At 59.3% G+C, this 53,669-nt stretch carries 51 protein-coding genes and 1 other annotated feature (1 of these 52 only partly in view); of the genes, 14 read left to right on the forward strand and 37 right to left on the reverse strand.

Features of this window, described 5'->3' with window-relative positions; translation table 11 throughout:
- The 8 genes from KJQ12_RS00230 to KJQ12_RS00265 all read right to left on the reverse strand — a co-directional run.
- Positions 1-790, reverse strand: the 5' portion of a protein-coding gene (locus tag KJQ12_RS00230; protein WP_015253072.1) for a LysM peptidoglycan-binding domain-containing protein. 14 nt of this gene lie to the left of the window's left edge; only the first 790 of its 804 coding nucleotides appear in the window; it begins with the start codon at positions 788-790; its stop codon lies beyond the left edge, outside the window.
- A gap of 63 nt (positions 791-853) precedes the next feature.
- The gene (locus tag KJQ12_RS00235; protein ID WP_213482997.1) at positions 854-1,741 is read right to left on the reverse strand and encodes a glycosyltransferase family 8 protein; all 888 of its coding nucleotides are present in this window, start codon (positions 1,739-1,741) and stop codon (positions 854-856) included.
- 19 nt (positions 1,742-1,760) lie between these two features.
- Positions 1,761-2,429, reverse strand: a complete 669-nt coding sequence (locus tag KJQ12_RS00240) for a hypothetical protein (protein WP_213482998.1) — start codon at positions 2,427-2,429, stop codon at positions 1,761-1,763.
- A gap of 94 nt (positions 2,430-2,523) precedes the next feature.
- Positions 2,524-3,663, reverse strand: coding sequence for an SGNH/GDSL hydrolase family protein (locus KJQ12_RS00245; RefSeq protein WP_213482999.1), 1,140 nt, complete (start codon positions 3,661-3,663; stop codon positions 2,524-2,526).
- 161 nt (positions 3,664-3,824) lie between these two features.
- Entirely contained in the window at positions 3,825-5,351 is a 1,527-nt protein-coding gene (mqo, locus tag KJQ12_RS00250; RefSeq protein WP_213483000.1) for a malate dehydrogenase (quinone), read from the reverse strand.
- Between the two features lie 209 nt (positions 5,352-5,560).
- Positions 5,561-6,331, reverse strand: a complete 771-nt coding sequence (locus KJQ12_RS00255) for a TerC family protein (RefSeq protein WP_015253077.1) — start codon at positions 6,329-6,331, stop codon at positions 5,561-5,563.
- A 132-nt stretch (positions 6,332-6,463) separates the two neighbouring features.
- Positions 6,464-7,657, reverse strand: coding sequence for an MFS transporter (locus tag KJQ12_RS00260; protein ID WP_015253078.1), 1,194 nt, complete (start codon positions 7,655-7,657; stop codon positions 6,464-6,466).
- 194 nt (positions 7,658-7,851) lie between these two features.
- Positions 7,852-8,424 (reverse strand): cysteine hydrolase family protein, encoded by a 573-nt coding sequence (locus tag KJQ12_RS00265; RefSeq protein ID WP_213483001.1) that lies wholly within the window; start codon positions 8,422-8,424, stop codon positions 7,852-7,854.
- 72 nt (positions 8,425-8,496) lie between these two features.
- On the opposite strand from KJQ12_RS00265, the gene KJQ12_RS00270 reads away from it, so the two are divergent.
- Positions 8,497-9,303: a helix-turn-helix domain-containing protein gene (locus KJQ12_RS00270; RefSeq protein WP_244860321.1), complete on the forward strand. Its 807-nt coding sequence runs from the start codon at positions 8,497-8,499 to the stop codon at positions 9,301-9,303.
- Positions 9,304-9,349: 46 nt separating this feature from the next.
- Here KJQ12_RS00270 and KJQ12_RS00275 read toward each other — a convergent pair whose 3' ends face one another.
- Positions 9,350-10,978, reverse strand: coding sequence for an MFS transporter (locus KJQ12_RS00275; RefSeq protein WP_213483003.1), 1,629 nt, complete (start codon positions 10,976-10,978; stop codon positions 9,350-9,352).
- Between the two features lie 220 nt (positions 10,979-11,198).
- Between KJQ12_RS00275 and KJQ12_RS00280 the strand changes: the two genes are divergently transcribed.
- Complete coding sequence (locus KJQ12_RS00280) at positions 11,199-11,588, forward strand: VOC family protein (protein WP_213483004.1); 390 nt, start codon at positions 11,199-11,201, stop codon at positions 11,586-11,588.
- 93 nt (positions 11,589-11,681) lie between these two features.
- Here KJQ12_RS00280 and KJQ12_RS00285 read toward each other — a convergent pair whose 3' ends face one another.
- The 3 genes from KJQ12_RS00285 to KJQ12_RS00295 are packed head-to-tail and all read right to left on the reverse strand — an operon-like array spanning position 11,682 to position 15,635.
- Positions 11,682-12,695: a sugar ABC transporter substrate-binding protein gene (locus KJQ12_RS00285; protein ID WP_213483005.1), complete on the reverse strand. Its 1,014-nt coding sequence runs from the start codon at positions 12,693-12,695 to the stop codon at positions 11,682-11,684.
- On the reverse strand, positions 12,692-13,810 hold the full coding sequence (locus tag KJQ12_RS00290) for a response regulator transcription factor (RefSeq protein ID WP_244860328.1): 1,119 nt from the start codon (positions 13,808-13,810) through the stop codon (positions 12,692-12,694). Before KJQ12_RS00290 ends, KJQ12_RS00285 begins: the two co-directional genes overlap by 4 nt.
- Positions 13,794-15,635 (reverse strand): sensor histidine kinase, encoded by a 1,842-nt coding sequence (locus tag KJQ12_RS00295; protein WP_213483007.1) that lies wholly within the window; start codon positions 15,633-15,635, stop codon positions 13,794-13,796. The genes KJQ12_RS00290 and KJQ12_RS00295 overlap by 17 nt, the downstream gene beginning before the upstream one ends.
- Positions 15,636-15,872: 237 nt before the next feature.
- On the opposite strand from KJQ12_RS00295, the gene KJQ12_RS00300 reads away from it, so the two are divergent.
- From KJQ12_RS00300 to KJQ12_RS00330, 7 genes are all read left to right on the forward strand, one after another.
- Entirely contained in the window at positions 15,873-16,925 is a 1,053-nt protein-coding gene (locus KJQ12_RS00300) for an ABC transporter substrate-binding protein (protein ID WP_015253084.1), read from the forward strand.
- Positions 16,926-17,126: 201 nt separating this feature from the next.
- Positions 17,127-18,635 (forward strand): sugar ABC transporter ATP-binding protein, encoded by a 1,509-nt coding sequence (locus KJQ12_RS00305; protein WP_213483008.1) that lies wholly within the window; start codon positions 17,127-17,129, stop codon positions 18,633-18,635.
- 4 nt (positions 18,636-18,639) lie between these two features.
- Positions 18,640-19,680 (forward strand): ABC transporter permease, encoded by a 1,041-nt coding sequence (locus KJQ12_RS00310; RefSeq protein ID WP_213483009.1) that lies wholly within the window; start codon positions 18,640-18,642, stop codon positions 19,678-19,680.
- Positions 19,673-20,641, forward strand: a complete 969-nt coding sequence (gene yjfF, locus KJQ12_RS00315; protein ID WP_213483010.1) for a galactofuranose ABC transporter, permease protein YjfF — start codon at positions 19,673-19,675, stop codon at positions 20,639-20,641. Before KJQ12_RS00310 ends, yjfF begins: the two co-directional genes overlap by 8 nt.
- Positions 20,642-20,671: 30 nt before the next feature.
- Positions 20,672-21,721, forward strand: a complete 1,050-nt coding sequence (locus KJQ12_RS00320; RefSeq protein WP_015253088.1) for an ABC transporter substrate-binding protein — start codon at positions 20,672-20,674, stop codon at positions 21,719-21,721.
- Between the two features lie 165 nt (positions 21,722-21,886).
- Positions 21,887-22,060: a TM2 domain-containing protein gene (locus tag KJQ12_RS19800; RefSeq protein WP_342344769.1), complete on the forward strand. Its 174-nt coding sequence runs from the start codon at positions 21,887-21,889 to the stop codon at positions 22,058-22,060.
- A gap of 172 nt (positions 22,061-22,232) precedes the next feature.
- A complete protein-coding gene (locus KJQ12_RS00330; protein WP_213483011.1) occupies positions 22,233-22,628 on the forward strand; it encodes an NINE protein in 396 nt (131 codons plus the stop codon).
- Positions 22,629-22,679: 51 nt separating this feature from the next.
- Here the strand turns inward: KJQ12_RS00330 and KJQ12_RS00335 are convergent, their stop codons facing one another.
- The gene (locus KJQ12_RS00335; protein ID WP_213483012.1) at positions 22,680-23,537 is read right to left on the reverse strand and encodes a DinB family protein; all 858 of its coding nucleotides are present in this window, start codon (positions 23,535-23,537) and stop codon (positions 22,680-22,682) included.
- 81 nt (positions 23,538-23,618) lie between these two features.
- Between KJQ12_RS00335 and KJQ12_RS00340 the strand changes: the two genes are divergently transcribed.
- Entirely contained in the window at positions 23,619-24,083 is a 465-nt protein-coding gene (locus KJQ12_RS00340; RefSeq protein WP_015253095.1) for a winged helix-turn-helix transcriptional regulator, read from the forward strand.
- 18 nt (positions 24,084-24,101) lie between these two features.
- On the opposite strand, the gene KJQ12_RS00345 is transcribed toward KJQ12_RS00340, so the two are convergent.
- The 4 genes from KJQ12_RS00345 to KJQ12_RS00360 all read right to left on the reverse strand — a co-directional run bounded on the left by KJQ12_RS00345 (position 24,102) and on the right by KJQ12_RS00360 (position 29,613).
- Positions 24,102-24,293 (reverse strand): DUF423 domain-containing protein, encoded by a 192-nt coding sequence (locus tag KJQ12_RS00345; protein WP_213483013.1) that lies wholly within the window; start codon positions 24,291-24,293, stop codon positions 24,102-24,104.
- Between the two features lie 58 nt (positions 24,294-24,351).
- Positions 24,352-24,834 (reverse strand): nucleoside deaminase, encoded by a 483-nt coding sequence (locus tag KJQ12_RS00350; protein ID WP_015253108.1) that lies wholly within the window; start codon positions 24,832-24,834, stop codon positions 24,352-24,354.
- Positions 24,835-25,008: 174 nt separating this feature from the next.
- Positions 25,009-27,708, reverse strand: coding sequence for a restriction endonuclease (locus tag KJQ12_RS00355; RefSeq protein ID WP_213483014.1), 2,700 nt, complete (start codon positions 27,706-27,708; stop codon positions 25,009-25,011).
- 15 nt (positions 27,709-27,723) lie between these two features.
- Positions 27,724-29,613, reverse strand: coding sequence for a site-specific DNA-methyltransferase (locus KJQ12_RS00360; RefSeq protein WP_213483015.1), 1,890 nt, complete (start codon positions 29,611-29,613; stop codon positions 27,724-27,726).
- Between the two features lie 144 nt (positions 29,614-29,757).
- Here KJQ12_RS00360 and KJQ12_RS00365 point away from each other — a divergent pair, with 144 nt between their 5' ends.
- Positions 29,758-30,183 (forward strand): NUDIX domain-containing protein, encoded by a 426-nt coding sequence (locus KJQ12_RS00365; RefSeq protein ID WP_213483016.1) that lies wholly within the window; start codon positions 29,758-29,760, stop codon positions 30,181-30,183.
- A 109-nt stretch (positions 30,184-30,292) separates the two neighbouring features.
- The gene (locus tag KJQ12_RS00370) at positions 30,293-31,096 is read left to right on the forward strand and encodes a class I SAM-dependent methyltransferase (RefSeq protein WP_213483017.1); all 804 of its coding nucleotides are present in this window, start codon (positions 30,293-30,295) and stop codon (positions 31,094-31,096) included.
- Between the two features lie 64 nt (positions 31,097-31,160).
- Here the strand turns inward: KJQ12_RS00370 and KJQ12_RS00375 are convergent, their stop codons facing one another.
- From KJQ12_RS00375 to KJQ12_RS00385, 3 genes are all read right to left on the reverse strand, one after another.
- On the reverse strand, positions 31,161-32,036 hold the full coding sequence (locus tag KJQ12_RS00375; protein ID WP_213483018.1) for an NAD(P)-dependent oxidoreductase: 876 nt from the start codon (positions 32,034-32,036) through the stop codon (positions 31,161-31,163).
- Positions 32,037-32,145: 109 nt separating this feature from the next.
- The gene (locus tag KJQ12_RS00380; RefSeq protein ID WP_213483019.1) at positions 32,146-32,727 is read right to left on the reverse strand and encodes a TetR/AcrR family transcriptional regulator; all 582 of its coding nucleotides are present in this window, start codon (positions 32,725-32,727) and stop codon (positions 32,146-32,148) included.
- 175 nt (positions 32,728-32,902) lie between these two features.
- Positions 32,903-33,157 (reverse strand): GNAT family N-acetyltransferase, encoded by a 255-nt coding sequence (locus KJQ12_RS00385; RefSeq protein WP_332306840.1) that lies wholly within the window; start codon positions 33,155-33,157, stop codon positions 32,903-32,905.
- A gap of 50 nt (positions 33,158-33,207) precedes the next feature.
- Here KJQ12_RS00385 and KJQ12_RS00390 point away from each other — a divergent pair, with 50 nt between their 5' ends.
- Positions 33,208-33,432 carry a hypothetical protein gene (locus KJQ12_RS00390; RefSeq protein WP_015253114.1) on the forward strand — a complete coding sequence of 75 codons (225 nt, stop codon included), beginning with the start codon at positions 33,208-33,210 and terminating at the stop codon, positions 33,430-33,432.
- 62 nt (positions 33,433-33,494) lie between these two features.
- Here the strand turns inward: KJQ12_RS00390 and KJQ12_RS00395 are convergent, their stop codons facing one another.
- From KJQ12_RS00395 to KJQ12_RS00435, 9 genes are all read right to left on the reverse strand, one after another.
- Positions 33,495-33,917, reverse strand: coding sequence for a VOC family protein (locus KJQ12_RS00395; RefSeq protein WP_213483020.1), 423 nt, complete (start codon positions 33,915-33,917; stop codon positions 33,495-33,497).
- 240 nt (positions 33,918-34,157) lie between these two features.
- Complete coding sequence (locus KJQ12_RS00400) at positions 34,158-34,547, reverse strand: hypothetical protein (protein WP_041853722.1); 390 nt, start codon at positions 34,545-34,547, stop codon at positions 34,158-34,160.
- Positions 34,548-34,650: 103 nt separating this feature from the next.
- Positions 34,651-35,397 carry an MgtC/SapB family protein gene (locus KJQ12_RS00405; protein ID WP_213483021.1) on the reverse strand — a complete coding sequence of 249 codons (747 nt, stop codon included), beginning with the start codon at positions 35,395-35,397 and terminating at the stop codon, positions 34,651-34,653.
- Positions 35,398-35,428: 31 nt separating this feature from the next.
- Positions 35,429-36,205: an endonuclease/exonuclease/phosphatase family protein gene (locus tag KJQ12_RS00410; RefSeq protein WP_213483022.1), complete on the reverse strand. Its 777-nt coding sequence runs from the start codon at positions 36,203-36,205 to the stop codon at positions 35,429-35,431.
- A 59-nt stretch (positions 36,206-36,264) separates the two neighbouring features.
- Positions 36,265-37,980 carry an ABC transporter permease gene (locus KJQ12_RS00415; RefSeq protein ID WP_015253119.1) on the reverse strand — a complete coding sequence of 572 codons (1,716 nt, stop codon included), beginning with the start codon at positions 37,978-37,980 and terminating at the stop codon, positions 36,265-36,267.
- Complete coding sequence (locus KJQ12_RS00420; RefSeq protein ID WP_041853723.1) at positions 37,977-39,005, reverse strand: ABC transporter ATP-binding protein; 1,029 nt, start codon at positions 39,003-39,005, stop codon at positions 37,977-37,979. Before KJQ12_RS00420 ends, KJQ12_RS00415 begins: the two co-directional genes overlap by 4 nt.
- Positions 39,006-39,091: 86 nt before the next feature.
- A complete protein-coding gene (locus KJQ12_RS00425) occupies positions 39,092-40,225 on the reverse strand; it encodes an extracellular solute-binding protein (protein ID WP_213483023.1) in 1,134 nt (377 codons plus the stop codon).
- Between the two features lie 25 nt (positions 40,226-40,250).
- Positions 40,251-41,399, reverse strand: coding sequence for a GntR family transcriptional regulator (locus KJQ12_RS00430; protein WP_213483024.1), 1,149 nt, complete (start codon positions 41,397-41,399; stop codon positions 40,251-40,253).
- Between the two features lie 199 nt (positions 41,400-41,598).
- Entirely contained in the window at positions 41,599-42,828 is a 1,230-nt protein-coding gene (locus KJQ12_RS00435; RefSeq protein ID WP_213483025.1) for a Fic family protein, read from the reverse strand.
- Positions 42,829-43,205: 377 nt separating this feature from the next.
- Positions 43,206-43,473: a binding site (T-box leader), on the forward strand.
- A 94-nt stretch (positions 43,474-43,567) separates the two neighbouring features.
- Between KJQ12_RS00435 and asd the strand changes: the two genes are divergently transcribed.
- Entirely contained in the window at positions 43,568-44,653 is a 1,086-nt protein-coding gene (gene asd, locus KJQ12_RS00440; RefSeq protein ID WP_213483026.1) for an aspartate-semialdehyde dehydrogenase, read from the forward strand.
- 41 nt (positions 44,654-44,694) lie between these two features.
- On the opposite strand, the gene KJQ12_RS00445 is transcribed toward asd, so the two are convergent.
- The 8 genes from KJQ12_RS00445 to KJQ12_RS00475 form a co-directional block, all read right to left on the reverse strand.
- Positions 44,695-45,147 (reverse strand): helix-turn-helix domain-containing protein, encoded by a 453-nt coding sequence (locus KJQ12_RS00445; RefSeq protein WP_213483027.1) that lies wholly within the window; start codon positions 45,145-45,147, stop codon positions 44,695-44,697.
- A 153-nt stretch (positions 45,148-45,300) separates the two neighbouring features.
- The gene (locus KJQ12_RS00450; protein WP_213483028.1) at positions 45,301-45,552 is read right to left on the reverse strand and encodes a hypothetical protein; all 252 of its coding nucleotides are present in this window, start codon (positions 45,550-45,552) and stop codon (positions 45,301-45,303) included.
- Between the two features lie 187 nt (positions 45,553-45,739).
- On the reverse strand, positions 45,740-46,258 hold the full coding sequence (def, locus tag KJQ12_RS00455; RefSeq protein ID WP_213483029.1) for a peptide deformylase: 519 nt from the start codon (positions 46,256-46,258) through the stop codon (positions 45,740-45,742).
- Complete coding sequence (locus KJQ12_RS00460) at positions 46,258-46,503, reverse strand: helix-turn-helix domain-containing protein (RefSeq protein WP_015253126.1); 246 nt, start codon at positions 46,501-46,503, stop codon at positions 46,258-46,260. The genes def and KJQ12_RS00460 overlap by 1 nt, the downstream gene beginning before the upstream one ends.
- A gap of 144 nt (positions 46,504-46,647) precedes the next feature.
- A complete protein-coding gene (locus KJQ12_RS00465; protein WP_213483030.1) occupies positions 46,648-47,550 on the reverse strand; it encodes an AraC family transcriptional regulator in 903 nt (300 codons plus the stop codon).
- 77 nt (positions 47,551-47,627) lie between these two features.
- Positions 47,628-49,016, reverse strand: a complete 1,389-nt coding sequence (locus KJQ12_RS00470) for a sedoheptulokinase (RefSeq protein ID WP_213483031.1) — start codon at positions 49,014-49,016, stop codon at positions 47,628-47,630.
- Positions 49,013-51,079, reverse strand: coding sequence for a Sip1-related alpha-galactosidase (locus tag KJQ12_RS19470; RefSeq protein WP_244860330.1), 2,067 nt, complete (start codon positions 51,077-51,079; stop codon positions 49,013-49,015). Before KJQ12_RS19470 ends, KJQ12_RS00470 begins: the two co-directional genes overlap by 4 nt.
- Positions 50,976-53,603, reverse strand: a complete 2,628-nt coding sequence (locus KJQ12_RS00475; protein WP_213483032.1) for an alpha-mannosidase — start codon at positions 53,601-53,603, stop codon at positions 50,976-50,978. The genes KJQ12_RS19470 and KJQ12_RS00475 overlap by 104 nt, the downstream gene beginning before the upstream one ends.
- Positions 53,604-53,669: the final 66 nt, after the last annotated feature.

Genomic DNA, 53,669 nt, shown 5'->3' on the forward strand with positions numbered 1-53,669 from the left:
GAACCTCGACCAGATCCTGTATGCTGCCGTCCCGCGCGCTGCGGGTGTACACCTGGATCGCGCCCGCCGGCGTCCCCGGCGCCGCGTCGAAAGCGATCGGCGCGCTGAAGGCGCCGAACGCCGGCGCGCCCTCCGCCGCCGTGACCGCCCGCTCCCGCGCGACGATCCGGCCCGCGTCGTCCCGGACCCGGTACAGCACGTTCGCTTCGAACGCCCGGGCGCTGCCGGCGAGCGGCGTGCCCGCGGCAATGCGCGAACCGGGCAGCGGCCGGAAGACGACGATATTGGTCGACGACGGCAGCGGAATGACGAGCCGGTAGCCGGGGTAGAGCACATCCGGCGAGAAGCCGGGCCGGCTTGCGTTCGCGCGCGCCAGCTCGCTGATGCTCGACCCGAACCGGCGGGCGATCCGGTAGAGGGAATCGCCCGCTTCCACCTCGTATACGAAGGCGGGGATATAGAGAAGCTGCGCGACCCGGAGAATATCCGGCTGCTCCAGCCGGTTCAGCGCCGCCAGCATGTCGACGCCTGCGGAATAGCGCTCCGCCAGCCGGAAGAGCGTATCCCCTTCCGTCACCTGGTGCAGGACGGTGCTTTCCTGCGAGGTGCCCGGCACGCGGACGACCAGTTTCTGCCCCGGGAAGATGAGGCCGGGGTCCGTGACCGGCGGGTACAGCGCGTTCGCCCGCTCAAGGTCGGCCAGGGACGAGCCGAACTGGTTCGCGATCGAATAGGGCGAGTCTCCCGGCCGGACGGTGTACACCGCATAGGTTCCCGGTGATATCGGCATGTACCAGACACTCCTGTCTCATGGGTTCTTCCCCATCCTATGCGGGTGCCCATGCGGGAGTGTCTAGTCCGATGCCGCGGAGATCCGCGGGGCCGGCGGCGCCTCCTCCGGCGCGGTCGCCTGCGGCAGCTCCGCAGCCTGCAGCCCGCGCCGCGTCAAACGCTCGTAATGTTTGTACAGCGCATGGAATTTGCCGCTGTACGAACGGCTCCAGGGCTTCTTCTTGCCGCAGAAATGGAGGATGACGGTGCGGTTGATCACGTAGTCCATATCGCACTGTCCGTTCGTCTTCAGCTTGTAGTACAGGTAGAACCGGGCATCATAGTTGTACAGCGTCTCGTCCAGCGGTTTGATTTTCTTCGAGTAGAGCGCGTTCAGGATGTCCTGGTCGGGCATGACGAGCCGCGAGCGGTTTTTCTCGACGAACTGATAGATGATGTCCTCCTTGACCTGCTCCCGCTGCAGCTCAAGATTCATCAGCAGCACGCCCGAGTTGTAGTAATAATCGATATCGTAAGGCATCAGCCGGATGCGGTTGATCTCCTTGACGGAAAATTTGTCATGGTAGCACGCGGCGTAGAGGCAGCCGTCCAGATCCGTTTCGTAGAGCGGCCGCACGGCATTGAGCACGAGGATGTCCGGATCGAGATACAGGATGCGGTCGACTTCGGGGGGCAGGAAGCGGTGCGCAAGCAGCCGGTAGTACATTTCCTTCGTGTAGTGCATCAGCACCGGCGCGTCTTCGAACTCCCCTTCGCCGACGCGGATGATCTGCAGCTCGCTGCCGTGCCGCCTGATATAGGTGCCGAGCCGCTCGAGCGCGCCGTCGTCGATGCTCGAATGCATGAGGTAGATCGTGAAGCGTTCGCCCGGATTGTTCAGGAAGAGCGACGTGAGCATGGTCGTCAGCGGCCCCAGATAGTTGGCGTTGAGCGTAACGAGAATGTTCATGTCATTCAGCCCCCAGTGTTCACAAACCGTGGCGCGCGCGGAAGGCGAGCCGGTCGGCGGCAGCCCACAGGCTTGCCGCGAGGATGAACTCGAACAGGTTATGCAGGGACGGGATGCCCGTAAGCGGTACGAGCGCCGAGCCGATCAGCATGATCAGCGAACCGGCAAGTAGCGAGGACGGTCCGCCGCGCCGGAGCAGGATCCACCCGGCGGCCAGCAGCGCGGCCATGACGACGGCGATCATCACGCCTCCTGCCCAGGATCGCCCGACCGGCTCATAGGTCAGGATGCCGTGTTCGAAGACGGGCCTGAGCCTCAGGCGGGACACCGACGCCGCCAGCTCCAGGACGATCAGCCCGATCGTCACGAGCAGAACGGTAAGCGCCGCTGCCGGCCGGTTCGCCCATTCCGCGCCGGTCTGCCGGACGAATTCGTATGAGACGGGCACAAGCAAGGGCGTAATGCAGGCGTGGAGCAAGAACCGGGTGGAATGCACCCGCTCGAACCCTTCGCTTGCCTGGACCCATGCGCCGGCGCTGAGCACGAGATTGTCCCAGAGCAGCGCCGCGGTGACCGCCAGCAGCATGACGCCGAGGCTCCATGGGGCGCCGCGGCGCAGGATGGCGATTCCCCAGCCCAGCAGCCCCGCGTAGGCAACGGTCAGGATCGGATACAGAATGGCATTCATCATCCGCACCTTCTATAACGGAAGTATCGTTCTCCTCATCATGGCCCCGCCGGCCTGCGGATATACCGTTTTGCCAAGTTAAAGATGCATTATGTCAGGACCGCGTCCGCTGCTCCAGCACATTCCGCAGGTACGGGACCAGCGCCTTCGCCGCCGCTTCGTGCGCCGCCGGACCGGGATGGCTTCGCGCCCCGACCGTCTCGTCTGTCATGTCCGGCAGCTCGAAGACCGAGACGTTCCGGTCGCCGGTGCGCCGCGCATGGGCGTCGACGGCCCGGCGGATCGCGGGCATCATCGGCGTGCCGAGCATGCCGTACGCCCAGACGATGTGCGCCTTCGGGTTGCAAGCCCTGAGCTTGCCGAGAAATTGCTCCGCCGCCCGCTCGAACGCCGCGAGGTCTTCCGCGTTGAACGTGCCGTCTTCGTTCAGCCGCTGCTTGTGCCGCTCGCCGGTCGCTTCGTCGCGCCATTCCGGCGAATGGAAGGCGCCGCCGTCGTTCGTGCCCAGATTCACGACGACGATGTCCGGCTGCCAGGCGGCGAAGTCGTTCCGCTCGAAGGCGCCGGGCGCTTCGTTCTTCCCGCCGGTGAGCAGGCCGCACACCTGCTCGTAATATTCGGGCATGTTCGTGCGCGGGTTGTTGTCCCAGCCGGTCAGCACGCCCCAGCCGCTCTGCGACAGCACCCGGTATTCAGCGTCAAGGGCGTCCGCCGTCAGGGCGGTGTAATTCAGCACCGCGCTGAACCACATCGGAATCCAGTCGGTCTCTGCCCTCGCGCCGATCGCGCCTTCGCCCGACGTGATGCTGTCGCCGATGAACTCGATCTTGTACGGCCTGGCCCGGACGGGCAGAAAATCGCCGTCGGACTCCACGCCGTGAATGTGCAGCACGCACCCGGGGTCCGCGCTCATCGCCTGCGTGTCCTTGACGATGCGGACATTTTTCACCGCATCCGGGTTCATGCCCCGGAAGACGCAAATCCGGCGACGGCCCGCCGTCACCATCTGCCGGGCGACGGGCGCTCCGTTGATCAGCACGCTGATCCAGGGTTCGTACGTGCGGTAGTCGGCTTCGACGTCCATCCACAGTTCGGAGCCTGTCGCGTTCAGTTCGATGCCGCTTGCCGTCCAGAACAGCGTGAGCGGCGCAAGACGGCCCGTCGTGCGGCCGTGCACCTTCAGATGCGCGATCTCCTTCAATGTGTACGCTTGCAATTCCCTGTGCCGATTCATGGGCGTCTCCTCCGGCTCCGTCGGCATGTGCCGGCTTGTCAGCATATGCGTGTTTGCTCCCAATTATACCATGCACGATGCGGCTTGCGGCGCCCGAACGGCAAAAACGGCAGGCCGCGGCGCCTTTCGGCGCGGCAGTCTGCCGTTATGGACATGCGCATTCAGCTGGTCGCGGTGGACGCGTATTGCCGCGCGGGATGCGCGCTGCGGTCCAGACCGAGCGTCTTCGCCGTTTCTTCGTGCAGCTCGCGGACCAGGTCCGGGTTCTCGGACAGCTTGATGCCCCAGGACGGCACCATCTCGCCGATCTTCTCCCGCCATGCCTTGAGCTGCTCCGGGAAGCACCGCTTGATCACTTCGAGCATGATGGCCACCGCGGTGGAAGCGCCCGGGGAGGCGCCCAGCAGAGCCGCGACGGAGCCGTCGGCCGCGCTGATCACTTCGGTGCCGAACTGCAGCGTCCCCCGTCCGCCGGTTTCCGTATCCTTGATGATCTGCACGCGCTGGCCGGCGACGATCAGATCCCAGTCCTCGCTCCGCGCGTGCGGGACGAACTGCCGGAGCTCCTCGACGCGCTGTTCCTTCGTCAACATGAGCTGCTTGATCAGATAGGTCGTCAGCGACATGTTCTTGACCCCCGCCGCGATCATCGTGACGAGGTTGTGCGGCTTGACGGATTTCAGCAGGTCGAGATTCGATCCGAATTTCAGGAACTTCGGCGTGAAGCCCGCGAACGGACCGAAGAGCAGCGACGGCTTGCCGTCGATGAACCGCGTGTCGAGGTGCGGCACCGACATCGGCGGAGCGCCGATCGCCGCCTTGCCGTACACCTTCGCGTAATGCCGCTTGGCCATCTCAGGGTCGCGGCACACCATGAACAGGCCGCTGACCGGGAAACCTCCGATGCCGCGCCCTTCGGCGATGCCGGACTTCTGCAGCAAATGGAGACTGCCGCCGCCGGCGCCGATGAACACGAACGGAGCCGAGTACCGTTCGACGGCGCCGCTCTCCACGTTCCGCACTTTCAGCTCCCACTTGCCGTCCGTCGTCCGCTGCATGTCCTGGACGTGGCGATGGTACAGCATTTGTGCGCCGCTGTTTTTCAGATGAGCGAACAGCATGCGCGTCAGCGCGCCGAAGTTGACGTCCGTACCCGATTCGATCCGGGTGGCCGCGATCGGCCGGTCCAAGGTGCGGTTTTCCATCATCAGCGGAATCCATTCCGCCAGTTTGTCCGGGGCGTCGGAGAATTCCATCCCTTCGAACAGCGGATTCGCCGACATCGCTTCGAACCGCTTCTTCAGGAAGGCGACGTCCCGCTCGCCCTGCACGAAGCTCATGTGCGGCACCGGCATGATGAACTTCTGCGGGTCCCGGATGAGGCCGCGCCGCACCAGGTACGACCAGAACTGCCGCGAGAGCTGGAACTCTTCGTTGACCTTGACCGCTTTGCTGATGTCGATCGAGCCGTCCGCTTTCTCGGTGGTGTAATTGAGCTCGCACAGCGAAGCGTGGCCCGTGCCTGCGTTGTTCCATTCGTTCGAGCTCTCTTCGCCCGGCTGCGAGCGTCTCTCGAGCACAATGATGTCCAGGTCCGGCGCCAATTCCTTGAGCATTGTGCCAAGCGTCGCGCTCATGATGCCGGCGCCGATCAAGATGACATCTGCGCGATTCTGTCTGTCACCCATAGATAATCGTCCCCATGCTTTCAATTTTGCGGTATGCGGACACATCAATTTAGGCGCCGCAGCAAGCCGGGGCGCCGAACATGTCTCGCATCGTCTCCGAATCTCGTCGTTCCATAATAGTTTAACACTAATGATGTAAGAATGAAAGACAATGCAAATGCCGTCCATCCGAAGATGAACGGCATTCATGGAAGCCTCTTGCAGAATTGTCAGGGCTGTTCCGCGTTCCGGGCGGCCGGCTTGTTCGCAGGCGAGAACCAGCCCAGCAGTGCGATCGCGACCAGCACGCCGTAGAAAATGATGGTCCAGGTCGTGCTGTGGGGAAAATCGTGGTCCAGCACGCCGATGTCGTGATGGGCCAGGGTGATGACCGCCAGTTTGACGCCGACCCATGCCACGATGGCATACGCCGTCGTCTCCAGCGCCGGGCGTTTGGCGAGCAGCTTGATGAACCAGCCCGCGGCGTATTTGATCAGCACCAGACCGGCAATGCCGCCCAGCACCACGACGGCGAATTTGCCGCCGTCCATCCCGCCGAAGTCGCCGAAAGGCGAATCCGGCAAGCCGAGCGCGAGCGCCACCGCGGCGAGGATGGAGTCGATGGCGAATGCCAGGTCGGCCAGTGCGATCTTGCCGACCGTGCTCCAGAAGCCCTTCGCCGACCCGGACGGCTTCTCTTCCTTGTGCGCATCCTTCTTCCCGAAACGGGCCTGGATAACGTGCTTGAGCCCCAGATACAGCAGATATGCGGCGCCGATTGCCTGTACCTGCCACACATTGGCGATGAACGAGATCGCGAACAGGGCGGCGAACCGGAAAGCGAAGGCCAAGATGATGCCGTAATTAATCGCTCTGGTTCTCTGATTGTCCGGCAGATGCTTCGCAATGACGGCGAGCACAAGCGCGTTGTCCGCCGACAGCAGCCCTTCCAGTCCAATCAGAATCAAGAGCGCCCACGCGTACTCCAACCAAATGTCCAACGAACGTTCCTCCTTCGAGCGTCGGCTCCGTAAGGTTTCCCCGCGCTGCGACCGTCATGCGGAATTTCTGCCGTCGGTCTGCGGGACGGACATTCTTTCATACGATTTCCTGCCGCATGCGTTTCTTGCATTTTATACGGCATCATGCCGCCGCCGCAACAGCAGGTTCAGCCGTTCCGTGGCGAGCAGCATCGCGGCGGCCATCAGGACGATGTACAGCGGGAAAATGCCGATCGTCCAGTATCCGGCCAGCATCCCGAGCAGCGGAGGCAGCAATGCCGCCCCCGTATAGGCTGTCGCAAACTGATACCCCATAATCCTCCCGGCGTGGGCTTCGCCGAACCGGACGGGCGTCTCGTGCAGCATGCTCGGAAAGATCGGCGCCAGTCCCAATCCGGTAATCAGAAATCCGGCCAGCGAGAAGCCGGCGGGAAGCGGCAGCAGCAGGAGCAGCGCGCCGGCCAGGGTCGTGATCTGTCCCGCCCGGATCAGCGTCAGGCTGCTGAATTTGAGTGTGACGAATCCGTTCACGAACCTGCCGATCGTAATGCCCATGAAGTAGATCGAGATCCACAGCGCCGCATCGTCGGCCGAGATGCCTTTGACATTGACCAGATAACTGCTGCCCCACAAGCCGGCCGTCGCCTCCACGCCGCAGTAGAACAGGAACGTTCCCAGCGCGTACTTGACGCCGGCCGCATTTTTCGGCTTGCGTCCTTCGTCCGGCCCGCGCGCGGGCGCATCCGCCTGCGGGGCCCGTCCGCCGCCGGCCCGCTTCTTCTCCATATGTTTCCACAGGGGCAGCGACGCAATCAGCACCGCCGCGATCGCCGACTGGATGAAGCCGATCATCGCGTATCCGTCTCTCCAGGCGCCTTCGGACAGGTAAACGGACAGAATCATCGGGCTGACCGTAACGCCGACGCCCCAGAAACAGTGCAGCCAGCTCATGTGGCGGGCTTCGTAATGCCCCGCAATGTAGTGGTTGAGCGCGGAATCGACGGCGCCGCCGCCGAGTCCGAGCGGTATGGCGAAGACCATGAGCCATGCGATGGACGGCGCGATCGAGAAGCCGAGCAGCGCGCCGGCCGTCATGGCCACGCTGATCAGCGTGGTGCGCGCCGTGCCGATGCGCCGGACGACGCGGCTCGTGGCAAGGGCGGACACGATCGTGCCGATCGTGACCGTAAACGACAGCACCCCCGCCATGCCGATGGGCGCTCCCAGATCATGCCGCATGACGGGCCATGCCGCGCCAAGCAGGGAATCCGGAAGGCCGAGACTGATGAAAGTGAGATAAATAATCAGCAGCAATAAGGTCGCCATTCGGGTTGCTCCAGTTGTCCGTGATGCAAGTGCGTCCCTCCGAATGCTTTCCGGCGGAAGGACATGCGCTTGTTCAAATGGCATTATTATAGCATGCAGCGGCTGGAGGTGAATACCGCTTTTGTCTGATCTCCGCGCCCGGAACAAGCAAACGGCCGTCCTTCGCGGACAGCCGTTTCACGTTTTGGCATGGATCACAGCGATCGGACGGCCTCCATGACATCCCAGACGGTGCAGACATGGACGCCGATGTTTCGCATCTCCCGTATTCCCTGCTCGTAGACTTGCGACATCGCATCGGACACCATCACGATGCGGAAATCGCGCTCGCTCGCCTCATAGATGGACGTGCGCGGACAATTCGGATAATTGCACCCGATGAAGACGATCGTGTCGACGCCGCGGTCCCGGAGAAACCGCTCCAGATCCGTCCCGTAGAAAGCGCCCCAGCGCGGTTTGTACATCGCCCATTCGCTGCGGCCGACCGGCTGAAATTCGCCGTTCAGCAGCCGCTCCGCATGGAGCGAAGCGTACTGCGCCGGTCGGATGTCCCGGACCAGTTCGGCGCCCTCCGTGTTCGGCGCCACGACGCGCAGACCTTGCTCGATCGCTTCTCTCCTGCACAGGTCGACGTTCGAACCGTCTTCCTTGTACAGACGGACGGCGTGGATGATCGGCAGCTCCCTTGCGCGGTACGCCTCCAGCACGGAGGCCATCCGGGGCAGCACCTCGTACGTGCCGTCAATCCGGGCGGGAGCGTCCGGCAAGGTGAAGTCGTTACAATATAATACATGATAACCAGAATCACTCCAAGGAAAAATATGCTGAATGGTGATCCCGTGTCAGACAAGTATCCGGAACTGATCGAGGTCATGAAATACATCCGGCAAAACCTCCACGAACCGTTGACCATTGAGCAATTGTCGCGTTACGCCGCACACAGCCCGTTTCATTTCATCCGCATATTCAAGGAGCAGACCGGCCTGACCCCGCAATATTACATCGCTTCCCTGCGCCTGCAAAAAGCCAAAGAACTGCTGATGACGACCGACCTGCCCGTGCGCGATATTGCGATGGAGCTGGGCTATCAGAGTCTCGGCAGCTTCACGACGCGGTTCGGCCGAAGCGTCGGCCTGACGCCGGCGGAGTTTCGAAATTCCGCCGCCCATGCCGCGGAGCACTTGCGGCAGCTGACGGACGCGGCCATCTGGCATTCCGGGCACGAGCGGGCGCCGGGCGATTGCGTCGAGGGCTCGTTCCGCACGGAAATCCCGTTCGAAGGCTTCGTCATGGTCGGTCTGTTCAGCAAGCCGATTCCCGACGGTCTCCCGGACTACGGCACCCTGGTGCGAGCGGACAATGCCTTCCGCTTCTCCGGCGTGAAACCCGGCATCTATTACCTGATGGCCACGACCGTATCCTGGGGGATGCAGGCCCGGGATATTCTGCTGCCCGATATGACGCTCCGGGCCCGTTCCGCATCTCCGCTCGTGGTCAGACATGGCGAGCGGACGCCGCATCAGGAATTGACGCTGCGTCCGCCCCGGTTTGACGATCCGCCGATTTTGGTGTCGCTGCCGCTGCTTATGGAAATGTTCTATCTGCAGCAGACAGGCAAGGGCAGCGGCCTTCCCGGCCCGCGATGAGTCGGCTGCGGAATGTTCCCCGTTCGGGGATGCCCTTTTCTTATGCTCATTCCGCGGACGAAGCCGCCACCTTCCTCCGCATCGGCGCCAGCACGAATGCCGCGAGCATGACGAGCACGCCCAGCACGGCCGCCGACCAGTACAGGCCGCCGTAGCCGTTCTCCGCCGCCAATCTCGTCACCTCGGCGACGCTGTCGGCGATGACGTCCCGCAAAGCCGGGTCCTGCACCGAGCCGATGATGTCCTGGATCTGGCCTGGGCTTGCCGCCTCCCCTCCGCCGGAAGCCATCTGCCGCCCGATGGCCGCCAGTTCGTCCAGCGCCTCTTGGGACAGATTCGCCTGTTCCACATTCTCATTCAGAATGTTCCGGAAGTCCGTCCTGAACAGTTCGCCGATATTGTTGTAGCCGCGCGCGATGAAGCCGGCATAGATCGTCGGCATGATCGTCATGCCGATCTGGCGCAGCAGCGACAGCGACGCCAGCGCGGTGCCCTTGTTCGCCCGCAAGCCTTCGGTCGCCAGAATGTTCAGCGGCGCGCCCAGGATGACCCCGATGCCGACGCCGGCCACCATGCTGGAGACGATGAACTGCCACTTCGCGTCAATCCACAGCGGGAACAATACGAATCCGATCAGCGTCAGGATGCCGGACAGCACGACGGCGAATATGGGCCCGCGCTTGGCCACCAGCACGCCGCCCATGCCGGCGCCCACGCCCGACGCCAGCGCCAGCGGCGTCATCCAGTAGCCCGACTTCTCCGCCGGGATGCCGAGCACATTCTCGGTGAACCCCGGGATGAAAATCATGGCCGCCAGCATGCCGCCGGACAGCATGCCGATGACGAGCACCATCAGGTAGCGGGGCTGCCGGATGAGATAGAGCGGCAGGATCGGATCGCCGTTCTTGCGGCGCTCAAGCACCGACTCGTACAGGAACAGCACGATGAACAGGACGAGCCCCAAGCCGATAAACCCGGTTACATCCCATTCCCTGAAGCTTGCCCAGAAGTCGACGTCGATGTTGGTGAGGCCGTACATCAGCGACAGAATGGCAAGCGACAGGATAACGGTTCCGGTCAGATCCAGCCGTCCCGTGCCGGGGTCCGCCGATTCCGGCAGCCGCAGGAAGGCCAGAATGAACAGCGCGGCGGCAATCGGCACGTTGATCAGGAACAGGATGTGCCAGTTTCCGGTCCAGTCGAGCAGGAAAGACCCGATGTTGGGACCGAGAATGGCCGCAACCCCGTTCATCGCGCCGAGCATTCCCAGGTATTTCGCCTGCTTGTCGGGCTCAACCGTGCTCAAAATATGCGAATTGCCGATGATGAAAATGCCCCCGCCGCCCAGCGCCTGGATGAAGCGCGACGCCAGGTACAGCTCGAACGTCGGACTGAGCGCCACGAACAGGGAGCCGAGACCGAACAGAACAATCTCCACGATGAACAGCCGCTTGCGGCCGTAGCGGTCGGACAGCTTGCCGACGATCGGCAGGCTGATCGCCAGGCCCAGCGTGTAAATCGTGACGCCCCAGGCTCCCCAGTTGTCCGATACGTCAAAATGCCGGTTAATCGTGGTCAGCGCCGAGCTGATGATGCCATTGTCGAGCTGCGCCATGAAGACGCCGACAGCGAACAGCAGCAGCGACCAGAAATGCGAGGTTTGCGGTTTGCCCAAGCCGGCTCACCCTTTCCACAGTATGATGAAAAAGCCCGTTCCAGATTGCGTGATCCCAATGTGACACAAGCGTTACTTTCAAATATAATGCTATTTTACATCAAGGGTTATTCATAATCAAAGCGGTTTTGTCGCTATTCCGACAATTCATACTTGACTACTAAATATTTGAATTCTTAAGATAGGGGTAACCAGTACATCCTGTTAGGAGGGCGTCTTCATGGCGGGCAAACGGATTGACCATGTCGGTGTCATGGTGAAGGATCTGGACGCAAGCATTCGTTTCTACACGGAGGTTGTCGGGCTCGAGGTGAAAAGCCGCTTCACGCATACGAAGGGCGTGCTTCAGCTTGCTTTTCTCGGTTTCGGCGGATCCGACGGGACGGAGGTTGAACTGATCCAGGGGTACAACGACAGCTTGCCGACGGAAGGCAAAGTGCATCACATCGCATTCAACGTGGACGATATCGAAGCCGAATATGCGCGCATCAAGCAGCTGGATGTGTCCTTCATTCCCGGTTTCGACACGATCACCACGCTGCCGAACGGCCACCGGTATTTCTTCATCTACGGTCCGGAGAACGAGTGGATCGAGTTCTTCCAGCGTTGATCGGGCTTCGGGATTCCGGGTGCCGCCCTGCCCCCCGCGCTCACGACGACGCGGGTATGCCAACCTGCGATGCAGCCTCGGAATCCCGCCCTGTCAATCCGAAGGCTCGGTCTCGACCATCCCCTCCCCTGATTCAATCGCATGAATGTCAACCAGCGATATCCCGGTATCCAGAAATTCCGGGATCTCCTCCCCTTCGCAGGCCTTGAGCAGATGTTCGACGATCAAGGCTCCCCAGCGGTGTTCATTCAGGGACACCGCCATCGTAATCTGACCGTTGCGAACCGCTTCCGCGATTTCGGGCATCAGGCCGAAGGTCAGCGCGTACCGGTTCAATCCCATCGCTTTCCATACCAGAATGGATGCGGCGCCGGATACGAAGTCCAGGGCGACGAAGGCGTCGAAATGCGGGTGATCGTCGATCATCCCTTCCAGATCCGCCAGCGCCTGCTCGGGAACGCCCTGATGATAACGAACCTCCAGCACGTCAATATTCGTCTCACGGTGGATGTATCCGAGAAACCCTTCCAACCGTTCGCGCAAATTCAGGCTGTCCGACTGCCCGGTGGACACGAGCACCATGCCGCGTCCCTTCAGCAGCCCGTCAATGGCTCGTCCCATCCTTTCCCCTGCCTGGATGTTGTCCGTTCCGATATAAGAAACTCTCCGGCTGTCCGGCGCATCGGATTCAAAACAGATGACGGGAATCCCCGCCTCCGCCGCCTTGTCGATCAGCGGCCCGAGCGCTTCCGAATCGATCGGACTGATGGCGATCCCGTCCACACCCTGCTTGATCATCGTCTCCATCATGCGGATCTGCTGCTCCAGATTGGCTTCGTCCGGCGCCTTGATGATCAGCCGGACGCCCGCCGATTCCGCCGCCCGGGCCGCGCTCTCCGTCACCGCCTCATAATAGACATCCGCCATCGGGTAGATGATGCCGAACGTGCGCCGCGGCATCACTTCCGCTTCGGCTGCGGCGGACACGCTCTCGCGGGAAGGCGCCGGCTCCCGGCAGCCGGCGAGCGCCGCAGCCGCCAGCAGTACTGCGGCCAGCGCGGCCGTTCCCGTTTTCCTCACCGCCCGCTTCGCCATATGCCGGTTCACGAATGCCCGCTCCTCTGGACGACCGGCTGCCCCGCCTTGCCCCGCTTGCGAAAATCGCGGATCGTCATCCCGGTCAACCGTTTGAACACGTTGGAGAAATAGTGCGGATCCTGGTACCCGACCCGGCAGGCGATTTCATACGATTTCGCTTTGGTCGACAAGAGCAGCTCCATCGCCTTCTTGATCCGGGTTTCCATCACATATTCAATGAACGTCGTTCCGGTCTCCTGGCTGAACACTTTGCTCAGGTGGCTGGGGCTGACATTGACATGTCTGGCCGCGTCATGCAGGGACAGCCGTTCGTCCCCGTAATGCTCTTGCACAAATTGCTTTACCCGGGCAATCAGGACGCTGTAGCGGTCGCTGGACTGCGAGCGCCAATGCCAGAACAGCTCGGCGAGCTGATCCAGGTACTCGCAGGCCGCCTCCCATGAGCGGATGGCGCTGATCCGGCTCTTCATCTCCGGCAGCCAGTCGTCCGGCCGCACCTGCTCGCCGTACTGCTCCCCGGCTTCCCGGAATATGGTGAGCGTCAGGTCGTGGAGCAGGAAAAATCCGTACAGCGACGACTCCCAATCGACATTCTCCAGATCCTTCGCGAAACGCCGGATGTGCAGTTCCTTCTGCTCCGGCGAACCGACCTTCAGAAATTCCACAAACCCTTCCCGGTCGAGGCTGAGCGGATAATCCAGCGATTCGTGTCCCAGCAGGTCGATCCGGCCGGCAGGCAGGGACCGATGCGTTTCGCTCGCCTCTTCCTTGGCGCTGATGACCCGGAGCACCCGGATGATGTCTTCGGCGCTGACCGGCTTCAGGCAATAGTCCTCGACTCCGATGCGGATCGCCTGCCGGGCGTATTCGAATTCATCGTGGCCGCTCAGGATGATGATTTTGATGCCCGGCTGCATTTTGCGGACGATCGCGCTCAGCTCCAGACCGTTCATGAACGGCATCCGGATGTCCGTAATCAGAATGTCCGGCTTCAGCTTCTCGATGAGCGGCAGCGCCAGCTCGCCGTCGGGCGCATCCCCGCAATACACAAACCCTTCCTTCTCCCAATCGATGCAGTTTCGCATGTTCTCGCGAACGACAATCTCGTCATCCACCAGGAACACTTTCTTCAAGGTGCGTCCCCCCTTGAACCGGAATCGTGATCTCTACGGTCGTGCCCGCGCCTTCCCTGCTGTCGAGCACAATGCCGTATTGCGGGCCGTAATACAGACGAAGGCGCCGCTGCACGTTGAGCAGTCCGAATCCGCTGTCGGGCTCGCTTTCCCCCTGCGGCACCAGGGGATCGTCCAGCAGACCGCGAAGCTCGGCCAGTTTTCCGGCGCTCATGCCGATGCCGTTGTCCGCGACCGAAAGCCGGATCGTCCGGTCCTGATCGGAAGCGCCGGAGATCCGGATCCGCCCCTTGCCCCGCTTGTTCTTGATGCCGTGATACAAGGCGTTCTCCACAATCGGCTGCAGCGTCATCTTCAGAATCGGTACGGCCCGCAATTCCTGCGGAATGTCAATCTCGTAATCCAGGATGTCGGAATAGCGCATCTGCTGAATGACCAGATAATTGCGGACATGCTCCACTTCTTCCCCGACCGAAATGAGATCCCGCCCCTTGCTCAGGCTGATGCGGAAAAAACGGGACAGCGCCTGCACGAGCCGGATCACTTCCCGATTCTTCCCCGCTTCCGCCATCCATACGATGGAATCGAGCGAATTGTAGAGGAAATGGGGGTTGATCTGCGCTTGCAGCGTGCGCAGCTCCGCCTTCCGGACCTGTTCCCGCTCGCGGATGCTGCGCTCCATCAGCATGCGGATCTGCTCGATCATGATGTTGAAGCTGTTGCCGAGATCGGCCAGCTCATCCGTGCCGGCGGGCCTCACCTTCACTTCGAAGAACCCCGAAGCCGCCTTGCGCATCTTGTGTTTCAAAATCTGGATCGGCCGGGTCAGCCGCGAGGTGAGGTAGACATAGAGGCCGATGGTGAACACGATGCTCAGTCCGACGCTCAGGAAGATGAGCCGCCGGATCTCGCGGGCATCCTTGGCGATCTCGCGGAGAGGCGCGATGCCGATCATTTTCCAGCCGGTATCCGCCGAGGTCGTGTATGTGATGAAGATTTGCCCGTCAGGTCCGTCTTCCACGAAACTGTCCGACTTCCGGTCCAATCGCGGCGCAAGATCGGCGGCGGACGGAAGGAGATGCGCATAAGACGAGTCCGCGGCGAACAGCGGCTTGCCGGCAGAATCCGCCACATAGAAATACCCCGCATGTCCGGCCATTGCATCCCGGATATAGCGCAGCACCGTATCCGCGTCCAAATCGATCACGATAAAGCCGATCACCTCGCGGGTAATCCGCTGCCTGACGGTCGTCATGATCGACACGACATGCTCCGAATCGTATTGAAAACCGTCCAGCCGGTCCTGGGGCAGCATCTCGTCGGGCGGAACGATCAGCACCTCGTCCGGCGCGTTCATCAAATATTGAAAATGCGGGTTGCGGAGCGGATTCTGGTTCAGGGCGAACACCCCCCGCCGCTCGCTGATGCCCCGGCCGTACAGATTGACCATGGAGATGTTCAGCACGCTGTCATTTCGGTACGTCTTGCGGTAGAGGTCGAACGCCTGCAGAATGTCCTTCGCATCGGCGTAGGAATCGGTCTGGGAGAACAGGAAGCGGAGCACGGCCTGGTGGTTTTCCAACTCGAGCAGACGCGCGGTATCCTGAAAGAGCACATCGATGTCCCGGGCCAGCCGGTCCGCGGTGAGCAGGAAGGAAGCCTTGCTGTGTTCGGAGATCGTTCGGAACGATTTCTGGTAGGACACGATGCCGACGGCGATCAGCGGAACGATCGTCAGCATCACGAACATGGCAAGCATTTTGACCCGCAGACTGGACAAAATCCATTGCGACACCTTCTTCATGCCCGGTCCCATTCCTTCTCCCCCGCCTGTCAACTACCTGTATTTTATACCAGGACAGGTTGTAAGCGTATGCAGCAATAAAAAATTCCACCCTTTCAACAAAATAAAAAACATTTCCGTCCCCTCGCGCTCCAACTTCCCAAAAATGCGAAACAAACTCCTTTCATCCTCCATATTTTCGAAATTTGAAAGCGGTTAAGATGGGGATGTGCCTCGTACGAGGATGTTCATTGAGGGAGGTTGACCCATTTGAAAACACGGAAAATCATGCCGATTCTGCTGCTCGCCGTCTGTCTGGTCATCAGCGCATGCGGCGGCGGCAGCAAAAATTCGGGAACGGGCGGCGGCGGAGACAACAAGCCCGCTTCCACGAATGCATCACAAGGCTCCGAGACGCCGAATGAGCCGACACCCCCGGCAGGCAAGAAGATTGTGCTCGGCTTCGCCCAGGTCGGCGCCGAGAGCGGCTGGCGCACGGCCAATACGGAATCGATCAAGGAAGCGGCGGCCGCGGCCGGCATCGAGCTGAAATTTTCCGACGCGCAGCAGAAACAGGAGAACCAGATCAAGGCCATCCGTTCGTTCATCCAGCAGAAGGTCGACGTCATCGCTTTCTCGCCGGTCGTCGAATCGGGGTGGGAGACGGTGCTGCAGGAAGCGAAGGAAGCCGGCATCCCCGTCATTCTGACCGACCGCGCGATCGATTCGGAAGACGAATCGCTGTATGTCTCGTTCATCGGCTCGGACTTCGTGGAGGAAGGGCGCCGCGCCGGGCGCTGGCTGCTGGAGCAGTTCAAGGACGCGACGGAACCGGTCAACATCGTCGAGCTGCAGGGAACGACAGGCTCCGCTCCCGCGATCGACCGCAAGGCCGGGTTCGAAGAGGTCATCAAGGAGAACCCGAACCTCAAAATCATCGCTTCGCAGACCGGCGACTTCACCCGCGCGAAAGGCAAGGAAGTCATGCAGTCGTTCCTGCAGGCGCACAAGGACATCGACGTGCTGTACGCCCATAACGACGACATGGGCCTCGGCGCGATCCAGGCCATCGAAGCGGCCGGCCTCGTTCCGGGCAAAGATATCATCATCATTACGGTGGACGCGGTAAGAGACGGCATGCAGGCGGCGGCGGACGGCAAGATCAACTTCATTGTGGAGTGCAACCCGCTGCTCGGGCCGCAGCTGATGGACGCCGTCAAAGCGGTGGTGGAAGGCAAGGAAGTGCCGAAGCGGATCGTCACCGAGGAAGGGACGTTCACTTCGGAAGAAGCGAAGGCCGCCCTGCCGGACCGGAAATACTGATCCGCTTGCCGACCGGCATCAGCACAACGATCGGCCGCCCCAACCCCCGCACGGGGGCGGGGTGGCTTTGTTCAAAGATAAGCATTTACAAGTCTCACGCCTGTCATCGGCTGATCTTTCACCGCAAAACGGATGCGTCCGCCCATGAGGACGGCGCCAGCCGTTTTTGCTTGCTTCAATTCCTGACAAGGGGGCGGCAGCATGAGCGAAAACCGACCGATCCTGCAAATGTTCGGCATCCACAAGCGGTTCCCCGGCGTCCACGCGCTGAATGACGTCCGTTTCCGGATGTTCGCCGGCGAAGTGCACGCCTTGATGGGAGAGAACGGCGCCGGCAAATCGACGCTGATCAAGGTGCTCACCGGCGTCTATCCCGTTGACGAAGGCTCGGTGGAATGGGAGGGCAGGCCGCTGCATCTGCGGAGTCCGCTCGAAGCGCAGCAGGCCGGAATTAGCACGGTCTATCAGGAAATCAATCTGTGTCCGAACCTGTCCGTGGCCGAGAACATCTTCATCGGCCGGGAGCCGCGGAAATTCGGCAAGATTTCATGGAAAGCGATGAACCGCGCAGCCGAGGCGCTGCTTGCGGAACGGCTCAACGTGAAGCTCGACGTGACCAAGCCGCTGGACACCTATTCTGTCGCCGTTCAGCAATTGGTCGCGATCGCCCGCGCGCTCAACATTTCGGCCCGGCTGCTCATCTTGGACGAACCGACCTCCTCCCTCGACCGGGACGAGACGAACAAGCTGTTCGAGGTCATGCGCCATCTCAAGAAGCAAGGGCTGGCCATCCTGTTCGTCACCCATTTTCTCGACCAGGTCTATGAAGTGTCCGATCGGATTACGATTCTGCGGAACGGACGGTTCGTCGGCGAATACCTGACCGATGAACTGCCCCGCGTGGAGCTGGTGCAGAAGATGATCGGCAAGGATCTGGAGCTTCTCGGCGGCATGCCGAAACGGACCGCCGCGCCGGGCGAGGCGAAGCCGCCCTATCTGCGCGCATCCGGGCTGGGACGCAAGGGCGGCGTGGAGCCGTTCGATCTGACGATCGGCAGCGGCGAGATCGTCGGACTGGCCGGGCTGCTCGGATCGGGGCGGACGGAGACGGCCCGGCTGCTGTTCGGCGCCGACCGCGCCGATCAGGGAAGGCTCGTCATCGAGGGCCGGGAGATACGGCTGGACTCGCCGCGCAAAGCGATCGACCGGGGCATCGCCTTCTGCTCGGAGAACCGCAAGAGCGAGGGGATCATTGAAGATTTGACCGTGCGGGAGAACATCATTCTGGCGCTGCAGGCCCATCGCGGCTGGTTCCGCGCGCTGTCCCGCAGACGGCAGGAGGAAATCGCCGACGAATATATCCGGGCGCTCGACATCAAGCCGCCCGATCCCGAACAGTTCATCCGCAATCTGTCCGGCGGCAACCAGCAGAAAGTGATGCTCGCCCGCTGGCTGCTCATGAATCCCCGGCTGCTCATTCTGGATGAGCCGACGCGGGGCATTGACGTCGGCGCCAAAGCCGAGATTCAGAAGCTGGTCCTGTCCTTGTCCAGAGAAGGGATGGCCGTGCTCTTCATCTCCTCCGAGCTGGAAGAAGTCGTCCGCGTCAGCAGCCGGATCGCCGTCCTGCGCGACCGGCGGCATGTGCGGCACTTAACCGGTGACGACATCCAACAGACGACCATTATGCAGGCCATCGCGGGAGGATGACGCCATGAGTGTCCGTTGGTGGAACAAACCTTTGTTCTGGCCGCTTGCCGTGTTCGGCTTGCTGCTCTTGCTCAACCTGATCTTCAAACCGGAGTTTTTCGCGATCCGCTACCAGAACGGCCATCTGTACGGCAGTCTGATCGACATTCTGAACTTCGGCTCCCCCCTGGCCATCGTCGCCATCGGGATGACGCTGGTCATCGCGACACGGGGGATCGATCTGTCGGTGGGGTCGCTCGTCGCGATCTCCGGCGCGATGGCCTGCCTGACCATCAGCCGGGGCGACGACCAGCATGCCTTGAGCCTGGTGCTCACCGCCGTCCTGCTCGCGCTGCTCGTCTCCATCGCCCTCGGCCTGTGGAACGGACTGCTGGTGGCCGGCGCGGGCATCCAGCCGATCATCGCGACGCTCATTCTGATGGTCGCCGGGCGGGGCATTGCGCAGCTCATCACGAGCGGGCAGATCATCACGGTGACGAGCAAGCCGTATAATTTCATCGGCGCCGGATGGCTCATGACCCTTCCGTTCTCCGTCTATCTGGCCGCCGCGGTCTTTCTCTTCGCCGCGTGGATGACCCGCAAGACATCGCTCGGCATGTTCATCGAGGCGATCGGCTGCAACCCGACGGCAAGCCGGCTCGCCGGGATCCGTTCCCGCTCGATCCTGCTTGCGGTGTACATGTTCTGCGCGCTGTGCGCCGGCATTGCCGGGCTGATCACCAGTTCGAACGTCTCGAGCGCGGACGGCAACAACGCCGGGCTGTGGATTGAACTGGACGCCATCCTCGCCGTCGTCATCGGCGGGACTTCCTTGAGCGGCGGCCGGTTCTCGCTGACCGGCACCCTGGCCGGGGCGCTGCTGATCCAGACGCTGACGACCACGATTTACATGCTGGGCGTTCCCCCGGAAATCACACTGGTCGTCAAGGCGTTCGTCGTCCTGGCCGTCTGTCTGATCCAATCGCCGTCGTTCCGCCGTTCACTGACGCGCGGCATTCCATGGAGCCCTGCAGCATCCGGACAGGAGGTGAGCAGACATGGTTGATCGCAAATATGTCCCGCTGCTGGTCACCATCGGGCTGTTCATCCTGATGTTTCTGGCCGGCTCGCTGCGGTATCCCGGATTTTTCTCGCTGCAGGTGTTCATGAACCTGCTGATCGACAACGCCTTCCTGCTCATCGTGGCCGTCGGCATGACGTTCGTCATCCTGTCGGGCGGCATCGATCTGTCCGTCGGCTCCGTGGTGGCGCTGACCACGATGCTGTCCGCCAGCCTGATCACGGAAGCCGGCTGGCCGCCGGCGGCCGTCATTCCGCTGGTGCTTGCCGTCGGCATCCTGTTCGGCTGGATGATGGGCGCGATCATTCATTACTTTCAGATTCAGCCGTTCATCGTCACCCTGGCCGGCATGTTTCTCGCCCGGGGGCTGTGCTACGTGATCAGCATCAATACGATCACGATCAGCCATCCGTTCTATACGCATATGGCGCTCGCGAAAATCCGCCTGCCGGGCGGCAGCTTCATCTCGATCAGCGTCGTCATCGCCCTCCTGGTCGTGGCGCTGGCCGTCTATCTCGCGCATTACACCCGCTTCGGGCGCAACACTTATGCGATCGGCGGTCATGAGTCGTCGGCGGTGCTGATGGGGCTTCCGGTCGGCCGGACGAAAATGCTCGTCTACGCGTTCAGCGGGTTCTGCTCGTCCCTGGGCGGCGTCGTGTTCACGTTCTACATGCTGTCGGGTTACGGGCTGCATACCGTCGGCCTGGAGCTGGACGCCATCGCGGCGGTCGTGATCGGAGGGACGCTGCTGACCGGCGGCTCCGGCTATGTCATCGGCACGTTCTTCGGCGTCCTGATCCAGGGCGTCATCCAGACGATCATCACGTTCGAAGGCACGCTCAGCTCCTGGTGGACGAAAATGGTCATCGGCTTGCTGCTGTTTCTCTTTATTCTGCTGCAGCGGGTCTTCACCGCGCGGTCTACGCGGAGCCAGTCTGTGTAAGATATAATCGGATTTGGGGAGGGGATTCGATTGCTGCGGTCAAGCCGAACGGCACTTGCCTGTTTCAACCTGCTGCTCGTGTGCCTTGCGATGCTGGCGGGCTGCAACCGTGAAGCGGCGGCGCCGCGCGAGGAGCAGCCGGAGACGATCGATTCCCGCATCCCCGATCTCCCGTCCGATACGGTCGCCGCGGACAAGCACAAGATCGTGCTCGGCTTCTCGCAGCTCGGCTCCGAGAGCGATTGGCGCAACGCCAATACGCGATCGATCCAGGAAGCCGCGAAGGAGGCCGGCATCGAGCTGCTGTTCGACAATGCGGAACAGTCGCAGGAGAAGCAGATCGAAGCGATCCGCCGCTTCATTGAGCGGAAAGTGGATGTGATCGCCTTCGCGCCGGTCATCGAGACGGGCTGGGAAGACATCTTGACCGAGGCCAGACAGGCCGGCATCCCGGTCATTCTGTCCGACCGCGCCGTCCAGATCAGCGATCCGTCCCTGTATGTGACGTTTATCGGCGCGGATTTCTACGAAGAAGGCCGCAAGGCGGGGAAATATTTGCTGGACAAGAAGCGCAACGATCCCGGGCCCGTCGTCATCGCGGAGCTTCAGGGCACGGAAGGCTCCTCGCCGTCCATCGAGCGCGGCAGAGGCTTCCGGGACGTCATCCGGGAGCGCGCCGACATGACGATCGCCTATTCCGCGCCGGCCGACTTCACGGTGGCCAAAGGAGCCGAAGTCATGCGCGGGTTTCTGCGGGAAAGCGGCGGCGGCATCGATGTGCTGTTCGCCCACAACGACGACATGGCGCTCGGGGCCATCGAAGCCATCGAGGAATTCGGCCTGAAGCCCGGAGAAGACATCGTCATCATTTCCGTCGACGGCACGCGCAAAGCGTTCGAGATGATGGCGGAGGGCAAAATCAACTGCGTGGTGGAATGCAATCCGCTCCTCGGTCCGATTCTGATGCAGGCCGTCCGCGAGATCTACGAGGGACGCACCTTGCCGAAGCGGATCGTCCCGCCGGAAAGTGTGTTCACCGAAGTGCTCGCGGAGAAGGAAGTGGCCAATCGACAATATTAGGAGGCGATACCGGCTTTATCTTCTCCGCTGCTTGCCGGCTCGGCGGCCGCACCCCCGATTCCGTCGATTGCTGACGAAAAAAGCAGACGCTTGTCAAAATTTGACAATTTTGATAAGCTGTCTAATATTAAAATTTTTAATCCGGTATCCGGGGTGATCCATGGGATGGATTTGGTCGTAATGAAGAGCCGGCTCGACGCCAGACAACTCATGATCGTGGATTCAGAAGTCAGAAACCAGGGGAAGAACATGATTCTCGCCTACGTGCTGTGGTACTTCCTCGGTATATTGGGCGGTCACCGGTTCTATATGAAGAAGACAGGCTCCGCGATCGCCTAGCTCATTCTGAGCATCACGCTTATCGGGCTGATCGTCACCACCATCTGGTGGATCGTGGATGCCTTCCTGGTACATACCTGGGTAAAGGATCACAACCGCGAGCTGGAGTATCGTCTCGTCTCGCAAATGATCGCCCACCAAGGTCCGCCGGCTCCGAACAGCTTCTGATGACATGAACAAGCGCGACCTGACGCTGGAACAGCTTCTCGTGCTGCAATCGGAAATGCGGCACGCCGAGAAATCGCTCGCGCTCGCGTATTTCATGCTGCTGGGCGGACACTTGGGAGTCCACCGATTCTATCTGAAGCGGTATGTAAGCGGCACTATACAGTTGATCCTTTTCCTGGCAGCCGCATTCAGCTATTTTACCGCTGCCGCCTTTAGCGGCGTCGATGAGGAATGGAACGCCCCGGCTATCATTTTCCTCGTCATCATGCTCCTGACCGGCTTGGCACTGTTCATCTGGATCATTGTCGATCTGTTCATCATGCCCCGCATGGTCAGAGAGTGGAACGAGGCGCGGGAAGCCGAGATTATTCGCAAGTTGACCGGACCAAGGCAGTCCTGATTTCGTGAATCCATAAAAAAGGGAGCTTCGACTGCGGCGTCGAAGCCCCTTTTACTTTTCGGCAACGTCGCCCGGTCTGGCATCGATATGTCCGGAATGGTGAGCTCCTCCTTCTTGTTCGTCTGCGGCTTGCTTTTTTACAAAATTTTTAGCCATCGCTTGAATCATACCCAGGTGCAGGCTTTCGTGCGCAATCAATACGTGGAAGAGCTCGCCGACGGTTTTTGCCTGAAGAAAATTGCTTTGATCCGCAACGGGGTGCGTCAGCCTGCCTTCGAATGCATCGCCGATCTCCGCCATTTGTCCCTCCAGCCGCCGCAGCAGCACATCGATTTCCGGGGGCGCATCACTCCAGCCTGACGGATCCGTTCCTGATGCGAACCAGGTTTTATATTCCGCGGGAATGCGGGATCCGGCTCCCGAAAATTGAAAGATCAACTCGTCGGTTACCGTGAGCACATGTCCGGCTTGCCAACGCATGTTGTTTCGGAATCCCGGGGGAATATGGTCAAGTTTGTCCGCAGGCAGCCCGTGCAGAGTATCCAGAATTTGCCGTCTGACATCGGCAAACAAGTTGAGGATATGGGCATCCGAACTTGAGCGGGGGTAGTCCGCGGCCAGCGCTTCAAATACTTCAATCTTACCGCCGTATTGCAGCTCGGGCCAATCGGTCGTGAGTGAGACCGCTTCTTCCAAAGATTCCGCTTCCATCACCGACACCCCAAAAATGTCGCCTTGATAGTCCTCTACAGCATGCGGGGAAACCGTCTTCCGTCCGAATCCGGCAAACCGCACTTTCTCATATCCTCTTGCCTTCAGGTTGTCCAGCCAGTTCCACAGGTCGCTGATGTTTTGCTCCGCCTGATCTTCGGGAACGACACCGCCATGGTAAACGAACAGATAATGCATTTCCGCCCGCCCCTTTCAGTTGCATTTTGAAACTGATTTGAGTATAATGAAGCTATGGCACATCAGTCAAGGAGCAACGCCATGAGAAAAACCATCAAACGTCGTTCCAATTGCCCGATCGCCTTTTCGCTCGAAGTGGTCGGGGATTCGTGGACGCTGCTCATCATCCGGGATATCGTTTTTGCGGGGAAAAGAACATTCGGGGAGTTCCTGGCCTCGGATGAGAAGATCGCGAGGAACATCCTGGCCAGCCGTCTGGCTCGTCTGGAAGAACTGGGGTTGATCACGAAGAAGCCCCATCCCACGGACGGAAGAAAGGATTTGTATGAACTGACGGACGCCGGACTGGATTTTATCCCTGTTCTGCTGGAGTTGTCTGCCTGGGGGGCCAAATATGAACCCGAAACAGCCGAGGCGGCCGCATGGCTGCGCGAAGTCCGCATGGACAAGGACCGCCTGATCCAACTGATCCGGGACACCGTCAAAAACGGAGGTTCCGTGTTCGCCGGCCCGGACAATGTGATGGACCGGCTGAAAGCCCGCTAACCTGTCCGCTTCACCCAACTACAACACACCGACGGCCAGCATGCCGGCCGCGATCAGGCCCAGCGCGTGAATGAGATGATATTGCACGCCCGTCCGGAATGTGGCGAGTTTGTCCCGCTGCAGCTTATCCTTCAGCGCATGCGCGCCGAACGCGCCCAGCGCGACCGCAATCGCCATCAGGATGCCGCCCAGCGCAATGAACGTTTCCATCCGTCGTTCCTTCCTCCTCCGGCTCGCGCCTTCCGGCGCCAAAGCCTTCTCCACATTTTTAGCGTTTGTCCGCGTGGAGCCGCCGGTGAAGCTCGCGCACCTGCTCCGCCAGCTCGGGAACGGGTCCCTCCACTTGCGCGTCGCGGATGACTTCCTGGATGGGCAAGTTCCTTACGCGGGACGGCGGAACTCCCCATTCGTCCAGCCACTCGGCCAATTGCCGGGACGAGCTGGCGTACACGATCCGGCCCAGGCCGACCCAGCCGTGGGCGGCGGCGCACATCGGGCAGTGCTCCCCGGAGGTGTAGACGGTGGCCCGGGCGCGCGCTTCCGGCGTCATGTGCTGAGCCGCCCAGCGGGCTATGGCGAATTCCGGGTGTTGCGTATGATCCCCTCCCGCCACATGGTTGTGGTCCTCGAACAACACCTCGCCTTCGGCCGATACCAGAACCGAACCGAACGGTTCATCGCCCTTCTCCAGCGCGATCCTTGCGAGCTCGACACAGCGCCGCAAATGCTTCATGTCCGTCTCCGTGATCATGTCGCCGCCTCCTTCGATCAAAAGTCATCCTCCATCTCACGCCGGCACGATGATTCGTTCGCAAGCCTGCACGACCCGTTCGCTCTCGTTGTCCAGCGAGCTGGTCGCCTCGTCGAACATCAGTATCGGCGGTTTTCCCTGCGCCGGACGGCCCCACGAGCGCCGTTTTCTCCGTCACGACGGCTTCAGGATCGCGAGCAGCTTCCCGTAACTGTCCGCCGCATCGACCTTCACTTGCCCGGTGTTCAGCTTCGCAAAAACCTTCCGCGCCCATTCGATCTTCGCCCGCTCCGCACCCTGCAGCTCCAGCGACTCCAGCGAGCCCTTCGTCTCCGCAATGAAGCAGATGTGCCTCACATCGCCTTCCCGGAACACGATCGCCCGGTCGGGATGGTAACGGCCCATCGGCGTCGGGATGAAGAACCCCCGCGGCAGCTTGTCGTACACGAGCACCTCGCCGCCCGCAACCGGCGCTTGCGCGGCCGGATGCGCCCCGTCCTCCGGCTGCCCGAACAGTTCGCGCTTCGTAAACACGCCCGCTTCGAACCGGTCGTTCAGCGCATCGTACGTGACGGCTTCGATGACCGCCGCCGCCTTCTGCTCGTTGATCAGCCTCGCGGCGCGGAGCACGAATTCCTCCGGATTCAGGCGAAACTGCCGGAACGTTGGCTCCCCGATTCCCGTCAGGATGGCCGCAATGGTCTTCCGCGTCAGCTTCGTCTCCTCCGTCAGTCTGCCGATCAGGTCCATTTTCACCCCGGACAGCGGCTGCACGTCCGCCGCCTCATCCTTGGCTTCCCGCGCCCGGAACGCTTCCCCCGCTTCCAATTGCTCCCGGGACGCGATGCGCCGCATCTCGCCATGCCGGACGGTATACCGGATGGCCGGCACCTGAAGACGGCTGTCCAGCGCCTCCACGCATTTTCTTATCAATTCGCCGGAGTCGAACCGGACGGTACAGCCCGTTTTCCGGTTGATCCGGTTCCAGAGCTTGAGGAACTCCCGCCTGTGGAAGTCGTCGTTCGCCTCCCCGGCTGCGCAATGGCGGAGGCGTTCGTTCTCCGCCACATGCTCCAGGAAAGCGCTGCGGTCCGCCGCACCCGGACGGCCGGACAGCGCCTCGGCGATCTCGCGCTGCAGCTGCCGCGCGAACTGTTCGTACGATTCGCTGGCGATGACGGTCAGCACATTGATGTCATGGACGTCGATGCCCGGCACGCCCGAATCGATCCGCTCCCCGTCCTGGTTGACGCAGAGTCTGAGCCCCCGTCCGACCTCCTGGCGCTTCTTGATCGTCGAATCGCTGTGCTTCAGCGTGCAGATCTGGAACACGTTCGGGTTGTCCCAACCCTCCTTCAGCGCCGAATGGGAGAAAATAAACCGCACGGGCTCCGCCAGGCTGAGCAGCCGCTCCTTGTCCCGCATGATCAGATCGTACGCGTCGGCATCATCGGAGTCGGCGTCTCCGGCCGTTCGTTTCGGATCGATGATGCGGTTGCTTTTTCGGTCGATCGAGAAGTATCCCTTGTGCGTGTCCTTCACCCGGATTCGCTTCAGGTAACCGGCATACGGATCGTCGCCGGCCAGCCTGCCCAGCTCTTCGGCCAGCATCGCCGCATACTCCTCCTCGAAAATGTCGGCGTAAACGCCGTTCCGCTCCGCGCCGTCCCGATCGTATTGCCGGTACTTCGCCACCTCATCAATGAAAAAGAGCGACAACACCTTGATTCCCTGCGGGAAAAGCGCCCGCTCCTTCGCGAAATGCGACTTGATCGTCTCCCGGATCTGAATCCGGCGAAGATGCAGCTCTCCGGTATCCCCCTGCACGTCGCCGGCATGCAGCGTGACGCCGTTTATGAAGCGGATGCTGCCGTCACGTCCGTTGATCTCGGATACCTTGTACCCCTTGTACTGCGCGAGGCCGCCGGACAACGCGTGAAGATCGTCGCCGACCCTGACCAGACGCGTCCGCCTGACCACGCCCGCCTTCGTCTTCGCCTCGAACTCCAGCCGGGCCGCCGGCGCCCGGTCCGCGCTCACCTCAATGCCTTCGAGGTACAAATAGCCGTCCGATCCGCCGATGCCCTTCAGCGAAATCCCCTTCACGCTGATCTTCTTCACCAGCTTCAGGTTGTAGGCGTCCAGCGCGTCCAGGCGGTAGACCTTGTTGTAGTCTTCGCGGTGCGTCGCCGAATAGCGCAGGGTAAGCAGCGGGTTGAACGCCTTCAGCGATTCCCGCGTCTTCACGCCTTCAACGGACTGCGGCTCGTCGATGATCAGGATCGGCCGCGTGTCCGCCAGCACGTCGATCGGCCGGCGGCTGCCGAAATCGTCGAGCTCCATGTAAATCCGCCTTGCCTCCCGCCCCCGCGCGTTGAAGGCCTGCGCGTTGATGATCATGACGCTCAGACCGGCGTCGCCGGCGAATTTCCCAATGTGATGCAATTGTTTCGAGTTGTATACGAAATACCGCGCCTTCATGCCGTACACGGACATGAAATGGTCTTCCGTCATCCGGAACGTCTTCAGCACGCCTTCGCGGATCGCAACGGATGGCACGACGACGATGAATTTGCTCCATCCGTACGTTTTGTACAGCTCGAACATCGTGCGGATGAACGTGTAGGTCTTGCCGGTGCCGGTCTCCATCTCCACGGTCAGGTTGTACCGGCCTTCCAGCCGTTCCGAGACCGGCAGTCCATTGCGCCGCTGCACCGCCTGCATGTTCCGCAGCACGTCTTCGTCCGGGAGCATGACGGGACGGTTCCGCGCATCCGGACCAGCGGATGGCGCGTACGGCTGCCCCGCGAAGCAATCGACAATGCTTCGCACCGCATCCAGTTGAAACGGCTGCTGCTTGAACCTGATTTTCACCGCTCGTACACCGCCTTACAGCACCCGAATGTCCGTTCCGGGAGAGAGCAGGTTGAACAGCTCCTCCACGTTGATGCGCGCGGCGTCGTCCGCGAAGCCGCTGTCGCGGAAGACGGCGTGCTGCGGGCGCATGGAAGCCATCTGCCGGATGACGGACTCCGGCACATCGTCATCGAAGCAGGCGGCAAGCACGTTCCCGCCGGCGAGGTGGACCGTCTTCCCGTCCACCCGCCGCGTCTCCATCGGCAGCGACAGCTCCAGGCCGAGCTCGAGCATGACCTGGATGAGCAGATCATCCCCTGTGCGGTCCTCCTTGATGCTTGCGGCGAGATCGAACAGGTCGGCCTGCGTGAGCTTGTCCGGCGCATGCCGGACGTCCTTCATGTTCGACGAATCGACGCGGAACACCCGGAAGCCGTAGTCGATGCCGGCCCCCGTCACTTCCCGGATCTTCTTCGCCGCGCGGCGGATCCGCGCTTTGCCGATATCGCAGATGGTCCGGTAGCCGGCCTTGCGCGCCTCGGACCGCTCGTTCGTCGGCTCGGGCAGCTGGACGAGAAGAAATCTGCGGTTGCCGCCGTCCCGCGCGTTCAGCTCCATCACCGCGTGAGCCGTCGTGGCGGAACCGGAGAAGAAGTCGAGGACGATATGTTCTTCATCCTTCTCCGTCGCGAGCGTCAGCATTTTCATGATCAGCTCTTTCGGTTTCGGACTGTCGAAGAATCGCCCGTTCAGCAGACTTTTCAGCTCTTCCGCCGCGCCGTGGGTGTGTCCCACTTCCTTGTGGTGCCAGATCGTCTCCGGCGGCTTTGTCGCTCCCTCGTCGAGAAACTGCTTCGCGTACACCTGCCAGCCCGCTTCGGTCTTTACCCACTCGACCAGCCCCTGCCTGACGTTCTCCTCGTAAGTCTCCTGGCTCCAGCGCCAGCAGCCCTCTGTCCCGTCCGGCTTGATCGGATACACGAGCGTGCCGTCCGGCGCTTCCAGCGGGAAGAACGAATTCGGCGCATCCGAACGGAGCGAGTTGCTCCCTTCCTTCCGGATGCTTCTTCTCCGGTAGCGCCGCCCCGTCGCTTCGTCCACATGGTTGAACTGCCGGACGTTCTGCTCGAACGGCTCCCGCTTGAGTCCCGCGATATCGCCTTTCACATAGCAGAGGATGTAGTCGTGGGAAGTGGAGAAACCGGTGACGTCCATGCGGGGGCTGTACACTTTTTCCCAGATGATCGTGGCGACGAAGTTGCCGTGCCCGAAGATTTCATCGCAAATCGCGCGCAGATTGGCGGCTTCGTGGTCGTCGATGCTGATGAAGATGACGCCGTCTTCCCGCAGCAGATTCCGCGCCACCTTGAGCCGGGCGTACATCATCGTGAGCCAGTCGCTGTGGAACCGGCCGTTGGCCTCGGTGTTCTGGAAGAGCCGGTTGCCGAGCTCGTCGACCTGCCCGGACTCCGCGAGATATTCCCGGACCGTTCCCCGGAAGTTGTCCTTGTAGATGAAATCCCGCCCCGTGTTGTACGGCGGATCGATGTAGATGCACTTGATCTTGTTCAGGTACGACTCCTGCAGCAGCTTCAGCACTTCCAGGTTGTCGCCTTCGATGTACAAGTTCCGCGTCCGGTCCCAGTCCACGCTGTCTTCCCTGACCGGGCGCAGCGTCTTGTCGGTCGGCACGTTCGCGTTCAGGACCGCCTCCCGCTTCCCCGGCCACGTCAGCTGATACCGCTCCTTCTCCCCTTCCGCCAGCGCGCCGGACAGTTCCTGCCTCAGCAGGTCAAAATCAACCGCCCGCACCACGCTGCCCTCTTCATCGACCGCTTCGGTGATGACATGGGGGAACAGCGCCGCGATTTTGTCTATATTGGCCTGCGTCCTGTCGGACGTTCGCATGGTCAGTTTCTTCATGATCGGCTCCGTTTCGTCTGGAATCGATGATCTAATATCTTTCGCTGCCCGGACCGGGATTCCCTGTCCGCCTGACGCCCGGGCATTTACACCGTTTCCGAATTGCAGGAAAATGGTTTAAACCGATATAAAGGTGTGACGCCCATGAACCCGTACCCCGACTATCGGATCGCCGTGGAAGCGATTATTGTGCATGAAGGCAAGGTTCTGCTTGCGAAAAGAGCGGACAATGGCGCGTGGTATGTGCCGGCCGGCAAGGCGAAATATGAGGAGACCCCGAAGGAGGCGGTCATCCGGGAAGTCCGGGAGGAGACGAACCTTGAAGTTGACTCTATCGAAGAGCTGCATGTGCGGGCGTTCAAGGGACGAAAGGCGTCGGGGGATTTCTACAGAGTCATGTTCACCTATCTGATCAGACCGGGAAACGGCGACATCCGCAGCTTCCGGTTGAACGATGAGCACACGGAATATGCGTGGGTAGGCCGGCAGGAACTCGGGGATTCGCGGTATGATTCTTTGCTGCCGGAAGTCAGGCGCATCGTTGCGAATGTCCTGATCTCGCGTTGGTAAAATTCAGCTAAATCTGTAATTTATCATTTCTTTGACGTCATCATCGTTGTATAGTCGAATCAACGTTGCAATGCGATGATCGGTGACTTGTTGAAAGGCGGGGATGATCATGCGTCAATACCGGGACCTCAACCGGCTCAACTGGAACGACCGGACGGAGATTCATGCGAAATCGAAGTTCTATGACGTGGATGCCTTTCTGGCGGATGACGCGCCCCGGATCGGGTTGGATCAGGAGGAACTGGGCGATGTGGCCGGGCGCACCCTGCTTCATCTGCAGTGCCATTTCGGCCTGGATACGCTCAACTGGGCCAGGCTGGGCGCCCGCGTGACCGGGATCGATTTCTCGGAAAAGGCGATCGCGCTGGCCAGGTCGCTCAATGACCGGCTCGGGCTTGACGCGCGTTTTCTGTGCTCGGACATCTACGATGCCAAGGAAGTGCTGGGCGGAGAGCAGTTCGACATCGTCTATACGTCATACGGCGTGCTGTGCTGGCTGCCGGATTTGGACGGTTGGGCGGATCTGATCAGCACGTCCCTGAAACCCGGGGGCATCTTCTACATGGCGGAGTTTCATCCGGTGACGTTCATGTTTGAACCGGTGGACGGCGAGCTGAAGATCGCGGATTCCTATTTCAATACCGAGACACGCCAATATGTATCGGACGTCACCTATACGGGAGATGACGATCCGTTGGCGCACCCCGTGACCTATCAGTGGCAGCATACGCTGTCCGAGATTGTCGGCGCGCTGATCGGGGCGGGACTGTCGCTGGAATTTCTGCATGAGTTCCCGTTCACGGTGTTCAACATGTACCCCGGGCTCATGACGCAGGACGAGCAAGGGCGATGGCGGCTGAAGGGGAACCACCACCCGCCGCTGCTCTTCTCGGTGAAAGCCCGGAAGGTCTGACTTGAAGGCAAGAAAGGCCACCCCAGGCGGGATGGCCTCTTGTTTATTGGGCTGCCGTATCTGCTCAGACCAATGCGGATGCGGCCATGTCTTTGTCCTGATGACCGGCTTCGATCGCGCGCCGGAACCGCTGCAGTCCGGCAGCCGCAACATCCGCGGTGAGACCCGCCTGTTCGACGGCCTCCATCACCAGTTGGGCGTCTTTGAACGCATTCGCGATCGAAAAACTGGCCGTGTAATCGTCCGCAAGGATCGAAGCCGCTTTGGACTGAAAGAACGCGCTGTCCAGCGGTCCGCCTTTCACGATGTCCGCCACCAGCGCGGGGTCGACGCCGAGTCCCTTGGCGATCGCCAGACTTTCCGCGGCGCCATGCGTCAGCGCGAACACCCAGCTGTTCAGCGCAAGTTTGAGACGGCTGGCGGCCCCGATCTGATCCGACACCCAAACGGTCCGTTTGCCGATCGCGTCAAACACCGGCTGCACGGTGTCCCGATCTTCGGCCGGGCCGGATGCGATGACGACAAGCTGCCCCTGTTCCGCCGGCTGACGGGAGCCCTGGACGGGCGCGTCATACAACCTGAGCCCGTGCTGCTTGGCGAAGCCGGCCAATTCCTCGATCGCGCTGACGCCGACCGTGCTCATCTGAATCCAGACCGCACCGCCGGACAAGCCGGATGCGGCGCTTTCCATGACATCCAGCACGGCCGCCCCATCCTTCAGCATCGTGATGACGATATCCGCTCCTTCCACAGCTTCACGCGGCGAATCCGCCACATCCAATCCGGCCGATGCCAGCGTCTCCGCCTTGGCGCGCGTACGATTCCACACGCGCACGGAGAAACCATGCTTCCGCAAATTCCGCGCCACGGGTGCGCCCATGATGCCGGTGCCAAGTACGGCGATCGTTTTGTGATACAATTTCGTTTCTGCGTTTGACATGTTGCAAACCTCCTCTTGGGTATGATTCTGTAACGTTCGTTACAAAACTCTGCAAAAAAATGCCTGCATGGCTGTGCAGGTTTTCGAACTGAAAGGAAATACGGGCTGCTCAAAGCACTTTGATGGCGACATCCACGACATCTTGCAGAAGCTGCCGACGGTCATGTCCGAGATATCCTTTGCTCAATACTCGCATCCCTTGTACCGTGTTCAAAATGAAGCGGGACAGCGCGCGAATATCCCGGTCTGCAGCGATTTCGCCGGTTTCCCGGGCACGCGACAACGCTTCGTATAAAGCCGATTCCAGGTCATTCAAATTTTGCGCCACAATGGCGGCTATCGACGGATCATGGCTGGCAAGCTCCAAGGCCGCGCTGGCGGTCATGCATCCCAGCCCTTTTTCTTCGCTGAGCTCTTCGTCGACGACATCCATCAACAGACGCCTGATGCGCTCTCTGACCGGGCCCGGGCCGGACAGCACCGCAATTTTCTCCGCCTTGAGCTCCTGATACCGGCGAAGCGAACGCTCATACAGTTCGTGTTTGCTGCCGAAGGCGTTATAAATACTGCTTCGCCCCAGTTCGGTGCCTTCCTCCAAATCTTGAATCGAGGTCGCGGAATAACCGCGCTGCCAAAAAACTTTCATGGCTGCATCGATGATATCGTCCGGATCAAACGCTTTGGGGCGCAAAGATTCACCTCCTGACCCCTTTTTGAAATGATCGTTGCAAAATAAACCATACTGCTTTATCCTCACGCTGTCAAGAAGCGGCCTGAGTCCCGCAATGTTCAGGACCAAGGCCGCTCAAGTCACAGTTTACTTGGCCGTGCATTCCCTGCACGAAAATGTCAGCGTCCGGCGACCGTCACAGCGAGAGCTCCCACGTCTCCCCGATCAACTCGGGGCCGAAGCTGCGGTGCGGTTCCTGTTTGACCAACACGAAGCCGGCCTTCTGATAGATGTTTCTCGCCTGTACAAGCACGTGGTTGGTCCACAGCACGAGTTTCTTGTAGCCCTTGCGCCTTGCGAACCGGACGCACTCGTCCACGAGGCGTTTGCCCAATCCCAATCCGCGGGCCCTCGGGTCGACGAGCAGCCCATGACCCGACGCCGAGGACAGCGGCCCAGCTTCAGGCCATCATCGATGACCTCAACACCAGTGAATATGTAATGGCCATTGTCCACTATCTGAGCAACGGTCTGGAACGCCCGGAGCTGAAAACCTTCACGCTTGCCGGCATCGAGGGCGTGGACGAATCGAACGTCGACGAAATTATCGACGCCCTGTACGAGGAACAACAGACCAGGCTGTTCAGCATCCCGCTCGGAACGCCCATCTCCACGAAACAGGATATCCAGGATTTCATTGACCAGTACCTGGGGTTGGGGGGTTAACCGGAGCAAACCTGTGCCAGGGCATATGCCTTGGCACAGGTTTCATTTCCGCCGAGAGCAGATCATGCTTCCGAATTCCATGCCGGATTCCAGACGACTTCCCACACATGACCGTCAGGGTCCTGAAAACAGCCGGCATACCCTCCCCAGAAGGTATCGCGTGCCGGAACGGTAATCACGGCACCGGCTTTTTCGGCCTCTTCCATGACCCGATCCACTTCCTCCTTGCTGCTCACATTATGACCCAGCGTGAACTCGGCAGGGTTGGGCTGCGTCTGCTTGACGTTCGCATCAAGCGCGAGATTTTTCCGTTCGAAAATGGCCAGCCGCAGACCGCCTTCCAGATCAAAGAATGCGACAGCGCCATGCTCAAATTCTTGTCCCACAATGCCTTCCGTCGGAAACCCGAGCCCATCCCTGTAGAATTTGAGGGATCGCTCCAGATCGTCAACTCCGATCGTGATGACCGTCAGCCGAGGTATCACGCAGCATCAGTCCTCTCCGGCTATTCTGCACGAGCGGCAAATCGCCGAAATTCCCGTGTTCCTAATCCATTCAACAAATGGATGGCGTTTCCTTCCCGCCATTTGGTCTTCCGCTGGATCTCGTCCTGCATCGACCGCGGCTTCCCCGCAAGTTGCTCCAACTCGTCCGAAAACGGAAAAGCAATGTGCCTGTCCCCCGGGGACCTTACGCACATTGCTTTTCGTCTTGGTGCCAGCCTTTTAACTGCGGGCAAAGATTTTCTTGTCGAAGAACACCAGCACTGCGAACAGAATGATGGCCAGGAGCAGGACGGACGCCGTCACAATAAACAGCAGCGTGGTGAACGTGTTTTCGATCTTGTAGTAGATCAGCATGCTGAGCGGCATCAGTCCGCCGCCGATCAGACTGGACCAGGCTTGCAGTTTGGCCGTCCGCTTCATGCCGATTTCCTTAAAAATATGGTAGAAAATACCATAAGCAAAAAGACTCAGCCACCCGACCACCAGGATGTGAGCGTGACCCGGCACCATCGTATAATCTTTCCTCCCGGCCAAATCCGATCCGATCATTGCGCCGATCAACGCGTATACGGCCGCGATACGGATGAGCCACTTGCCATAATGCTGCATCTTCTCACTTCCTTTACCCGCAATCCGGAACATTTCCATGCTCGGCCATTTGAAAATTTAAATGCCGCTCTTATTATACAACACTCTGGTTTAAATATCCTCTTTACATCCCGGCATGAGACTGCTGCGATTTCAGCACCCCGGCGGTTTCGAAGGATTGCACGAAATCGAGCGCCAGCAGCTTGTCGCACACATGAAGCAGATTGCGGGTGCGCGGCTTGTGCAGCTTGATCCGGAGCGTCCGGATGTCGTCCTCATCCTGATCGTCACCGGGGGCTTCCAGCGACATGCTCACAATCAGAAGCCCTTCCTTCTCGATCAGATCCGTGATTTGCGCGACGCTCCCTTCCGCGCGGGTGATCCGCAACGTGATTTCGTTTCGGCTGCGCTTGCTGTGGAGGCTTTTCTCAAGCCGGTTCAGCACCAGCAGGATGAGGATGACCAGCACCGTGACCAGCACCGCTTCATAAAAAAAGCCCGCTCCCACACACAGGCCGATCGCCGCCACCACCCAGATGGAAGCGGCGGTCGTAAGCCCCGAGATGCTCAAACCGTTGCGGATGATGGCGCCTGCGCCAAGGAACCCGATGCCGGACACGACTTGTGCCGCCAGACGCGCCGGGTCCATGCGGACATTGAATTCGCTCGCGAAGTCGCCGAATCCGTAAATGGACAGCAACATGATCATCGTGGCTCCGACACATACCAGAATGTGCGTGCGAAGACCGGCTGCATGGTTGTGCCACTCGCGTTCCAGTCCAATCAGACCGCCCAGCACCAGCGAAAGCAAAATCCGCAGCGATGAGTCCACGTAGGAAATATCCCACAGACCGGTTTCAATCACCTTCATGGCAGAGCCACCTCCTTACGACCCAATGATTCTACTTCAGCGACACCTCGGCAATGACCGGATAATGATCGGACGGATACCGTCCTTCATATAGCCCCCGGTCGATCACGACCGATTGGACCTGCCAATCCGGGGTCAGAAAGATGTAGTCGATCGTTTCACCGGTGTCGCCGCCCTTAAAGTGGTGGACCGTCCCCCCGACATCCCGGTTTGCCGCTTGCAGAACGGAATAAACACTTTGATAGCCTTCCTGCACCAGTCCCGTTACGGCGGCGTGTTCCGGCGTCACGTTGAAATCGCCCGTCAAGGCGATCGGAAGACCGGTCTGTTCGCGCAGATTCCGCATCCGCTCCCGAATCAGCTGCATGCCCTTCCGCTGCGCTTCTTCGCTGACATGGTCCAGATGCGTGTTGAACATGGCGAATTGATCGCCCGCGCTCGACTTGAACGCCGCCCAGGTGCACATGCGCGTGTGGGAAGTGTTCCAGCTCATCACCCCGAGCTGCTCCGGATTCTCGGACAAGCTGAAGTTCCCCGACCGGACCATTTCCCACTTGCTCTTCTTGTAGAAAATCGCGGTATATTCGCCTTCGGTTCCGCCGTCCCGCCCTTCGCCGACCCAGGTGTATTCCGGCAGCAGCGGCTCCAGGTCCGCAAGCATGCCGTGAAGCCCTTCCTGAACGCCGATGATGTCCGGATCATGCTTCTTGATCGTCTCGGCAACCGCCTTCGTACGGTTCGGCCAGGCATTGTCCCCGTCGGACGCCACGTTGACTCTCAGGTTGAACGACATGATTTTTAATTGCATGAGGTGCCTCCACTCCGCGTTTGTCTGTATCGGATGTTCGGAATCAATTTCGGATCGGTTTACTTTTCCTTGCTGCCTCTGCCGTAAACGAAGTACATCGTAATGCCGGACATGACCATCAGCACGACCGAGTAGACGAGCGTCATGGCACGGGCGATAATGCCCGCTTCCGCGTCCGTACTGTTCTTGATGACAACCCCCAGCGTCTGGTACACGGGGTGATACAGGAAGACCGTCAGATCGTAATCGTCCAAAATTTTAATGAAGTTCAGCGCAAGGACGGCCAGCGTTGACGGCAGCACGATGGGCAGCAGCACCCTGCGGAACGTATAGAACGGTCTTGCGCCCATGTTCCGCGCGGCATCCTCCAGGTTGTTGTCCAGGCTGAAGAACGAGGCCTTCACCATGCGCATCGTAAACGGAATGTGGATGATGACATAACCCAGAATGACGATCCAGTGCGTCCCGGTCAGCACCGTGTTCCCGACGATGAGACGGGGGATGTTGAACGCCATCACAAGACCGATCGCGATCAGCGTGCTCGGCAGAATCCACGGAATCAGCAAGGAATATTCCAGCGCCAGCGCAAGCTTGCTGTTTTTGTACTTATGCAAAATTCTCGACGCGTACAGCGCGAGGGCCACGACGCCGATTGATCCCGCCGCGGCATACAGAACGCTGACCAGATACGGTTTCAGCGCGCTCATCGAGGTGAACAGCCGGGCGTAATTTTCCAGCGTGAAGCTGTCCCAGGTGATGGTCGACGTCGAGATGCTCTTGGCATCGGTGAACGAGAACAGCAAGATCAGCGCGACCGGCGTGATATAAATCAGGAACAGCACGTAGCCGATGATATGCACGACGACATTGGCGAACTTGTTGTTGATCTTCTGTTTGACGAGCGCGGATTTCACTTTGGAAACGGACATGTAATTGCCGCGTTTCTCAAACTGAATCATGATCGTCAGCAGGATGATCGTGGCGAGCCCCAGCACGAGCGCGAGGAGTGCCGCCAGATCCTTGGACGTCTGGCTCTTGGAGAACGTCAGGATCATGGGCGCGATCGTCTGGAATTCCGGCCCGCCCAGAATGAGCGGAGCCGACATGGCGCCGAGTCCCGTCAGGAACGTCAGGATCGTCAGCGCGAAGATCGTCGGTTTCAGTACGGGAAGCACCACGCGCCACAAAATATAGAAAGCGCCGGCCCCCATCCCTCTGGCAGCTTCGACGGTCTGATAGTCGACCTTGCGGATCGCATTGCCCAGGAACAGGATATGGTTCGATGTGCAGGCGAACGTCATGACGAACAGCACGGCCCAATAACCGTGAAACCATCCCCGGTCCATGGACGGGAACAGGTTGGCCAGCACGTTGGTGACGAGTCCATTCTCACCGTAAGCAAACTTGTAGCTCGACGCCACAACGACCCCGTGATACAGCAAAGTCGTGAAGAAGCCGAGTTTCAAAATTTTGGCGCCCTTGATATCGAAATATTCGGTCAGCAGCACCAGCGCGATGCCGACCACATTGACCGTGATCATCAGGGACACGGCCAGAATGAAGCTGTTGGTCAAGCTGTTCATGGCGCGCTTGGAGGACAACAGCTTTTCCACGGCATCCAGCGAGAAGCTGCCGTTCTTGAAGAAGATCTCTTGGTAAACATTCAGATTCGGAAAAATGAGAAACGCGATGATGAACCAGGCGATGAGCACAAAGAGCAGAAGTTGCCCGTAATTTATCGACCCGAACTTGTTTTTCAATGTTTGTACATTCAATTTCCTCGCTCCGTCCGATCGTATTGCATAATATCCGCGAGCCTGATATATACATCGGTTTCCGTGCCGACTTCGAATCCGATCTGCCCGTTTTCCTTCTCGATCGTTTTCATCCGGCTACCGCCGCCCATCTCCAATACATACTTGCTGTACAACCCGTAATATTCGCGATCGACGATTTTGGCCTTCAGGCGCACGACATCGTCGCCCGGGATCGGCGTCAGATTCACTTTTTCATTCCGGATATAAGCGACTTTGCCGGGCGGCACATGCGCTTTCAACGGACTGCTCTCGATCAGCTCCGGGTCAATCTTGTTGATGTCGCCGATGAAATTGCATACAAACTCCGTTCTGGAGTGATTATAGATTTCGTAAGGCGTGCCGACCTGTTCAAGATTGCCGCTGTTGAACACCGCAATCCGATCGGACAGCGTCAGCGCTTCTTCCTGATCGTGCGTGACGTAGATGGTGGTGATGCCGAACTGTTTCTGCAGCTCTTTCAGTTCGTTCCGCAGCTGTACGCGCAATTTCGCATCCAGATTGGAAAGCGGTTCATCCAGCGCCAGAATGGACGGTTTCAGGACGAGCGCCCGGGCAATGGCCACCCGCTGCTGCTGTCCGCCCGACAGTTCGGACACCTTCTTGAACAGCTGCTCTTCCTTCAGGTCGACCTTGCGGGCGATATCGCGCACATCCGCGTCGATTGCCGATCTGGCCGCCTTCTTGACCTTCATGCCGAAGGCAATGTTCTCGTACACGGTCATGGTCGGAAACAGCGCGTAGTTCTGGAACACCATGCCGATGCCGCGCTTCTCGATCGGGACATGCGTAATGTCTTTGTCCTTCAGGAAGATGTTCCCGCCCGAAGGGGAAATGAACCCCGCCAGCGTGCGAAGAATCGTCGTTTTCCCGCAGCCGGACGGCCCCAGAAACGTGAAGAACTCGCCTTCCTTGATTTCCAGATTGAAGTTCTTGATGGCATGGAACGATCCGAAATGAATCTGGATATCTTTAAATGTGATCAATGCGCTCACCATGCTTTGGCTTAAATTGTAAGAGAGAGAACTGCATAGCCTGGACGAGAGCCATGCAGTTCCCGATTGACGCTGGTTCAGTTGATGATCTGCAGTTCGATTTTCTCTGCCCAGAGGTCGATATGCTCGGCAATGAACGACCAGTTGAGCGGCTGCGCCTTCATGTTGCCGAACAGCTGCTTGATGTGGTCCGGCGCTTGATCAGCCGCTTCCGGAATGACCGGCATGGCGCTGAATTCCGCGGCGAACTTGCCTTGCATTTCGGCGGAACCGAACCATTCGACAAAACGTTGTGCCGTATCCAGCTTCTTGGTGCCGTTCACGATCGCGATATGCTCGACGACCATCGGGACGCCGCCTTCCGGACCGACAACGCCGACTTTGACACCGTATTCTGCTTCCCGCTTGAACTTCTCGCCGGACACGACGGTGCCGATTCCGATCTTGCCGGCAGCCATGTTGGCGTACAGGTCTTCGCCTTCCACCATCGGCTGTCCGTTGTCGTACAGCTTCTTCAGCTCGTTCCAGCCTTCTTCGGAAATGCCGAGGTCGCCGTTTTCGTCGATGTACGGCATCAGGATGCCCGCCACAACAAGCCGCGACGTCGCCCGAGTCAGATTGGTCGGCGCTTCATATTTGCCCTTGAACGCTTCGTTGGTGTACAGATCCTGCCACGATTTCGGCGCCGTCTCCGGCGTGTACTCGGCTTCGTTGTAGCCGATCATGATCGCCTGCTTGACCAGAGCGTGATAGTAGCCTTCCGGATCGTTCAGGTTCTCCCAGACTTCCGGCGCCCACGAAGGCACGTATTCCGTGAGGACGCCTTCTTTTTTCAGATTTTCGTAGAAAATGTTGTTCAGACCGAACACGACGTCCGCGATCGGATTGTTCTTCTCCGCAATCAGGCGGTTGGTCAGATCGGCGCCGCCCGCTCCGACGATCTCGATATCGAAGCCGGCTTGCTTGGCCTGTTCGATCCACCATTCGCCGCGGCCGTCGGAGTTGGAGTTCGTGTAGACGATCAGTTTTTCATTTTTGACTTCGCCGCTGTCGCCGTTGCCCGACCCCGCGGTGTTTTCGTTTCCGCTGTTGCTGCCGCTGTTCGTTTCGCTGCCGCTTCCGCTGTTGCCGTTGTTGTTGCCGCCTCCGCAAGCCGTAATCACCAGGCAAGTCAGCACCAGAAGTACCAACGTTTTCATCATTCTCGACATTTCTGATCAACCCCGCTTCTTGTAGTCATGGCGAAACGCTTCGATCCAATACCGATTTTCTCTCGATGATTTGGGTCTGAATTTTTACCGTAATGTGCTGCTCTTTCGACTGACGGACACGCTTCATCAGCAGCTCGACGGCTGCCGCCGCAAGCTTGTCCGTGTCCTGGCGGACGGTGGTGAGCGGCACGGGCGTGAGCGCCGACAGATAAGTATCCGAGAAACCGACGATTGACAAAGTTTCCGGAACAGAGATGTTCATGTGAAGCGCGGAAAACAAGGTGGCAATGGCGACCTGGTCATCCGCACACATGACCGCCGTCATGTCGGGATTGTTCCGGATGAACTCTCCCTGCTCGGCGTCATACTGGTGAACGTGGCCCGGTTTGATGCTCGACGTCCGGAAGTGAATGTACTCGCTTTTCACCGGAATCCCGTGGTCCAGCAAAGCTTGAATGTACCCCTGGTACCGTTCCCCGCGGCTGGTGATGTTCTCGATGACGTTGGACGAGAATCCGATTTCCCGATGTCCCTTGGAAATCAGATACTTCGCCATATCATAAGAGCCCTGAAAATGGTCGTGATAGACGCAATCGATCGGAATCTCGTAGAACACCCGGTCGATGATCACGCTCGGAATTTTCTCCATTTTCAGTTTGAACACTTGGTTGCTGCAGGATTTGCTTCCCAGCGGGAACAAGATGATGCCGCTGACGCCCATTTCGGCAAGCGTTTGCAAGCACCGCCCCTGATCCTCTTCGTCCTTGCTGATTCTTAAAATCAGGTCGTACCCGTGTTTGCGCACCTCGTGCTCGACCGCCGAAATGATTCTTGACGTATAGTCGGTCATGTGGGGGACGATGAGCGCAATCATTTTGTTCTCTTTCTTGTCGGCGGGGGGTTGTGCAGGTATCTCTGTCGTCCGTGCACGATCTTCTTGCCGTGTTCCGGACAGAAATGTCCCTCTGCGCGGCAAACGATATACAATCCCTCGCTCGACAAGCTGTTCCAGCGCCAATTTGCTCGTCATTCGGCTGACGCCGAACAACTTCGCAAGTTCGCCTTCGGACGGCACCGGATCGTGAGCTTTGAGCCCCCTGCTCTCGATGATCTCCAGAACTTTGTCGGCGATCTGCAAATAAAGCTGCTTTTTGGGCTTGCTGTTATTACTCATGTCCGGACATTCCTCTGGTTTGGGCCGGCCAAGCCCGATTGATGGTATATACCATTAGCTTAAGCTGATATAAACCATAAGTTATGTCACTGACATATTCAATGGTATTTTATTGTCTTGTTTATACTGGTTTATTTTAACAACTTGTCTGCAGGCCATGATAAAAGGGAGGCTCGTGGAAGAGCGCTCCCTTATACCGTCATTGTTCAAAGTATTTGGGTGCAATACCGTAATATGCGGGCCTTTCTCCTTTTTGTTCAACAAGCGATAAATCGAGCAAATATTTGGCCATTTTTCTGACGGTCGCCGGCGACTTGCCCAGTATATTTGACAGTTCCGCTACAGTTAATCCGCTGCTGGAATCAAAGAAATAATTCTGAGCCATGACGAACATGAAATCTCTGAACACTTTGGGCAGATGACTCAAACTTGTATCGCTGTTTATTTTTTGGGCCGCAATGTCCAATAAATAACTCTTTTCTTTAAGTTCTGCGTTCATCGCTTTAAGCTCATCAATCATGATTTCCAGAAAAGTTTCAATGAAACTGTTCATCTCACCTCTGCTTCTGATACTGTTTGAGATCTCAAAAGCCTCAAGGTACTTCGATTTATATTTATTGCATCCTCTGGAGAGCGCTAGAGAGGAAATATTACCCAGATCTTTGGCTAAATACATGCTGCTGATAAACCGGGCTGTTCTTCCGTTCCCATCGTAAAAGGGATGAATATAACCAAAATAATAATGCCCTACCGCGACTTTAATGACATTTGGAATATCAAGTTGTTCATCATTCATAAATTGCAGCAGTTTGTCAATCAAGTTTATAATTTTGGTTTCCGGAAAAACTCCTTGGTGGACAACTTTACCGGTTCCCGATTGTTTTAATACGTAAGCGATTCCTTTCCTGAACACCTCGCCATCGGGCAGATCCTGAGGATCAATTTCCCCTCCTGTTATATTGTCATATATTTTTCTTACATCCTTTGAAGTGCGGGGATACGCAATATCATCCAAATCCAGCAGGCGAAAGTATGATGAGATCATACTTTCAAATCTCTTTTTTGATTTCCTGTTGAATAATGTATCTTTGGTGCTTCTGACAATTTCCTCCCTGGTGCTTCTTATTCCTTCCAGCTCATTTGTGTTGTACAGCTCCTCCGCAATACATTCAATAATAAACTGCTTCCGTGCAATGTTTGGGAGTTCCCTGTATCTTGAATCAAGCTCCTTCGATATGATGAAAAGCTCACTGATCATTTTTAGCATCCTGTTGGTGGGCACATAATACAATTCATATGTATTGCCCTGACCCATTGGTTTGATATGCAGGCCAAGTTTAATGGTTGAGTGGAAGCTGATCCTCTCTTCATACACTCGATTAAAGACAGGAGTGCTGTTTTCGTGAAATATTTTGTGCAAGTGCCTCATAAGGACCACCCACATCCATTATATTACCAGTATTTTTGCACATTGCACTAACAATGTCTATATCTATGTGAGAAAATCATGGTTTTTTTATACTTGGAAACCAGCAGAACTTAGCCCAACACTTTGATATGCGCACCACAGACACATCGTCCGTTGCCGTTGTTCTTGATTTTTACTTTTCTCTTGCATGAAGGACAAACGACAAACATGCGTTAACACCTCGATTCTCAAAGTGTTAACAGCTTTGACTTGGCTAGGGGCTAAATATACCTCTGTTCCGACAAACGAATGATTACAACGGGAATTTCAATCTCACCATGCCGGAAGTGTTGTCAACACCCGAGTTTTTTTGATAAACTCAGAGAAAATGCTCATATTCAAATGCGATGACGAGACGAGTAGACAAAGGGTGCGCTTTACCAGAGAGCTCCGGCAGCTGGAAAGGAGCAAAGCGTCTTTGTTGAAGAAAGACTCCGAGCAGCACATCGGAATCCGATGCCGGAGGATGGTGTGCCAGGTGCTCCTGTTACAGAGCTAGAGTATAACCGCTTGCGCTTGGGATGCAGCGGCGTACTCGAAGAGGCCGGTTTGGCGACAAACCGGCGAATCCGGGTGGTACCGCGGGAACGACATCTCGCCCCAGAGACGAAGACTTGGGGCGGGATTTTTGTTTGCCCGAAGGCGCCAGGAACAATGCGGTATCCAATGATTATTAATTATAGAGGGAGTTGAGGGATCGATGGCAAGCAAACTCAAAGCGGGCATTGTCGGAGGTACGGGGATGGTCGGTCAGCGGTTCGTGCAGCTGCTCGACAACCACCCCTGGTTTGAAGTGACGGCCATTGCGGCCAGCAGCAGTTCGGCAGGCAAGACATACGAGGAAGCCGTGCGCAATCGCTGGAAAATGTCCACCCCGATTCCGGAACAAGTGAAGAACATCGTGGTGCAGGATGCGTCGAAGGTGGAAGAAGTGGCTGCCGGCGTCGATTTCATTTTCTGCGCCGTGGACATGAAGAAAGAAGAAATCAAAGCGCTGGAGGAAGCATACGCGAAGACGGGGACGCCGGTCGTGTCCAACAACTCGGCGCATCGCTGGACGCCGGACGTGCCGATGATCATTCCCGAGATCAACCACGCCCATCTCGATGTGATCGCGGCCCAGCGCAAGCGGCTCGGCACCTCGACCGGCTTTATCGTGGCCAAACCGAACTGTTCCATTCAGAGCTACGTGCCGCAGCTGCACGCGCTGCAGGCGTTCAAGCCGACCAAGGTCGTCGTCTCCACCTATCAGGCGATCTCCGGGGCCGGCAAGAGCTTTGCCGAATGGCCGGAGATGGTGGACAACGTCATCCCGTACATCGGCGGCGAGGAAGAGAAGAGCGAGCAGGAGCCGCTGCGCATCTGGGGCCGCGTGGAGAACGGCGAAATCGTCAAGGCGGACTCGCCCCTCATCACGGCGCATTGCATTCGCGTTCCCGTGACGGACGGCCACCTCGCGACCGTCCTCGTCTCGTTCGAGCGCAAGCCGTCCAAGGAGCAGATTCTGGAAGCCTGGCGCGCGTACCGGGGCCGTCCGCAGGAACTGGGCCTGCCGAGCGCGCCGAAGCAGTTCATCACGTACTTCGAAGAGAACGACCGTCCGCAGACGAAGCTCGACCGCGACCTTGAAGGCGGCATGGGCATTTCCGCCGGACGGCTGCGCGAAGATACCCTGTTCGACTACAAGTTCGTCGGGTTGTCGCACAACACGCTGCGCGGAGCGGCCGGGGGCGCCGTCCTCATCGCCGAACTGCTGAAAGCCGAAGGGTATATCCAGCCCAAATAATGTTCAAAGGCCGTTTCCTCCGGGAAATGGCCTTTGCTTATTCAATCCTCCTTGTACTTGTCCTTGAGGATGCCCGAACCAATCCCTGCGGCAACCATCAGAATGAGGGAACCGAAATTCCACAGGAACGTCCCGCCCGGGAGCGCAATATCCAGCCCCGCCGCTTTGTTCAGCAGCAGGACGCCGAGTTTGATTACGAGAAGCACAACCCCGGCCATGAACACGATGTCAAAAAAGAACTTCAACCGCGGATATGCGAGCTGCTTGCCGTCCTTGATCACCTTCCGGGTCAATTCCTCGTCGCTTCTCAGCAATTCGTCGATCGTCAACCCGAACAGGTCGCTGATCTTGATCAAAATTTCAATGTTCGGATAATTCGCGCCGTTTTCCCACTTTGAAACGGACTGTCTGCTCACATACAGCTTCTCGGCCAGATCATCCTGCGTCCAGCCTTTTTTCATTCTCTCTGCCTTCAATTTCTCTCCGAAGGTCATACCCACACTGCCTTCCCGTGGTTGATACATTCATTCTAGAGTCAACGCGCGCAAATGAAAAGGGCGCGGAAGAGCGCGGAATAATCCGTTTGTAAAAAGCGAAAGCCGCCCCGGTGGAGCGGCCAGACCGTCGCTTAGCCCCTTCTCCTTGCGTCATCCGGTGAATTTGTCCCGGTCCTTGAGCATTTTCGAGCCGACCACCGCAACGGCCGCCGCCATCAAGGGCCCGAAGTTCCACAAAAATGTCCCGCCCGGGAGCGCGATATCCAACGATGCCGCTTTGTTCAGCAGCAGGACGCCGATTTTGATTACGAAAAGCACAACCGCCGCCATGAACAGCATGTCAAAAAAGAACTTCAACCGCGTCGCCAGCTGCTTGCCGTCCTTGGTCACCTTACGGGTCAATTCCCCACCACTCCTCCATCATTCGTCGTTCGCAAGTCCATTCTAGAGTTGCCGCCAGGAAAATGAAAAGAACGCGTTGGTTGCACCGCCGCGCAACCTCAGGTTGCATTCGCTTAAAGCGGCGTCCGGCTGTGGAAATGCCTTATACGGAAACAAAAGAAGCGCGCCTCCGACAGGGCGGCTTCGCCTATACAAGCTCGCGATTGGTCAGTTTGACAACTTCCAGCAGATCTGCCTTATGGTTCGTCTCTTCATGGTAAAGCCATCTGTCCCGAACATGATCGACAAACAACACGCCGTTCAAATGGTCAATTTCGTGCTGCATGCATCGCGCCAGATAGCCTTCCCCTTCCATGATGACGGTCTCGCCCTTCCGATTCAGACTCTTCACCTTCACGCGCTGCGCCCGCTTCACAATCCCGTAATATCCCGGGAACGACAAGCACGCTTCGGGCCCTGTCTGCTCGCCCTCCATTTCGATGATTTCCGGATTGATGAGCTCGATCAGTCCTTCGCCGCAGTCCATGACTGCGATTCTACGAAGCACGCCGACTTGCGGGGCCGCGAGACCTGCACCTTTCGCGGCATATAAGGTTTCGGCCATATCGTTCAAGAGCTTGAAGGTTCTCTCGTTCATGTCCGTAACCGGCTTTGCCTTTTTTCTCAACAGGGGATCCCCGAAAGGCAATATTTGTTTCACTGTCATTATTGTGCCTCCTTGGCCGTCTCGGGAGGAATATAAACCCACAAGTCGTTGGGCGTACATTCCAGCGCCGTACAAAGCGCGTCAAGCGTTTCGGCTTTCATATGCCTGGGCTGATTCTTCAGCAATGCACTGATGGCAGGTGCGGAAATACGGTAATTCGCCTTTTCTTTCAGCAATCTTTGCAATGCGGCCCCCGTCCAAATCCCTTTCCCCGCCATCACCTGTCGCAACATCCACACCAGCATGCGCCGCACCGCCATTCCGGAGTATTAAGTAATGCTTAAAATTTTAAATCAACACTTAATTTTTTTCAAGAAAAAAAACAACTGCTCGAGGAAATGTCTCCATAAGAGCGGAAGGCCGCCCGCAGCGGGGCGGCTTCCTCCCGATTACACCTTCCGCACCGGCCGCAGGACGGCATACCCGTAACCTTCAGGGAAATGGCGCTGGTAGTCCTGCTTCGTCTCCTCATCCCATGCATAACCCTTCGCTTTGGGATCATAGTTCCACGCCGTATCCTCGATCGCCTTCATCACCGCGCCGTTGTCTTTCAGGTAGTCGAAGGGCGGGTGATGGAAGACCAGATACTCCGATTCCGGGATGACCCGGCATTCCATGCCTTCCGGGACGGGGCCGTCGTATTCGAGCGGGACGGGAATGCCGTACAGGTATCCTTTCTTCCCGTTCCGGTAAAACCATCCCGCCGTCTGCGCCAATTGCCCGGGGAGGACGTGATTGGACATGCTCTCCAGCGTGCCGCACACTTCGTCACACGAATGCCCGTTGTTCCAGAAGCTCATGTAGTCCGCGGCGCCGATATCCCAGATTCCGATGAACTTGTGCGCCGGAATGAACTCCACCTTGATCTCCACCGGCTTCACCCGAACTTCACTCATGCGATTCCGCTCCTTGATCCAATAGTGATAAGGCGAGAACACCTCCTGACGAATCGAGAGCGGGATGGGGCGGGGCGTTTTCCGGTAAGCCGCGGGCGTCATCCCGAAAGCCTTGTGAAAAGCCCTCGTGAACGCCTCCTGCGACGAGAACCCATACTTGACGGCGATGTCCAGCACCCGCTGGTCCGTGTCGCGGAGCTCCAGGGCGGCACGGCTGATCCGGCGGGTCCAGACGTAGTCGCGCAGGGTCATTCCGGTGTACTGATTGAACTGCCTGGAGCAATAGTAGGGCGAGTACCCGAGCTGCTCCGACATCTTGAGCAGGACCGGGTTTTCCGTCAAATGCTCCTCCAGCCAATCCACCATCCGCTGCACCATCTCGTTCCACTCGTACATGGAAGCCTTCCCTCCTTTCACCCTGATCGTATCACCGGCGGTTATCGCATGTTTGATTCGAGTTGCAAAGTCATGCATCATTCGCCATAGCCGTATGTCAAGCATTGACCCGCGGACCGGTGGTCCTTCAAGACGCCCAGCCCGACTGCCGCATGCAGGGCAGCCCCGACCGACGCTTCTTCCGCTACGCGCGGAATGGAAAGCGGCATGCCGAACCGCTCTTCGCAGATGCGCCGCAAATGCCGGTTGTGCCGGATCGCGTTGCCCGAACCGACAAGTTGCCGCATCCGGCCGCGCATCGCTTCGGGAAGCCGCTTGTAGAAGTCGAACAGCTCTTCCGCCATGCCTTCCAGGAATCCCGACACCAGATGCGCGGGGGTGAAGTTGTCCGGCCCGATTCCCGTGATGGAACCGGTCTGTTCAGGTTCCGTGCGGGTGCCGTAAAACCGGGTGGAGACTTGCAGCGGACGCGCCAAAGGAAGGAAGCGGTCGAGCAGTTCCTCCATTTTCCCGTACAGCGGCGGAACGTCCCTCCCGTCCCCGAACCATTCGAGCACGCTTCGGAAAAACGTCTCCAGCATCGCATACGATTTGCCGCCGGAGAGGGAGGCGCCGACGAGCAAATATCCGCCGCCCGGATAAGGCCGGGTCTCCAACCCTTCAATCGCGCAATACCGGCCGGTGTACGCGGTCATCTGCCCGCCCGTGCCGATATTGATCAGCACGGATTGCTCCGGGTCATGGACGGAACCGAGAAAACTCGCCTGATTGTCGCCGATCGCGTGAAAGACCGGAATGCCCTGTCCGGTTGCGCCCACACGCGTCGCTGACGCGACCACCTGCGGCAGCATCTGCTCGCCGAGCCCGACGGCGTTCAACGCTTTCGTATCGAAGCGCCCGTGTTCCACATCGAAGAAACCGAGGCTCGCCGCCATGGAAGGATTCATGACCGGAACGCGTCCGCCCCCTAGCCGCATCGCCGCATAATCGGCAATCGTGCAAAGGGCCGCCGCCTGATCCGGCACGTTCCCCTGCCGGGCGAGCACCGCGTGCGTCACCAGGCCGAATCCCGCCGCAATCGGGCGGCCGGTTTCGCGTTCCAGCCATTCCACATATGTCCCGCGATCATCGGCCGGCTCGAGGCCGCGCCGATCCTGCCAGGTATACAGCGGACTGACGGCTCTGCCCGACCGGTCCACGTACAACATGCCGTGCATCTGCCCGGTGATGCCGATCCCGGCCGCAACCGGATATTGCGCGGTCAGTTCTTGAAGCATTTCCCGAACGGTTAGCAAGATTCGATCAGGGTCCTGTTCCGCTCTCACCCCGTCGGCCTGCAGCCATGCGTTGTTGGGCCGGGTGACCGACCGCAGCAGCCGGCCGCCCGGCACCTCCAACGCCGCGCCGCAGATCGAGGTTGTGCCGATGTCCAGCCCGATGACGATCACGCCGATCCCGCCTTTCATGCCCGTACAATTTCCAGTGTAACCGCGCCGTGCAGGTGCGAGCAATCCGCCTCATAGAGCGAGGGGCACGCCGAAGGGGACCACTTCAACGTCTCGCCGTTCGCCCGCACCGATGACGGAGGCTGATCGGCCGCGAAGATGAACGTGCCGCCTTCCCGCAGCCGAACCATGCACGACTTCCCTTCCTCCCATTGCCGTTCTACCGCTGCGCTAGAGACGAGCTTGTCCGCGAGGCCGATCGGCGTCACCGCACCGCGATCGGGGACGAGCAGGAACAGCCTGCATTGCTCGGCTTGCAACGCGAACGGCAGCGATTGCCCGCGCGCGAGCCGCACGGCCGTGCGGGAGAAGTGCTCATATACCCACGCCGAATCCGCGGTCATGTCCGGAACATCGTCCAGCGATATCGCGCCCTGCACGTCCGTCTGCGCCTCGCAGATATGGAAAGCGGCGACCACCCCCGCTCTGCCCGCCTTATTCCACAGCTTCAGCGGCAGCGGTTCAGAGATCGGACTGCGCATCAGGCAGTCCGGCGTGGGATTGGCCGTCCGGTCGCAGCGAATGATCTTGCCGTCACGGAAGATAAGCGGCCAGACCCTGGCCGGGTCGGTTCTACCAAGCGCATCGCTGAAATAAACGGGACCGCCGCTGACCGCCCGAAGCACCATGTTCTGTACATCGTCGTGATTTTCCGTCCAGAACATGTCCCAATCGCCCCAGTACCACGCGCCGTGGTAGTAGGAGTTGTAGGCGTTCTGCAGTGCATGTTCCCTGAATCCGTGCCTTTCCTGCGGCACGAAGTCGTCGCTGTTGCGCGACACCGCGGACACGGGGCGATGCCAGATGTTCTCCGCGGACATCCCCATGCAGTTGATGATCGTGCGGTCGAAGTGCAGCGCCGCCGATGCCTCCAACGCCGTGTGCGCCGCGGAGGCCGCCTGGCCGACCGGCAAGTGGTGACGCAGGAAGTTGTGCACGGCGCTCTGGCTGTCCACCTTGACAAAATCGACCCCCTGGCGCGCCAAATACCCGTGCCACGCGTGCCAGAAACCGAACCCCCGGCCGGCATCCGGATACGGCATGACGTTGCCGCGGCGCGTCGTAAACAGATACTCCCGCAATTCGCGCGCCATCTCACTGTCGGGATGGATGCCGTCCCAATAGCCGGCGATCGTATGCCAGACGCCGACCCAGCGAATGCCGTATTGCCGCTTGAGCGCTTCAATCGTATGCGCGAGGCCGCGGGGAAATTTCGCCGGATCGGCATCCATGCCGTACAGCTTGCGATCGCGGACTTCCGACCAGCCGTCGTCGATCATCACCCAGCGCACGGGAAGCCCGAGGCGCTGCAATTCTTCCGCCTTGGCGAGCAGTCCCTTCTCGTCCACCTCGTGATAGAACGCGTCCCAGCTGCACCAGCCGAGATAGTCCAGAATCTCGGGATACACCTTCGCGTTGCGCGGAAGCGTCTGGCCGTTCAGATGCCGCAGGGCGAGCGTGACGTTCCGCTCCGGCAGGAGATACGGGTTCTCCCCGCCGCCGAGAACGAACGCCAGCGTGCGGCAGGAGGTCATGCCGCCTTGACCGGAGAAGATGCGGACCGCGAGGCCGCCCGCCCGGCCATCCGCCTGCAGATCGGCGCGGTACGCCGGGCCGGTGACCGGCAGAAGCTGAAAGTACGCCGACGGGGTGCGCCACAGCAAGGACACCGTCCGCTCGGGTAGCGCGCGCAAATCCGAATCAAAATGCGGCCGCGTCCACCAATCCTTATGCTGGTAGTTGGCGAGCACGCCTTGCAGTTCATCCAGCGCGCCGATATGAATGAGCAGCCCGTCATCCGGGGACAAGGCGCGACGGTCCCCGAAATCGTTGCTGCGGACGATCTCGCCCTCGACGAACGCCGCCACCCCCTCCGGGCAGCAGCGCAGCGTCAGGCGGACGACGGCTTCCTTCGCCTCTTCATCGTCTTGATAGACGTGCACATATTCGGCACAGGCGGCGCCTTCCTGCCGTTCGACCCTGTGCAGGGCCAGCTTCCGGCGCTCCCCGCCTTCGAGCCGCACCGAAACGCCGATGCCGCGCAATACCGTGTTGCCGCCCCACGCGATCGCGACGGAACCGGAATCGCGCGCACGGCTGTCTAGATAGGTAAACATGTGGATGCCTCCGCTGCTCAGACTTCGTCCCATTCCAGCAGATTCGTCTCCCGGACCGGAAGCTCCGCGTTGTTCGGCACCCGGAACGTCTTGATTTCCCCGGCCGGAAGGAAGCCTTGATCGTCCGGTTCCATTTCGGCAGGAGGATCTCCGCGTCGGTCGCCTTCTTCGCGGATTCGTAACATTGGATGATCAGGTCGTCGTTGTCCTCCGCCTTCTTGATCGCGCTGACGATCACATTATCGCGGCTCACTTCCACGAAGGCATCCGTCTGCGGCAGCGGCCCTTCATGGTACGTCTCCGCGAGCGCGATCGGCCGGCAGTTCAGCTCCGCCGCCCTGCGCACCGTCTGCGCGTCGACCCAGGTGCCTTCATGCGGCAGCATGGCGTAATGGAACTGCTGGATGCCCTGGTCGATGAACGCATATTCCTCGTCCGGATTCGGCTCGTACGGAATGTGATGCGCGTAGATCGGACTGCGCAGCACCGTCAGCGCCAGCTCCTTGTTGCGGATGCTGTAACTGTATTTCGCGTCGTTCATCAGGCTGAAGCCGTAGATTTTGTTGATGCCCGGCACGAGCCCGGTATAGTCGACCCAGCTCTGTCCCGGTTCTTCTTCGCCGTTCGATTCCCGCTCGATCGTACCGTACGGGATTTCATACGTATGCGTGCTGAACACGACGTTCATCGGGAAGATGAGCTTCAGCATCTTGAACTGCTCGCGCCAGTCGACCGTTACCTTCACATCGATCTGGTCGCGGTCCGGATACATCGAGAAGTCCTGGATCAGGCGGGATTTGCCGTACTCGCTGACGACCCGGATCGTCGACTTCACCGGGCCGTGCTCCACGCGGCGGACCTTCACCGCCTTGAACTCCCCGACCGCGTTGTGGAAATGCAGCACATCATGGCTCCACGTGTCGGACGTGTCCGCGATGACAACCGGACGCGCGCCGGCGCCCTGGAACACTTCATGTCCGACCTTCTTGTCATACAGCCGCTTGATCCATCCGCTCTCCGGATCGAATTCCAGGCGGAAACGGTCGTTCTCCATATAATGGTCGCCCGCCTGGATCGGCTCGCCGACCGGCCGGATCGATTCCGATTCCTTGACGAGCTTGTACACGCGATACCCCATGGGCGGCAGGTCGGCCATGAAGCTGAGCCGGTAGCGGCCCCTCGCGGCGGCCAGCGATTTGACGGTCTGGAACGGCACGGGCCGCCCCTGATCGTCCAGCAGCACCGCGTTCGGCTTGATCCCGCCGACCTCCAGCTCGACATTCACCCGGCTCGCCCAGGCGTGCGGGTTGAAGACGACGATCGGCAGCATCGACTCGTCCTGCTCGATGCCGATCCGCCACGAGAGCGACTGGATCGCGTAGTTCAGTGCCCGATCGCCGATCGCCATCGCCTCGCCGTACAGATACAGCGCATCCTCGTAAGCCGGCTCGATGCTCGTGCCCGCCAGAATGTCGTGGAACTGGTTGAACAGCACGTTTTTCCACGCCTGCTTCAGCTCGGCCGCGGGGTACGGCTGTCCCGTGAGCCAGTACGCGAGGGCGGAGAATTTTTCTGCCGCCATGAGCTTGTTCTCCGCGCGCCGATTCCACTGCTTGATCCCCGAATGCGCGGCATAGCAGCCGCTGGCGTGGTGCTGCAGATCGCCGTGGACGACCGGGAGCTGAAGGCCCTTGTTCTCCGTGTCGCGGAAATAATGGTCCGGCGCGGCGAACACCAGCTTCGGCAGGTCCTCCCGGCCGCTCAAGCGTTTGATGCTCTCGATGTTTTCCTTCGTCGGACCGCCGCCGTGATTGCCCACGCCGTAGAAGAACATCAGATCGTTCAGCGGTTCCCTGAACTCGCCCAGCACGCGCCGCACATGGTTCTCCAGATCTTTGCCCCACGACAAATATTCGTACATGATCCGGAACGTCAACACCTCGGAGCCGTCGTCGGAACGCCACCGGAACAGCCGGCCCGGCAGCCCTTTCTCGTTCGGCATCGGGCGCATCATGACGTAATAGTCCATGCCGCTCTTCTTCAAAATCTGCGGCAGCATTCCGTTATGACCGAAGCTGTCGACGTTGTAGCCCACCTTCGCGATGACACCGAACTTCTCCTTGAAGTAGCGCTGCCCGTACAATCCCTGCCGGACGAACGACTCGCCGCCCGGGATGTTGCAGTCCGGCTGGATCCACCAGCCGCCGACGATGACCCAGCGGCCTTCCTTCACCCGCTGCCGGATCTCCTCGAACATGGCCGGATCGCTCCGCTCCACCCATTCGTACATCGCCGCCGAGCTGGAGGTGAAAATAAAATCGTCGTATTCCTTCATCCGGTCCAGCGCGGATCGGAACGTCGCCTTCGCCTCCTGAAAGCCTTCCTGCCACTGCCACAGCCAGACCGGGTCCAGATGCGCGTTCCCGATCATGTACAACCGAGCCTTTTGCATAATTTCGTTTTGAAGCCAGCTTCATAGGGAGTCCTCAACTAGCAG

The organism is Thermobacillus xylanilyticus, from assembly GCF_907165215.1.
Taxonomy (GTDB): Bacteria; Bacillota; Bacilli; order Paenibacillales; family Paenibacillaceae; genus Thermobacillus; species Thermobacillus xylanilyticus.

What these genes read in the sequence shown, in the direction of transcription:
- KJQ12_RS00245 (WP_213482999.1), bottom strand. Translation starts at nt 3,663, where the DNA reads ATGAATCGGCACAGGGAATTGCAAGCGTACACATTGAAGGAGATCGCG.
- KJQ12_RS00345 (WP_213483013.1), bottom strand. Translation starts at nt 24,293, where the DNA reads ATGGAAACGTTCATTGCGCTGGGCGGCATCCTGATGGCGATTGCGGTC.
- KJQ12_RS00375 (WP_213483018.1), bottom strand. Translation starts at nt 32,036, where the DNA reads ATGTCAAACGCAGAAACGAAATTGTATCACAAAACGATCGCCGTACTT.
- KJQ12_RS00405 (WP_213483021.1), bottom strand. Translation starts at nt 35,397, where the DNA reads ATGAAGGTGATTGAAACCGGTCTGTGGGATATTTCCTACGTGGACTCA.
- KJQ12_RS00470 (WP_213483031.1), bottom strand. Translation starts at nt 49,016, where the DNA reads ATGAAAGGCGGGATCGGCGTGATCGTCATCGGGCTGGACATCGGCACA.
- KJQ12_RS00410 (WP_213483022.1), bottom strand. Translation starts at nt 36,205, where the DNA reads ATGCAATTAAAAATCATGTCGTTCAACCTGAGAGTCAACGTGGCGTCC.
- KJQ12_RS00305 (WP_213483008.1), top strand. Translation starts at nt 17,127, where the DNA reads ATGAGCGAAAACCGACCGATCCTGCAAATGTTCGGCATCCACAAGCGG.
- KJQ12_RS00435 (WP_213483025.1), bottom strand. Translation starts at nt 42,828, where the DNA reads ATGAGGCACTTGCACAAAATATTTCACGAAAACAGCACTCCTGTCTTT.
- KJQ12_RS00330 (WP_213483011.1), top strand. Translation starts at nt 22,233, where the DNA reads ATGAACAAGCGCGACCTGACGCTGGAACAGCTTCTCGTGCTGCAATCG.
- KJQ12_RS19800 (WP_342344769.1), top strand. Translation starts at nt 21,887, where the DNA reads ATGGATTTGGTCGTAATGAAGAGCCGGCTCGACGCCAGACAACTCATG.
- KJQ12_RS00350 (WP_015253108.1), bottom strand. Translation starts at nt 24,834, where the DNA reads ATGATCACGGAGACGGACATGAAGCATTTGCGGCGCTGTGTCGAGCTC.
- KJQ12_RS00240 (WP_213482998.1), bottom strand. Translation starts at nt 2,429, where the DNA reads ATGAATGCCATTCTGTATCCGATCCTGACCGTTGCCTACGCGGGGCTG.
- KJQ12_RS00460 (WP_015253126.1), bottom strand. Translation starts at nt 46,503, where the DNA reads ATGCTGGTGTGGATGTTGCGACAGGTGATGGCGGGGAAAGGGATTTGG.
- def (WP_213483029.1), bottom strand. Translation starts at nt 46,258, where the DNA reads ATGACAGTGAAACAAATATTGCCTTTCGGGGATCCCCTGTTGAGAAAA.
- KJQ12_RS00445 (WP_213483027.1), bottom strand. Translation starts at nt 45,147, where the DNA reads ATGACCTTCGGAGAGAAATTGAAGGCAGAGAGAATGAAAAAAGGCTGG.
- KJQ12_RS00365 (WP_213483016.1), top strand. Translation starts at nt 29,758, where the DNA reads ATGAACCCGTACCCCGACTATCGGATCGCCGTGGAAGCGATTATTGTG.
- KJQ12_RS00235 (WP_213482997.1), bottom strand. Translation starts at nt 1,741, where the DNA reads ATGAACATTCTCGTTACGCTCAACGCCAACTATCTGGGGCCGCTGACG.
- KJQ12_RS00370 (WP_213483017.1), top strand. Translation starts at nt 30,293, where the DNA reads ATGCGTCAATACCGGGACCTCAACCGGCTCAACTGGAACGACCGGACG.
- KJQ12_RS00310 (WP_213483009.1), top strand. Translation starts at nt 18,640, where the DNA reads ATGAGTGTCCGTTGGTGGAACAAACCTTTGTTCTGGCCGCTTGCCGTG.
- KJQ12_RS00390 (WP_015253114.1), top strand. Translation starts at nt 33,208, where the DNA reads ATGGCCATTGTCCACTATCTGAGCAACGGTCTGGAACGCCCGGAGCTG.
- KJQ12_RS00360 (WP_213483015.1), bottom strand. Translation starts at nt 29,613, where the DNA reads ATGAAGAAACTGACCATGCGAACGTCCGACAGGACGCAGGCCAATATA.
- KJQ12_RS00475 (WP_213483032.1), bottom strand. Translation starts at nt 53,603, where the DNA reads ATGATCGGGAACGCGCATCTGGACCCGGTCTGGCTGTGGCAGTGGCAG.
- KJQ12_RS00260 (WP_015253078.1), bottom strand. Translation starts at nt 7,657, where the DNA reads ATGGCGACCTTATTGCTGCTGATTATTTATCTCACTTTCATCAGTCTC.
- asd (WP_213483026.1), top strand. Translation starts at nt 43,568, where the DNA reads ATGGCAAGCAAACTCAAAGCGGGCATTGTCGGAGGTACGGGGATGGTC.
- KJQ12_RS00400 (WP_041853722.1), bottom strand. Translation starts at nt 34,547, where the DNA reads ATGCAGCATTATGGCAAGTGGCTCATCCGTATCGCGGCCGTATACGCG.
- KJQ12_RS00465 (WP_213483030.1), bottom strand. Translation starts at nt 47,550, where the DNA reads ATGTACGAGTGGAACGAGATGGTGCAGCGGATGGTGGATTGGCTGGAG.
- KJQ12_RS00280 (WP_213483004.1), top strand. Translation starts at nt 11,199, where the DNA reads ATGGCGGGCAAACGGATTGACCATGTCGGTGTCATGGTGAAGGATCTG.
- KJQ12_RS00425 (WP_213483023.1), bottom strand. Translation starts at nt 40,225, where the DNA reads ATGTCGAGAATGATGAAAACGTTGGTACTTCTGGTGCTGACTTGCCTG.
- KJQ12_RS00335 (WP_213483012.1), bottom strand. Translation starts at nt 23,537, where the DNA reads ATGCATTATCTGTTCGTTTACCATGGCGGTGTCGTTCCCGAAGATCAG.
- mqo (WP_213483000.1), bottom strand. Translation starts at nt 5,351, where the DNA reads ATGGGTGACAGACAGAATCGCGCAGATGTCATCTTGATCGGCGCCGGC.
- KJQ12_RS00340 (WP_015253095.1), top strand. Translation starts at nt 23,619, where the DNA reads ATGAGAAAAACCATCAAACGTCGTTCCAATTGCCCGATCGCCTTTTCG.
- KJQ12_RS00430 (WP_213483024.1), bottom strand. Translation starts at nt 41,399, where the DNA reads ATGAGTAATAACAGCAAGCCCAAAAAGCAGCTTTATTTGCAGATCGCC.
- yjfF (WP_213483010.1), top strand. Translation starts at nt 19,673, where the DNA reads ATGGTTGATCGCAAATATGTCCCGCTGCTGGTCACCATCGGGCTGTTC.
- KJQ12_RS00295 (WP_213483007.1), bottom strand. Translation starts at nt 15,635, where the DNA reads ATGGGACCGGGCATGAAGAAGGTGTCGCAATGGATTTTGTCCAGTCTG.